Genomic DNA, 57,671 nt, shown 5'->3' with positions numbered 1-57,671 from the left:
GTTTCGCCGGACTCATCTTTATCTATCGCAAGGTGCCCGAGACCAAAGGGGTGACGCTGGAGGCACTGGAAGCCCAACTGGCCCAAGGCAAGGTCGAACTGACGTCGACCAAGGCGAGCGCCTCGGCATGACGGTTTACACATTGGGCAACCCGCATCTTCGGATGCGGGTTTCAACACAAGGGGCCTGTCTGCTGGGTCTTGAGGATGACAAAGGGCGCCCGTTGCTACGCGATAGTGACCCCGGTGCATCTTGTCATCCCGGCGAAAGCGCCCTTTTTCCCATGGTGCCGCTGGCCAACCGGGTGGCTGGCAACGGTTTTGAGTTGTGGGGGGAGGAGCATGGCTTGCCAGAAAGTCCCGTCGATCCCGACTTCTTTCTGCATGGCGATGGCTGGTTGATGCCATGGCAGCGGGTGGCAGGCTCAGCCAGTTCGGTGACGCTGCAGCTCAACAGCCAATGCGGCCCTTTTCACTATCTGGCCGAGATTGACTATCGGCTACAGGGGGTGAGCCTGCTGGCACGCATCAATCTGACCCATCTGGGGGAGGCGCCCTGTCTCTACGGCGCGGGTTTTCATCCCTTCTTTTGGCGCGACGAGCAGACAAAGATTCGCTTTCTGGCGAGCGGCGTTTGGCAGGAGGGAGCGGATCATCTGCCGACCGACTGGTTGAGTCGGCTGGCGCCCCACCTCGACTTTCGCCAGTGGGTTCGCCCGCAAGGGTGGCTCAACCACTGTTACGGCGGCTGGTGCGGTCAGGCCGAGCTTGACCATCCTACCCGCCAGCAGCGGCTGGTGGTTTCAAGCGAGTGTGCCTTCCTAATGCTCTATCAGCCCGATGAGGGGAGTGGCTTCGTCTGTTTGGAGCCCCAGAGTCACGCCGCCAATGCCCACCACCTGGCCGGTCACCCCGGTTTGCGGTTACTCGCCAGAGGTGACCGCATGAGTATCGGTATGACCCTGACAGTGGCGTCCGGGGGCTAACGCAATCCTGCTTTGATTCAGTGGGGTGCACCAGGTACCTGCAGTATTTGCCCAGCTGATGCGCTCAGGGGTTGTTCTACAGGAATAGTTCACCGAGGTCCAAATAGCCTCGTTACGTGAGCAATAATGCCTTCTATCATGAGCTTAACAAGTACGCCGGTAAGTACGAAATATTAAAAAAACAAAAAAGGTTAGCTTCACAATGAAGCTAACCTTTTGTTTTATATGGTGCCGGAGACAGGAGTCGAACCTGCGACCTTCGCATTACGAATGCGCTGCTCTACCAACTGAGCTATACCGGCGTGCCACTAGATTCCTGAAAACCCGGGGGCAAGTCAATGAGCTGTACTCGGTTTTATGAGTGAGCTCATGGAGTTACGGTCAAGGTCAGAGGTCGGTGAACTCCGGAATATGGGCACGGCCGCGGCTTTCGAGAAAATCGAGCAGGGCGCGGGGGGAGCGCGCCAGGATCCGCTCTTCGGGGAAGCCGGCCTCGGTCACCAGCCGGTGGCAGTGCTCGAAATCCCCGAGGCTGAAGGCCACGTGGGAGTCGGAGCCGAAGGTGAGGTAGGCACCCATGTCCCGCGCCGCCTCGACGATGGCGCGGCAGTTGCCTTCACTGCCCGGGCGGGAGTGGCTGAAGGAGGAGTTGTTGAGCTCCAGCGCCACCCGATACTCTGCCGCTGCCTTGACCACGGCCTGGATATCGATGGGGAAGGCGGGATTGCCGGGGTGGCTTATCATGTCGACCCGGCCGCTCTTGATGGCGTTGATCATGGCCTGGGTGTGGGTGGCCTGATCGCAGGGGGGGAACACCGGTTCGTGAAAGCCCGCCATGATCATGTCGAGCCGCGACTCGTAGCGCTCGGGGAAGTCTATCTCGCCGTCGATATTCTTGATGTTGGCTTCGATGCCGCGCAGGATGCCGACCCCGTCGACCACCCGTGGCAATACGTGCAGGTTGACGAAGTGCCAGAAGTGGGGGGCATCTGCCATGTCGGGGCCATGATCCGTGGTGGCGAACAGCTTGATCCCCTTTGCCTTCGCGATGGGCAGGTAGTCGTGAATGGTGCTGTAGGCGTGGGTGCTGGCGACGGTGTGGGTGTGGGTATCGACCGTGTACTTCATCTCATCTTCCCCTCTGGCGTGAGGGGCCAGCATAGCAAAGGCAGCGGGTCGAGACCATGTCGTGGCTTGTCATACTTTGTCACAAATTGAGGGCAGGTTGACAAAGTTTGAACACGCTTGGCAGCCATGATGGGTGTATCGATGAAAGCCTGAACTCGCATCGATGGGTTGGATCAGGATGGTGCAACCTCATTTCCCCGCCGTCGCGCCCTGCGACGGTTTTTTTTGCCCGTTTGCCAAGGTTCTGGATATCAGCAGGGTAAAAAAATGCCCAACTAGCATGGAGCAGGTTGGGCGAGACTTAATGTTTAATTGCAGTGGCATAGATATAGAGTCCGATTCGTCCGTGAAGTTCCCGCCTTGTTCCCCATTTTCAACAAAAACATTTCACTAACACCTGTTCACATTCTCTTGACACAAAAGGTTGTGAAACGTACTTTTTAAACATTCGTTTAAGTGAGGTGTCCTGTGAGTAAAATCGATACCAAAAACCGCATTCTCGATGCCGCCGAGGTGTTGTTTGCCGAACGGGGGTTCGCCGATACCTCTTTGCGTCTGATCACCAGCGAGGCGGATGTCAACCTGGCCTCGGTGAACTACCACTTCGGCTCCAAGAAGGAGCTGATCCAGGCGGTGCTCGATCGCTATCTGAGCCTGTTCATGCCCGAGCTGGATGCACGCCTGCATACCCTGATGGCGCAGGAGCAGCTGACCCTGCTGCAGGTGTTCGAGAGTTTCGTCGACCCGCTGATGAAGCTGGTGGCGGTGCGCACCAACGGTCCGGCCATCTTCATGCAACTGCTGGGACGCGGCTACATCGACAGCCAGGGCCACCTGCGCCGCTTCATCACCGCCCATTACGGCCCCATTTTGCAGCGGATCACCCAGGCCATCTCCAAGGCCAACCCGGAGTTGTCGCCGGCGGATCTGTTCTGGCGGCTGCACTTCACCCTGGGTACCGTCGTGTTCACCATGGCTTCGGCCGATGCGCTGCGCGACATCGCCCAGGCCGATTTCGGCCAGCAGCTCGATGTGGAGGGGCTGGTACGCAACGTCATTCCTTATCTGGCGTCCGGTGTCGGGGCGCCCGTGGAGTCGACCAGGCTCTCCCTGGCCGTGTAACAACCAACAATAAATCAACGGAAACAGTGAAATAGAAGGAACTTGAGTATGATCACATTGCTTATCCTGCTGGTGCTGGCGATAGCCGTCGTGCTCGGCGTGCCCTCCATCCGTAAAAAGGTGGTCACCCGCCCGGTGTTCGGCATCTTCAAGAAGATACTGCCGCCCTTGTCTGCCACCGAGCGGGAGGCCATGGAGGCCGGCTCCGTCTGGTGGGACGGGGAGCTGTTTCGCGGCAACCCCGACTGGAAAAAACTGCACGGCTACGGCAAGGCCGAGCTGACGGCAGAGGAGCAGGCCTTCATCGACAATCAGGTCGAAACCCTGCTCGCCATGGTCGACGACTTCAAGATCGTCAACGAAACCAAAGACCTGCCGGAGCCGGTCTGGGACTATCTGAAGAAGGAAGGCTTCTTCTCCCTGATCATCCCGAAATCCTACGGCGGCCGTGAGTTCTCCGCGATTGCCAACTCCACCATCGTTACCCGCATCGCCACCAAGAGCCTGAGCGTGGCAGTCACCGTCATGGTGCCGAACTCCCTCGGCCCAGGCGAGCTGCTGATGCACTACGGCACCCAGGCCCAGAAGGACTTCTGGCTGCCAGGGCTGGCCAACGGCAAGGAAGTGCCCTGCTTCGCCCTGACCGGGCCGGAAGCGGGCTCCGATGCCGGCGCCATTCCTGACAAGGGGATCGTCTGCAAGGGGATGCACAAGGGTGAAGAGGTGCTGGGTATTCGCCTCAACTGGAACAAGCGCTACATCACTCTGGCTCCCCGTGCCACCGTGCTGGGGCTGGCGTTCAAGCTCTATGACCCGGAGAAACTGCTGGGTGACAAGGAAGAGCTGGGCATCACCTGCGCGCTCATCCCCACCAGCCACCCGGGCGTGCGCGTCGGCGATCGCCACTACCCCATGGGGCTGGCGTTCCTGAACGGCCCGACCTTCGGCAAGGATGTGTTCATCCCGCTCGACTGGATCATCGGTGGCCCGGATTATGCTGGTCGCGGCTGGCGCATGCTGGTCGAGTGCCTCTCCGCCGGGCGCGGCATCTCGCTGCCTGCCCTTGGCACCGCTTGCGGTCACATGGCGAGCCGCACCGTGGGGGCCTACTCCTATGTGCGTAAACAGTTCGGCATGTCCATCGGCAAGTTTGAAGGGGTGCAGGAAGCGCTAGCTCGCATCGGCGGCCTCACCTATCAGCTGGAAGGGGCCCGTCGCATGACCGCAGGTTCCCTGGACTTGGGTCAGGCTCCGGCCATCGTCACTGCGATTTCCAAGTACCACATGACCGAGATGGCGCGCCAGATCATGGATGACTCCATGGACATCCACGCCGGCCGTGCCATCCAGCTGGGCCCGAAAAACTACACCGGCTACGCCTACATGGGCATTCCGGTGGCCATCACGGTGGAAGGGGCCAACATCCTGACCCGCAACCTGATGATCTTCGGGCAGGGGGCCACCCGCTGCCACCCGTATGTGTTCGCCGAGCTGGAAGCGGCGGCCGATACCGACGTGGAGCGCGGCCTCGAGAAGTTTGACGCCCTGCTGATGAAGCACATCGCCTTTGGCGCCGGCAACTTCTTCGGTTCCCTGTTCCAGGGGCTGACCCTGGGTCAGTTCAACAGTGCCCCGGTGGCCGGTGAAACCGCCCGCTACTACAAGCAGCTCTCTCGCATGAGTAAAGGGCTGGCCCTGTGCGCCGACGTCTCCATGCTGATGCTGGGTGGCGATCTCAAGCGCAAGGAGATGATCTCCGCCCGTCTGGGTGACGTGCTGAGCCACCTCTACCTGGCCTCCGCTACCCTCAAGCACTACGAGGATCAGGGCCGCATGGTCTCCGATCTGCCGTTCGTGCAGTACGCGGTGGAGCGTAACCTCTACCTGATTGGCAAGGCGTTCGAGGGCTTCTTCCAGAACTTCCCGAACAAGGTGGTGGGCGCCGTGCTCAAGCGGGTGGTGTTCCCGTTCGGCGTGAGTTACAAGATGCCGGCCGACGATCGCTGCCACGCCATCTGCCTGGCCATGATGAAGCCGGGTGAGTTCCGCGACCGTCTGACCGCGCTCTGTTATGTGGGCAAGGACGAGGCGGATCCGGTCGGCCTGATGGAGCGTGCTTTCCAGGCCATGGTCTCTGTGCAGCCCTACGAGAAGAAACTGGTGCAGGCCCAGAAAGAGGGCAAGCTGCCCCGCAAACTGGCGCTGCCGGAGCTGGTTGCCGCTGCCCTGTCTCAATCCCTCCTGAGCAAGGACGAGGCGGACAAGCTGCTGGCCGCCGATGCCCTGCGCTACGAGGCGATCCAGGTGGACAACTTTGCCCCGGGCGAGCTGGAGGGGTTATCCCAGCAAAATCCGGTGGTGCACGCCGCCTGAGAGAGCACTCGCTCCTGAATCTGAAACCGGCCGATATGGCCGGTTTTTTTGTTTGTTAACCATGCATTTACAACCTCGATTAATTCCAGTTTAATGCAATGGCCCCCCACCCTTGGGGCAGGAAGCAAGGCCAGCGGAATGGCCGACAACAACAAACTCAGGAAGAGTGAATGAACCTCGCCAAAACGGCGATCGAACGTCCCATCTGGGTGGCGGTCTCGATCGTGCTGATTTTTCTGCTGGGCCTGCTCAGCATCCGGGGGCTGCCGATCCAGCTGTTTCCCGACATCGATCGCCCGCACCTCAACATCTCGGTGGACTGGCGCTCGGCCTCACCCCAGGAGATGGAGTCGGAGATAACCGACCCCATCGAGCAGGAGATGCAGGGGGTGCAGGGGCTCAAGAATCTCACCAGCAACAGCTTCCCCGGCTTCACCGAGATCGATCTGGAGTTTGCCCTCGGCACCGACATGCAGCGGGCCCAGCTTGACGTCATCTCCCGCCTGAACCGAGTCTCCGGCCTGCCGGACAAGATTGGCGGTCCCTACGTCAACAACTACAGCAGCAACGACACCCTCACCTTCTTCTTCATCCAGCAGCTGCCCGGCGCCAAGGGGCCGATCGACGATCACCAGGCGTTGATCGAGGCGCGGATAAAACCCGAGCTGGAGCGGATCCCCGGGGTGTCGACGGTCGACATCCAGGGGATCAACGAGCGCCAGATCCAGATCCGCTTCGACCCCTACCGCGCCGCCGAGCTGGGGGTGGAGATCCCGGTGCTGGCCAGCCGGGCCAGCACCGGCTGGGACGTCTCCGCCGGCACCCTCGACATCGGCCGCTGGGAGTACAAGCTGCGCTTTGCCGGCCGCTACGACGTGGCGACCCTGGGAGACAAGGTGGTGGACTGGCGCGACGGCCTGCCCATCTATCTGCGGGACGTGGCGGAGATCCAGCTGGCCCGGGAGGAGAATCCGGTGCTGCGCATTCAAAATGGCAACACCGCCATCGCCGCCCAGATCTTCAAGGAGAGCGGGGCCAACGCCCTGGCGGCGCTGGAGGCGATCAAGCTCAAGGTGGGCGAGCTCAACCGCGAGGTGCTGGAGCCGGTCGGCCTGCACATGGAGCAGTCGTTCGACGCCTCCCTCTACATCAACCGGGCGGTGAGCATGGTGACCGCCAACCTGGGGCTCGGCGTGCTGCTCTCCTGCGCCATCCTCTGGGTCTTTCTGCGCCGGCTCAAGGCGACCCTGATGATCGCGATCGCCATCCCCATCAGCATCATGCTCACCTTCTGTCTGCTCAAGGTGCTGGGACGCACTCTCAACGTCATCTCGCTGGCGGGCATCGCCTTTGCGGTCGGCATGGTGCTCGATGCCGCCATCGTGGTGCTGGAGAGCATCTACCGGCGCCACGAGCGAGGGGATCTCAGCAAGGGGGAGGCGGCGCTGGAAGGCGCCAGTAGGGTGTGGACCGCCCTGGTGGCCTCCACCCTGACCACGGTCGCCATCTTCCTGCCGGTGCTGCTGCTCAACGACGTCGAGGGGCAGCTGTTTGCTGACCTTGCGCTCACCATCGCCTGCGCGGTGACCGTCTCTATGCTGGTGGCGGTGACCGTGCTGCCGGCGGTGGCGGCGCGCTGGATGGGGCGCGAGCGGCTGACTGATCCCTATGAGAGGCTGTGGCAGGGCACCACCCGCCACGTGATCCGCTGGACAGCGACGCCCCGTCGGCGCTGGACCGTCATCACCCTGATGATGAGCCTGCCGGCGCTGGCGACCTGGGCCCTGCTGCCGAAGATGGACTACCTGCCGGACGTGAAGCGCGACGCGGTGGATGTCTGGATGAACTTCACTCCGGGCTTCAACCTCAAGGCCCAGCGGGAGGAGGTGATCGACACGCTCATCGCCAGACTGGATCCCTATATGAAGGGGGAACAGGAGCCGGCCCTCAAGAACTACTACATATTGCGCTACCCGGGTGGCGCCCAGATCGGGGTGCGGCCGAAAGAGGAGGACCAGATCAAGGTGCTGGAGCAGCTGCTGATGAAGCAGTTGCTGGTGGGCATCCCAGATACCCAGGTGTTTGGCGGTCAGGGGTCGCTGTTCGGCGGCTTTGACAGCGAGAACGGCATCTCCCTGTTGCTGCAGGGGGGCGATCTGGTCGAGCTCTACCGGGCGGCGCGGGCCGCCATGGCCATCGTCAAACAGGATCTGCCGGGGGCCCAGGTCAGGCCGCAGCCGGATCTCGATTTCACCGCCCCCGAGCTGCGGCTGGTGCCGCAAGACAGGCGCCTCGCCGAGGTGGGCTGGGATCGCACGCCCATGCCCGCCATCATCCAGACCTTCGGCGACGGGCTGCGGGTCGGCGAGTATTTCGACGGGGAGGAGCGGCTCGACATCATGCTGATGGGGCAGACCTCCGCCAACCCGGACGAGCTCAAGGCGGTGCCGCTGGCGACCCCGTCCGGGCGCATCGTACCGCTCGGCGAGCTGCTGCGGGTGGAGCACGACATGGGGCCGGCCAGCATCTTTCGGGCTGATGGGCGGCGCAGCATCAGCCTGCAGATCTCGCCCCCGGCGGGGATGAGCATGGAGCAGGTGCTGGACACCCTGCAGAGCAAGAGTTTTGCTGCCATCCGGCCGCTGCTGCCCGCCGGCGGCGAGCTGCGGGTCTCCGGCAATGCCGACAGTCTGCAGCAGGCGCTGGGCAACCTGGGGGCCATCTTCCTGTTTGCGGTGATGATCCTGCTCATCCTGTTGTGGGGGGTCTTTGCCTCCCTCAAGGATGCGGTGCTGGTGTTGCTCACCCTGCCGCTTGCCACCGTCGGCGGTGTGTTGGCGCTCTACCTGAGCGGCCTGCTGGTGCCGCTGCCGATGGATCTGCTGACAATCATCGGCTTCGTCATCCTGCTGGGGCTGGTGGTCAACAACGCCATCCTGCTGGTGCACCAGACCCGCACGGCGGAGCGGGAGGGGATGAGTCGCCAGCAGGCGGTGGCCGATGCCCTGCAAAGCCGGATGCGTCCCATCGCCATGACCAGTCTCACCAGCATCTTCGGCATGCTGCCGCTGATGCTGAGCCCGAGCGAGGGCAGCGAAATCTACCGGGGGCTGGCCACCGTCATCGTTGGCGGCATGAGTTGCAGCACCCTGTTTACCCTGGTCCTGCTGCCCGCCTTCCTGCGGCTGGGTGAGCGGGTCGACGTGCCGCAGGCCATTCGGCAGCGGGCCTGAGCAAGGAGCTCATCGATGACACACGGTTTTACAAGGATGGTTGTGGGCGCGGCGCTGCTGGCGGGGGGCGTGTTCCCCGCGCTGGCACAGGGCAAGATAGTGACCCTGGCGGACGTGACCCGGGGGGAGGCTGCGGCCAGCATCTGGGTCAGCGGTACGGTGGCGAGCCGCCAGCAGGCGGCGCTCAGCGCCGAGGTGAGTGGCCGGGTGGAGTGGATCGCCGAGTTCGGCAGTCGGGTCAGCAAGGGGGATGAGCTGCTGCGCCTCGACAGCGCGGCGCTGCGGCTCTCGCTGGAGCAGGCCCAGGCCGAGCAGGCCAAGTGGGAGAGCAACGTGCGCTTTGCCCGCGCCGAGTTTGGCCGGCTGGCGACTCTGCACCGCCAGAAGAGCGCCTCCCAGAGCCAGTACGACAAGGCGCGCTACGACGTGGAGCAGGCTGAACTGGCCGAGCGGTTGGCGCGGGTGCAGGTGCGCCAGATTGAGGAGCAGCTGCGCAGAAGCCACATCTTCGCGCCGTTCGACGGGGTGGTGAACAACCACTTTATCCAGCCGGGGGAACATGTGGATGCCGGCGAGCAGGCGCTGGAGCTGGTCAACCCCGATCAGCCCGACATCCGCCTGCAGGCCCCCATCGTCTGGGCCGGCCAGCTGGCGCCCCAGACCCGGCTGCGAGTGGAAGGGGATCAGCTCAGTGGCCACGGGGTCTATTACCAGCGGGCGGCCAGCGCCGATCCCAAGTCGCGCCTCATCGAACTGCGCCTCAAACCGGAGGGGGGGCGCTTCATCATCGGCTCGCCGGTGCGGGTGGCGTTGCCACTGGCGGAGCAGCAGACCATGTTGCTGCCGCGCGATGCCCTGGTGCTCAACACCGAGGGGAGCGTGGTCTATCAGGTGGAGCAGCATGGCGAGGAGCTCAAGGTGAACCGGGTGCCGGTGACCGTGCTGTTCGGCGACAGCCGGCAGGTGGCGGTGAGCGGGGCGCTCAAGCAGGGTGACAGGGTGGTGGTGCGCGGCGCCGGCAGCCTGCAGGATGGCGACAAGGTGGAGCTGTTTCGCGGCTGATCCAGCTTGGTTACCATGAAAAACGGCTCCCGCGGGAGCCGTTTTTGTTGCAGGCAGGAGGGGCGATTACTCGACCATCATCACCTTGCAGGTGTTGGTGCTGCCGACGGTTTCCATCTTGTCGCCGTGGGTCAGCAACACCATGTCGCCGCTTTGCAGCAGCCCCTTGGCCTTGAGCACGTCCAGCGCATCGCGGCACACTTCGTAGACCGGCTTGGTCTCATCGCCGTCAAACAGCACAGGGGTGACGCCGCGGTAGAGGTTGGTCCAGGCCAGGGTCTTGTTGTGCGGTGACAGGGCGAAGATCGGCAGGCCGGAGCTGATACGGGACATCAGCAGCGGGGTAGTGCCAGACTCGGTCAGCGCCACGATTGCCTTGACCCCTTCCAGGTGGTTGGCCGCATACATGGTGGACATGGCAACCGCCTCTTCCACCGAGGTGAAGGTGTAGCTCATGCGGTGGTTGGAGACGTTCAGGCTCGGATGCTTCTCGGCGCCCACGCAGACGCTGGCCATGGAGGTAACGGTCTCGATGGGGAACTGGCCGGCGGCGGTCTCGGCGGAGAGCATCACCGCATCGGTCCCGTCCAGCACGGCGTTGGCCACGTCCATCACTTCGGCACGGGTCGGCAGCGGCGCGTTGATCATCGACTCCATCATCTGGGTGGCGGTGATGACCACCCGGTTCAGGCGGCGGGAGTGGCGAATGAGCTTCTTCTGCACGCCGACCAGCTCGGGATCGCCGATTTCGACGCCCAGATCACCACGGGCCACCATGACGGCATCGGAGCCGAGGATGATGTCTTCCATCGCCTCGTCGGTGGCGACGGTTTCGGCGCGCTCGACCTTGGCCACGATCTTGGCGTTGGAGCCGGCTTCGCGGGCCAGCTCGCGGGCGTAGCGCAGGTCATCGCCGCAACGGGGGAAGGAGACGGCCAGGTAGTCCACGTTCATGCGGGCGGCGGTCTTGATGTCTTCCTTGTCCTTCTCGGTCAGGGCCGGGGCGGAGAGGCCGCCACCCTTCTTGTTGATGCCCTTGTTGTTGGAGAGCGGACCGGCCACGGTGACCGTGGTGTGGATGCGGGTGCCTTCGACCTGCTCCACTTTCAGTTGCACGCGGCCGTCGTCCAGCAGCAGGATGTCGCCGGGCACCACGTCATTGGGCAGGCTCTTGTAGTCGATGCCGACCTGCTCCTGGCAGCCTTCACCCTTGCCGAGGGCGGCGTCGAGGATGAACTTGTCACCGATGGCCAGATAGATCTTGCCGTCCTTGAAGGTGGAAACGCGGATCTTGGGGCCCTGCAGGTCGCCCATGATGGCGACGTGACGGCCCAGCTTGGCGGCGATGTCACGCACCTGGTTGGCGCGCAGGATGTGGTCTTCAGCAGTGCCGTGGGAGAAGTTCATCCGCACCATGTCGGCACCGGCACGGATGATCCCCTCGAGGATCCCTTCGCGATCGGTGGCCGGACCGAGTGTGGTTACAATCTTTGTACGTCTTGGCATGAAAGACTCCAGTTTTGAAGTTGATATGACTTGAGATACTGCCCCGTCAAGCGCATGACCCATTGCACCCGCTTGCAAGCCATCTGGGTGGCTTTTGTTACTAAATTACAATACTACACCAAGGAAGGTGGCAGAGACAGCCGGGGGCCGGGGCCCCCGTTGTTCACGAAGAGTGGGGTGTATCAAAGCGGGATTCGCGCAAACCTTCTTTGACTTTCTTCAGGTTTTCGCGAAATTTCATGCCGCGGCGCAGGGTGAAACCGGTCGCCAGCACGTCCACCAGGGCGAGCTGGGCGATGCGCGAAGCCATCGGCATATAGACGTCGGTGTCTTCCGGCACGTCCATGGAGAGCACCAGGTTGCACTCGCGCGCCAGCGGGGAGTCCTTGGCGGTCATGCCGATGACGGTGGCGTCGTTTTCACGGGCCAGTGCGGCAATCTCCACCAGCGCCTTGGTGCGGCCGGTGTGGGAGATGAGCACCACCACGTCCCCTTCGCTGCTGTTGATGCAGCTCATGCGCATCATGACGATGTCGTCGAAGCTCACCACCGGGATGTTGAAGCGGAAAAACTTGTTCTGGGCATCGCGGGCGACGGCGGAGGAGGCCCCAAGGCCGAAGAAGCTGATCTTCTTGGACTGGGTCAGGATGTCGACGCAGCGATTGATGGCCGAGATGTCCAGGCTGTTCTTGGCGGCATCGAGGCAGGCCATGGTGGATTCGAAGATCTTGGCGGTATAGGTATCGGGCCCGTCTTCCGCCTCCACGTGGCGGTTCACATAGGGCGTGCCGTTGGCCAGGCTCTGGGCCAGATGCAGTTTGAAATCGGGAAAGCCCTTGGTATCGAGCCGGCGACAGAAACGGTTGACGGTCGGTTCACTGACGTCAGCCATCTTGGCGAGGGTAGCGATACTGGAGTGGATGGCCGTCTGTGGGGAGGCCAGGATGACCTCGGCGACTTTACGCTCTGATTTACTGAAACTTTCCAAATTATTAGTAATTTTATCAAGGGTATTCATCATCACCACCAGGCGTTTTTGTAATTTAGCTTCAGTGTCTTTGCACTAAATTCATGGCTAAGCAGGTTTCCAATCAACTTGATGACTATACAAGACAAGCTCTTATCGAAACTAATCTCGGCCCTGCAAAGTATGACTCATGTCTAATTATTTCGTTGTTTTGGTTACAAACTTCCAGTCATTCCGTGAAAGCGCTTACAAATGTTGCAAAGCAACAACACTGTGAGCGGGCGCACAGTTGCACCCATCAAACGCGCCGCAAGGGGAGGGGCTCGGGTAGAATTGGCACCAAATAATAAGTGCGGGACGGTAATGGCCGCCCCGACCCCAGTAACGAAGGAGTTGTTTTATGCAGCATACCCATGCGCTGGTCGGCGACGTAGGCGGCACAAATGCCCGGTTGGCCCTGTGCGAGCTGGCAACCGGCACCATTTCCCGGGCCAAGACCTATTCCGGGCTGGCCCATCCCACTCTCGAAGCCGTGGTTCGCCTCTATCTGGATGAGCACAAGGTGCAGGTGGGTGAAGCCTGCATCGCCATCGCCTGCCCCATCAACGGCGACTGGGTCGCCATGACCAACCACAGCTGGGAGTTCTCCATCAGCGAGATGCAGGCCAATCTGGGGCTGACCCGGCTGCAGGTGATCAACGATTTTACCGCCGTCTCCATGGCAGTGCCCGTGCTGGGGGAGAGCGATCGCATCCAGCTGGGTGGCGCGGCCCCCGTGGCCGGCAAGCCCATCGCCATCTACGGGGCCGGCACCGGCCTTGGCGTCGCCCACCTGGTGCAGGCGGGCGAGCAGTGGCTGAGCCTGCCGGGAGAGGGTGGTCACGTGGACTTTGCCGCCAACAGCGAAGAGGAGGATGCGGTGCTGCAGGTGATGCGCGCAGAGCTGGGCCACGTCTCGGCCGAGCGGCTGCTCTCCGGCCCCGGCCTCGTCAACATCTACCGCGGTCTGGTGAAGTCCGATGGCCGCGAGCCGCAGGCGTTCGAACCCAAGGACATCACCGAGCGCGCGCTGGCGGGCGAGTGCTTGGACTGCCGTCGCACCTTGAGCCTGTTCTGCGTGCTGATGGGTCGCTTTGCCGGCAACCTGGCGCTCAACATGGGCACCTTCGGCGGCGTCTACATCGCCGGTGGCATAGTGCCGCGCTTCCAGGAGTTTTTCATCGGCTCGGGTTTTCGGGTGGCCTTCGAAGACAAGGGGCGTTTCAAATCCTATCTCAAGGATATTCCCGTCTTCCTCATCACCCATGAAGGGCCGGGCCTGCTCGGTGCCGGCGCCTATCTGCGCCAGTCGCTGGGCATCAAGTTGTAAGCAACGACAGGGCGGGTGACGCAATGGCCATGGTTCAGCCTTGATTCAGTGACCATGGCGTAGAGTGTCCCTACGTACTCAAGAAGAGAGGGCGCCATAAGGAATTGGGACTTCTCTTCATCCGCTGGGTGCGTTTGTCACCTGACAAGCCTGAACTGTTTCACCGGCCCTTGCGGCCGGTTTTTTTATGCCCGCCGTTTACTGCCAGCCTGTTTTGCTGGCGATGGCGGCAGCCGGGTCTGTGTGAGGTAGCGGGGCCACAATGCAGTGCGCCTGCCGGTTGGCAGGCGCACTGGGTGGGCAGAGATGGCCTCAGGGCAGGTCGAGGGTGAAGCGGGCGCCGCCGAGCGGGGACTCGTCCACCATGATCTGGCCGCCGTAGCTGTGCACGATTTCGGTGACCACCGCCAGCCCGATCCCCTGACCGGGGGAGCTGTCGGCGCGCACCCCGCGCTGGAAGATCTGCTGCGACTTGCCCGGGTCGATGCCGGGGCCGTCGTCCTCGATCTCGATCCGCAGCCGGTCGAGCCGGCGGCTCACCGTCACCTTGATCTCGCTGATGGCGAACTTGAAGGCGTTGTCGAGCAGGTTGCCCATCAGCTCCATCAGATCCCCCTGCTCACCGGCGAAGAAGACGTCGTCGTCGAACTTGAAGCGGGTTTGCAGCTTCTTGTGGCGATAGACCTTGGCGAGGCTGGCCAGCAGCTTCTCGATGAGGGGCACCGGCTCGGTCCCCTTGCTGGCGAGGCGCTTGCGGCCGGTGACGGCGCGGCGCAGCTGGTACTGGATGATCTGATCCATGGTCAGGATCTGCTCATTGATGTTGTCGTGAATGTCGCGCCCCAGCTTGACCTCCTGGGCCGTCATCTGGATCAGCGCCAGCCGGGTTTTCAGACTGTGGGCCAGGTCGTTGAGGGCATGCTGGTAGCGCTGGGTCTGCTGGCGCTCGTTCTCCAGCAGCTGGTTGACCGACTCGGTCAGCGGCGTCAGCTCCCGCTCATAGTCGTTGGAGAGCGCCTCCCGCTTGCCGGCCCGGATCTCGTCGATCTGGCGCGCCATGGTGCGCAGGGAGCCCAGGCTCCAGAAGCTGGTGAGCAGCAGCAGGGCGCCGAGCAGGGCGTAGGCGAGCAGGGCCTGGCGGATGCACTGGTAGAGGTAGTCGCGGGTCTGCAGCAGGTAGCGCTTGGCGGAATCGACCATCACCACGTAATAGGTGGTTGGGCCGTCACCGTGGTTGCGCAAGAAGCGCAGGCTGTAGATGAAGTAGCTCTCGCCGTTCTTGATGGTGAGGCGCTTGAAGAAGTAGTCCTGATCCAGCCCGCCCAAGTACTTCATCAGATCGTCGCAGATGGAGTCCTTGACCTGGATCACCTCCGGCATGTGCAGGCTGGACCAGCTCAGCTGGCCATCGGCCCGGCAGATCAGGGTGTCCAGGTTGGGGTCGATGGCATCCGGAGTGAGCCGGCCCAGATCCGTGCTGGCCTGGGCGTCCGGCATCTTGGAGGAGAACAGCTTGGAGAGGTTCTCCTGCATGCGGGTGCTGGCCTTCTGGGCCTGCTCATCGGTGTGGCCCAGATAGAGGATGTAGACCGAGAAGGACATGATGAGCGCGATGACCAGCATGGCGCTCAGCATCAGCTTGATGTGCAGCGAGCGGCGGATGAAGCGCATGGGGCGCGGCAGACGAAAACCCATCAGCTGCACGACAGGTTGAAGATGTAGCCCTGGCGGCGGATGGTGGAGATGGGCTGGATGAGCCCCTCCGGATCCAGCTTCTTGCGCAGCCGGCTCACCATCACCTCTATGGTGTTGGGGTCTCCCTCGCCATCGCCGTAGAGCTGATCCAGCAGCTGCTGCTTGGAGACCACCTGGCGGGCGTTGCGCATCAGGTATTCGAGGATCAGGTACTCAAAGCTGGTGAGCACCACCGGCGTACCGGCGATGGTCAGCTCTTTGCGGGAGAGATCCAGCTCGTAGTCGCCGGCCTTGACCCTGGGAGAGATGAAACCGGCGCTGCGGCGCACCAGGGCGTTGAGGCGGGCCAGCAGCTCGTCCTTCTGGAACGGCTTGACCAGGTAGTCGTCCGCCCCCGCTTCCAGCCCCTCCACCTTGTCCTGCCAGTTGCCACGCGCGGTCAATACGATGATGGGGAAGGGGATCTGCTGCTCGCGCAGCTGGCGGATGAGCTGCAGACCGTCCATGTCCGGCAGGCCCAGATCGATGATGGCCACGTCGATGGGGTAGTCGGCGGCGTAATGGAGCGCCACCTGGGCGCTCTCGGTGCTGTGCACCTGATTCTGGGCTTCGGTCAGCAGGGTGGTGAGGTGGTGATTGAGCAGCTTGTCGTCTTCGACCAACAAAATTTTCATAAGGTGCGCGATCATGGGGATCCAGGCTGTCAATTAGAGGGCTTATGACGGGGAGAGTCAATCCGGATCCTAACAGCCCCGCCTGTATCGGGACTGAATCAGCCCGCCATTATTCACAACCCAGTCATTAGCCGGTGCGGGCCATGGCCGGGAGTTCGTCATCAGAGGTCTGCTGGCGCCACAGCCTGGCATAGAGCCCCTCGCGAGCCAGCAGTTCATGGTGGCTGCCCGACTCCACTATCTGCCCCGCCTCCATCACCAGGATGCGGTCCGCCTCGCGCAGGGTATTGAGGCGATGGGCGATGCTGATGAGGGTGCGGCCGTGGCGGATCGCCGCCATGTTGGCCATGATGGCCGCTTCCGACTCATAGTCGAGGGCCGAGGTGGCCTCGTCGAGCAGCAGGATCCTGGGGTTGACCAGCAGGGCACGGGCCAGGGCGATGCGCTGGCGCTGCCCGCCCGACAGGCGGGCCCCCTTCTCTCCCACCTGTTGTTCGAAGCCCTGGGGCAGTTCGCGAATGAAGGTGAGGGCGCCGGCCAGCTGCGCCGCCTGCTCCAGCTCGGCCTGAGTGGCATCGGGGCGGCAGATGCGGATGTTGTCGGCGATGGTGCCGGAGAAGAGCACGCTCTCCTGCAGCACCACGCTCATGTTGCGGCGCAGGGAGACGGGATCGGCGATGGCGAGATCCATGTTGTCCACCAGCACCTGACCATGCTGGGGCACATAGAGCCGTTGCAGCAAGCGGGTGAGGGTGCTCTTGCCACAGCCGGACGGACCCGTGATGCCGATAAACTGCCCCGGCTCGATGGCGAAGGAGAGGTTGGCCAGCACCTCGGGGGCATCCGGCTGGTAACGAAAGCGGATGTGGCGAAACTCGATGGCGCCTTGAAGGGCAGGCACGGAGGCGAGCCCGTGGTTGCCATGCTCCGGTGCCTCGTCGAGGATGTCGCCGACCCGGCGCAGGGCGATCAGGGTGTGCTGAAAATCCTGCCACACCTGGGCCAGCCGCAGCACAGGCTGGGTGACGTGACCAGCCAGCATGTTGAAGGCGACCAGTTCTCCCGGGCTCATGCGGCCGTTCAGTACCTCGCCGACCCCAAGCCAGAGCAGCAGGGCGGCGGTGAGCTTTTGTACCAGGTCGATGCCCTGGCCGGCTGCCAGTCCCACCTTCTTGGCCTGAAAGCCACGCCTGAGCTGACGCGCCAGCAGGCGTTGCCACTCCTGGTAGAAGCGGCGTTCGGTGGCCGTGGTCTTGATGGTTTCGATGCCAGTGACCGCCTCGGTCAGGAAGCTGGTGGCATCGGCATCCGCCTGATACTCCGCCTCGACCTTCTTGCGCACCAGGGGGCCTATCAGCAGCCAGAGCAGGAAGTAGATCAGCAGCGAGCCCAGCACGCAGGCGGTCAGGCGCGGGGCATAGTGAAACATGACCCCGACGAACAGCAGAATGAACAGCAGATCCAGCACCAGCATCAGGGTCGAGCCGGTGAGGAATTGGCGGATCTGGGCCATCTCCTTGACCCGGGCGATGATCTGGCCGGTCTGGCGGGTCTTGAAGTAGCCGATGGGCAGTCCGACCAGATGGCGATAGAGCTTGCCGGAGAGCTCGGCATTGACCTGGTTGGCCAGATGGCCGAACACCTGGCCGCGCAGAAAGCCGTAGAGCGGCTCGGCGCAGGCCAGTGCCACCATGGCCAGAGCCAGCACGTGCAGGCTGCCGAGGCTGCGTCCCACCAGCACCTTGTCGATGATGTTCTCGAACAGCAGCGGGCTGGCGAGGGCGATGAGCTGCAGCAGAATGGCGAAGCAGAAGACGTCCCGCAGCTGTTTCTGCTGGCGCAGCACCGCCGGGCTGAACCAGCTCAGCCCGAACTTGACCTCGGCCGGGGTGAGATCCTGCTGGGCCAGCAACAGAAAGTGCCACTGCGCCGCCTCGGCTTGGCTCGGCAGCGGCTGCAGGCTGCTGGTGCCGCTGGCGGGATCAAACAGCTGCCAGCCCGCTGGCGTGATGGCGGTGATGGTGTACCAGCGGCCGTCCCGCTTGAGCAAGGCCGGCAGTGGCAGCGCCGCGAGCGGGCAGCCAGGCCCCTGTGACAGGGCGCTGCGCAGGCCAAGGTGGGCGGCGGCTTCCCGCACCGTTAGGTCGGGTGGTGCCAGATCGCAACCCAGGGCGTGGGCCAGCTGATCGGCATCGGCGGTCAGCATCAGTTGATGGGCCGCGTGGGTGAGGGCGGCGAGGGCGCCATTGGCGACGGGAGCGCGGTCGGCGGCGTGGGTCTGATCCATCTTCATCGCTCCCGCAGCGCCTCGGCCTGATACTCGCGAATGGGGCTCAGCAGGTAGTCGATGACCCGGCGCCGGTCGGTCTTGATCTCCGCCACCACCGACATGCCCGGAGTGAGCCTGACGGGCTGGTTGTCGATCAGCATCTCGCCCTGGCTCAGCTTGACCCTGGCGGCAAAGACCAGCCCCAGCTGCTCATCGGCGGTGGCGTCGCGCGACACGCTCACCAGCTCGCCATCTATGGTGCCGTAGCGGGTGTAGGGGAAGGCATCCACCTTGATGCTCACCGCCTGCCCCTCGTGCACGAAGCCGATGTCCTTGTTGAGGATCTTCACCTCGGCGAGCTGCACCCCTTCGTTGGGTACGATGACCAGCAACTGCTGGGCTGGCTGCACCACGGCGCCCTGGGTGTGAATGGCCAGCTGCTGCACCGTGCCGGCCACGGGGGCGCGGATCACCTCCAGGTGCTCCCGCTCGCGCAGTTTGGCGAGCTCCTGCTCGATGGCTGTGAGCTGCAGCCTGGCCTGCTGGCGCTTCTCGATCCACTCCCGTTGTTTCTGTGCCTTGAAGCCGGCCAGCCGCTCCTGCAGGCTCTGCTGCTGGGATTGCAGCACCTCCAGCTCTGCCCGCTGCTGGGCGAGCTGGCGCTGGGTCTCCAGCAGCTCTTTTTCCTGCTCCAGATACTCCACCCGGGAGATGGCCTGGGACTGGCTCAGGGTCTGACGGGCCTGCAGGCGGGGCCGGATGTTGGCCAGCAGGGTAGTGAGGGAGGCCATGTCGCCTCGCCTGGCGGCCTGGTTGGCCTGGTTGACCCCGAGCTCGGCCTGCAGATTGCTGAGGGTGCTGTGAAATTCGTGCAGCTCGCTCTGGTAGTTCTCTACCAGTGCCTGCTGCTGCTCCGGCGTGAGCCTGGCATAGTCGGGATGCTGGTCGGGTGTCTGCTCCCGGTAAAGCGCCTGGTAGCGGATCAGCGTCTGGTACTGGAAGGCCTGCTGCTGTCGCAAGCGGCTCAGATCCTGGCTGACCCCCAGGGTATTGAGGGTCAGCAGCGGCGCATCAGCGGCCACCACCTGACCGTCTTCCACGTGGATGGTCACCACCCTGGCCTGCTCGTAGGACTGGATCAGCTGGCTGCGGCCAAGCACCAGCAGGCGGCCGCTGGCGGTGGCCTGGATGTCGAGCTCGCCCCAGCAGGCCCACAGCAGGGTCAGCAGCACGCCGGCACTGAGGGTCAGCGCCGTGATGCGGGCAAAGGGAGAGGGGGGCGTCTCGGCCAGCGCCAGGTGGGCCGGCAGAAAGCCGTAGTGGGTATCCGCCTGCCGGGGTGGACGGGGTTGGCGAAAGCGGGCCAGCCAGGTACGCAGATTCATGGGGTCTCCTCGTGCAAGTCCTGCTGCAGTCGCCACAGCCGGGCGTAGTGCTCTCCTCGCGCCAGCAGGCTGGCATGGTCGCCCTGCTCCACTATCTTGCCGCGTTGCAGGACGATGATGCGGTCGCACTGGCGCACGGTGGAGAGACGGTGGGCAATGGTGATGACGGTGCGGCCGCAGGCGATCTGGCGCATGTTGCGCTGGATCAGGGCCTGCGACTCATCGTCGAGGGCGCTGGTGGCCTCGTCGAAGATGAGGATCCTGGGGTCGGCCAGCAGGGTGCGGGCGATGGCGAGGCGCTGGCGCTGGCCGCCGGAGAGCGAGCTGCCCCCCTCCGCCAGCACTGTGTCATAGCCAAGGGGCAGCCGCAGAATGAAGTCGTGGGCGCCGGCCAGGGTGGCGGCCCGGATGATCTGGTCCAGGCTGGCATGGGGCACCGACTGGGCGATGTTGTCCCGTACCGACTTGTTGAACAGGTGGTTCTCCTGCAGCACCACCCCCATCTGCTGGCGCAGGTGGTGGAGGGGGAGCTGGCGGATGGGCTGGCCGTCGATGAAGATCTCGCCCTGCTCGGGTTGATAGAGGCGCAGCAGCAACCTGGCCAGGGTGCTCTTGCCCGAGCCTGAGCCGCCGACCACCCCCAGCGTTTCACCGGGCGCTATGGTCAGGGAGAGATCATCGATGATGAGGGGGGCGTCCGGCTGATAGCGAAAGCGCACCCGCTCCAGTTGAATGGCGCCGGCACTCACCTGACCCGCGCCGTCACGCTGATGCTCGGGGGGCAGGTTGAGCATGTCACCCAATTTGTCTACCGCGATCCGGGTCTGGATGAACTGGCCCCACAGCTCCACCAGCCGTGACAGGGGCTGGGCCACGTGGCCGGCCATCATGTTGAAGGCGATGAACTGGCCTATGGTGAGCTGCAGGCTGATCACCTCGCTCGCACCGAGCCAGAGCACGCCGGCGCTCACCAGTTTTTGCAGCCACATGACGCCGTGCTGGGAGGCGTTGTTGAGCTGCTGCACCCGGTAACCGGCGGTCACCATCTGGCTGGTCTGCTCATCCCAGCGCCGCACGAAGCGCGGCTCCAGCGCCAGGCTCTTGAGGGTCTCGGCGCCGGCGACCGTCTCGTTCAAGAAGGCGGTGTTGGCGGCGGCGTGGCCGAACTGCTGTTCGACCGCTTGCTGCATGCGCGGCGTGATCCACCAGGCGATCAGCACATAGGCGGGGATGGAGAGCAGGATCACCAGGGTCAGCATGCCGGAGAGGCTGGCCATGACCGCCAGGAAGACGAACATGAACAGCACGTCCACCGTCAGGGTAAACATGGTGCCGGTCAGGAACTCGCGGATGGTGTTGAGCTCCTGCACCCGGGTCACGATGGCGCCCACCTGGCGGCTCTTGAAATAGAGCAGGGGCAGGGCAAACAGGTGCTGCACCATGCGCAGGCCGAGCTGGATGTCGATCCGGTTGGCGGTGTGGGCGTACTGATATTCCCGCAACCCGCGCAGGCAGACCTCCACCAGGGCGGTGATCAGCAGCCCGAACACCAGCACGTCCAGCGTCGACCAGGCCTGATGCACCAGCACCTTGTCCATGACGACCTGAAAAAAGAGCGGGGAGATCAGCGCCAGGAGCTGCAAGACCAGTGAAAAGAGCAGTATCTCCCCCAGCAGCCGTTTTTGCTGCAGGAAGGCGGGAATGAACCAGCGGATGTCAAAGCGGCTCTGTTGCCTGCGCACTTGATAGACACGCCCGTTCCAGCGAGCCAGCAATTCCTGCTGGTCGATGACCTGCGGGTTGCCGACGGCGGGATCCAGGATCAGGGCCTGCTCCCCCTGGCGCTGGGCCAGCACGAAGGGGGCACCGCTGTCACTGAGCAGCACCAGGGGGAGCGTCTGTTTGGCGAGTTTGCGGGGAGCAATGTGACGTTGGCGGATCCGGCTGTCGGTCTGCTGCTGCAGCCTATCGATAATAATATCAAAGGGTTCGTCTGGCGTGATATCTATATCTTTAGGGGGACAGCCCAATAATCCGGTAATAATCTTCAAGCATGCCAAAACAGACTCGTCATGCGCAGTCATAATATACCCCGTTGCCGCGTTTAAACCCCTCCTGTTTATATGGGGCAAGGTGACCTGTTGCAGGCAGGGCGCGCATACTAACGAGCCGATAATTCCCTGTCAAATTTTATATACACTGACAAACTCCATAATAAATTATTGAGTCCATATATCCTGACGTGTTCCCAGAAGGTGTGCCTCTATTAACCTTAATGAGTTCATTGATATTTATTTTGACGTAATTACTCTATTTTTGAATCATTGTTTAATTGAACCGGTTAATATTTTCAAATATGGTAAATATAGCGAAAAATGAGATGTTAGCGCCATGTTGATTTATCTTTGGCGGGATTTTTGTTTTTTGTTTTACCTTATATTTATTGATAATGGAATTTATATGACAGAGCAGTTTGTACAGACAGTATCCAGCGTCAACTACAACAAGGGTATTTTTTCCCTCTATTTCGTCGGCCAGGATCCGCTCAAGATGGCGCAGGGCGTCATGGCGGAAAGTGACAATGAGCTGGCGCTGAAACAGACGGTCCACATGCCGGCTGCTGGCTTTATGTATATGGTTTCAATGATAAAAAACATGCTTGAAGATCCGCGCATGGCCGCTGAGTTCGACAAGCTGATTGCCGCAGGCCTGATCCCGGCCGCCCCTGCCGACGCGCAGGAAAGCGCTCCTGCCGCTACTGCACAGGCTGCACCGCGCAAGAAGAAATAAATTTCCGGTTTGGGGAGTCAATGCACTTGGTATTGCAACCAACGGAACCGAACTGGCAACAAAAACAACATATGTTGGGAGGAGTCATGCTGCTCAGTCAGCACTCCTCTCTCCATCGGCGTTATTCCGTCGCCGAGTGGCAGCAACGTATATTGCCAGCATTTGAGTTGAACCAGTTCTGCTATTATGAAGACTCACACGGACGCCCGGTTGCATTTTGTAACTGGGCGTTTGTCTCTTTATCCATTCGTAACACCTTGCTGGCCGCCGAGCGCGAGCTGATCCGTGAGGATTGGCAATCCGGCGACCATATTTTTATTCCGGAGATGATAGCGCCATACGGACATGCCCGCGCCGTGGTGAGCGATCTGCGTCGCCGGATATTCTTGCCATGGAAAGGGCAGCGGGTCTGCACCGTGCGTGGTCATGTTCATGCCGAGCATGGTCAATGTGTTCGCAGGGTGCAGTGGTTTTCCATTTAATCATAATGAGTTAATACATGGGAAAGAGTGTATGGAGAAGTATTGAGTACTTCTTTACCGGTAATTACACGGCAGATGACGGAAACAATGATATCGATGCCTATGGCTTCGGTGGCGTCATCCGTGCCTATGGTGGTGACGACACCATCCGGGTCGGATCCATCGGTGCGACCATCTATACCGGTACGGGCAACGACAGCGTCTATGGCGGTGCCGCCTATCTAAAGGTGGTTGACGACTCCGGCAACCTGACCGTCAAGGGGGCGGCGGGTTACGCCGACATCAGCAAGTCCCAGTCCGGCAACGTTCACTTTGCCGGTGCCAGCGGGGCGACCAACATCGATCACCAGGGGCGCGACGGCGACATCCGCTATCAGGGGGCGGCGCTGGCCAACTTCCTGACCCGCAAGGGGATCAGCGGCAACGTCAGCTTCGAGGGGGCCGGCGGCTACAACAAGCTCTGGCACCAGACCGACCGCGGCGATCTGAGCTACAGCGGCGCCGGGGCGGCCAACAAGCTGGACCGCACCTGGCACAGCCAGTATCAGGGCTCGCAGGGCAACATCCACTTCTCGGGGGCCGGTGCGGCCAACATCATCAGCTCCCTGGTGGAATCCGGCAACATCACCCTGAACGGGGCCGGTGCCTACAACAAGGTGTTCCGCAAGGGGCGCGAGGGGGATATCAGCTTCAACGGGGCCGGCGGCTGGAACGAGCTCTCCCGGCTGCGCAACGAGCAGGACGAGTACCTGCAGACCCGCGGCGACATCCACTTCAACGGGGCCGGCGGTTACAACCGGCTGCTGTCGGACGTGGCCGAGGGCAACATCCACTTCAAGGGGGCGGGGGGTTACAACCATCTCTCCCGCAAGGGCTCGGACAGCGATAGCTCCCCCTTCGCCGGCGCCCGTGCCGACGAGATCGCGCTGACTACCGCCACCATGGGCGGCAGCTGGATCAACCAGTCCCAGGCCGTCACGGCCATCAAGTCCAGCCTGCAACCCAATACCTACCTGTTTGCCTTCTTCGATGGCATGTACACCAAGATCAACCGGGTAGAGCTCTCCAACGATGGCGCGAGTGGTGCCCTGCGCTATCACGCCACCTCCTGGTACAAGGAGGGGAACCAGCTTGACGGGCTGGCCGGTCGTCAGATCGACGAGCACAACGGCTTCATCTCGACGCAAACCGACGGCGCCTATCGGCTGAGCGATCTGGTGTTCGAGCGGCGCCAGCGCATCAAGCTGGAGGCGGTAGAGGCGGATCTGACCGAAAACAGCTGGATCAACTACGGTGGCGGCGTGAACGTGGCGGCGGCCGACGTGACGCTCTCCAGCGCCAAGATGAGCGGCTACGCCGTTTATCAGGATGGCACCAAGGTCGACGTGAACGCGGTGAAATCCCGGGCGCAGGCCAATACCTATGTGTTTGCCAAACAGCTTGGTCCCTACACCAAGATAGTGGTGGTAGAGCTGGCCAATGATCGGGAGACCGGGGCGCTCAAGTACCTCGCCAAGGCCTGGTACAAGGAGGGCAACCACCTGGCGGGATTGGCCGATCAGGTCATCTCCGAGCGTACCGGCTTCACCGCCATGGGAACGGGGGGCTACTCCCTGAGCGAGGTGCGCTACCAGCTCGACACCGTCACGGCCGTGTCGGATCGACTGCCGGCCACCCGCGAGTTCTCCAGCCAGCTGCTGCTGCCCCGTCAGCAAAGTGGCGGCAAGAGCAAGGGTGACATCTTCTTTGACGGCGCCGGTGGCGGCAACGTCATCGAATCCGACGTGACCGAGGGCAATATCCACTTCAACGGTGCCGGTGCGGCCAACGTGCTGATCAAGCGCGGTCAGCGTGGCGACCTGGTGTTCCGTGGGGCGGGCCTTGCCAACGTGCTGGTCCACCAGGGGGCCCAGGGCCGGATGGATGTCTATGCCGCCGGTGCGGCCAACGTGCTGGTGCGCAGCGGGGATGGCGAGTACCTGGCCCGTCTGCTGGCCTATGGCAACATCTCGGTGCAGCAGGGCCGTGGCGACAGCCAGGTGGTCATGCTGGGCGGTTACAACACCCATACCCAGCTGGGCGATGGCCAGGGGCTGTGGCTGGCGGGGGGCGGTTTCAACCTGCTGACCCAGGTCGGCAACGGCCGGCTCGATACCCTGTCGGTGGGCGGTGCCAACGTGCTGACCAAGTTCGGCGCGGGCCAGCTGACGGCCGGACTGCTGGGCGGGGCCAACGTGTTGACTCACGTCACCCAGGGGGACGAGGCTGCCGATACCCGCGCCGTGCTGCTGGGGGGCGCCAACGTGCTGACCAAGAAGGGCAACGGCAAAGTACAGGCCATTCTGGGGGGCGGCGCCAACGTGCTGACCCAGATTGGTCAGGGGGATACCCAGGCGCTGCTGCTGGGGGCTGCCAACGTGCTGACCCGGGTCGGTGATGGCGATCTCTCCGCGGTGATGCTGGGGGGCGCCAACGTGCTGACCCATGTCGGCAACGGCGACACCCTGGGTGTGATGGGGGCCGCCGGCAACCTGTTTACCAAGGTGGGCGACGGCACGGCGATTGCCGCCATGATCGGCGCCGGCAACCTGTTTACCCAGATAGGCCAAGGCGATGCCTGGGCCCTGATGGGCGGGGTGGCCAACGTCTTCACCAAGGTGGGCGATGGCAATGCACTGGCGTTGATGGTGGCCAAGGCCAACGTCTTCACCCATATCGGTGACGGCCTGACCGTGGCACTGATGCTGGCCCAGGGCAACCTGGCGACCAAGGTGGGCAACGGCATGACGCTGGCCGCCATGGTGGGCAATGCCAACGTCTTCACCCACGTCGGTGCTGGCGAGACCTTCGCCGCCATGCTGGGGCAGGCCAACCTGTTCACCAAGGTAGGCGATGGCCTGACGGCCGCGCTGATGATCGGCAAGGCCAACGTCTACAGCCACATCGGCAACGGCACCAGCCTGGGGCTGTTTGCCGGCGAGCTGAACGTGATGACCAAGGTGGGCAACGGCACCACGCTGGCAGCCCTGTTCGGCAAGGCCAACATAGTGACCCATGTCGGCAGCGGTCTGACCGGCGTGCTGGCGCTGGGCAAGGCCAACATCATCACCAAGGTGGGGGATGACTTCCTCGGCGCCATCGCCAAGGCCGATGCCAACGTGCTGACCCATGTGGGCAATGGCACCACCGCCGGCGTGCTGTGGGGCAAGGGCAACCTGCTGACCAAGATAGGTGACGGCACCACGGTGGGCCTGCTCATCTCCGAAGTGGGCAACGTGATGACCCACGTCGGGGCCGGCAGCACCATAGGCCTGGCCAAGGGGCGCGCCAACCTCATCACCAAGGTGGGTGACGGGCTGGTGGTGCAGGGCGCCTGGGGCGACGTCAACCTGCTGACCCAGGTCGGCAACGGCGATCGCTACAGCTTCGCCAAGGGCCGCGCCAACGTGCTGACCAAGGTGGGGGATGGCCGTGAAGTGGCCGTACTGCAAGGGGAGGCCAACCTGGTCACCCAGGTCGGCAACGGCGATGGCTACACCGGCGCCTGGGGCAAGGCCAACGTCATCACCAAGGTGGGGGATGGTCGTCAGGTCGTGCTGGCCAAGGGCGATGCGAACATAGTGACCCAGGTCGGGGATGGCGAAGGCTATCAGGCGCTGCTTGGCAAGGCCAACATCGTCACCCGGGTGGGGGACGGCATCCAGGTCACCCTCGCCAAGGGGGAGGTCAATCAGACCACCACGGTCGGGGACGGTCTGAGCGTGACGGCCGCCTACGGCAAGTTCAACAACAACGTCAAGGTAGGTGACGGCACCACAGTCAACCTGGCCTGGGGTGACTACAACCTCAACACCAAGGTGGGGAACGGCCTCAACGTTGCTGTCATGAAGGGCAAGGGCAATGCCAATGTCCAGATCGGCGACGGGCTGGACATCACGGCCGCCTATGCCCGCCACAACGTGGCCATCAAGATCGGCAACGGCGACTTCTACAGCCTGGCTGTTGCCAGCAGCAATACCAGCAGCAACAAGCTCGGCACCCTGTTTGACAACATCAAGCAGACCCTGCTCGGCAGCGCGGGCAACCAGGCCATCAACTATCTGGTGCAGGGCGATGAACATGGCCCGATCAAGACCCCGCAAGCGGCCAGCCTGGGCGAGGAGCAGGGACTGAGCGGCTTTGGTCTGGACGAGATTGGCGAGGTGAAATCCTCCCTGGCCGGCAGTCTGACCGGCAAGGTGAGCCAGGCCGGCGAGCGCGACGAGCAAGCAATGGACAAGGCGCTGCAGCTCGATGAGCAGGGGCTGGCCCGAGGGGGCGAGAACCTCATCGTCAACGGCGATTTCGAACAGGGGGCGCACGGCTGGCAACATGCCGGCGCCGGCATCGAGGCCGATTTTTCCGCCGCCACTTACGGGCTGGCGACCGACGGGCACGGTGCCCGGGTCAGCGAACTGTCGACTGACCGCAATACCCAGATTTCCCAGGATCTTGCCGGCCTCAAGGCGGGCGAGACCGTCAACCTGACATTTGATTTTGCCCGTCGGGCCAATATTTCCCTGCAACACGGCATCGAGGTGCTGTGGAATGGCGAGCGGGTGTTTGCCAGCGAAGGGGACGCCAGCAGCTGGCAGAGCAAGGCGCTGACGCTGACGGCCAGAGAGGGGGCCAATACCTTGGCGTTCCGCGGCACCGGTGAGAACAACGGCCTTGGCTACCTGCTCGACAACGTGGTGGCCACCGCCGCCGGCAAGGCCGAGATAGGCCAGGTCAGCGCCCAGCTGGCACAAGACGACAACGCCGCCCGGGCGAGAGGCGATCAGACGAGTGCCGATGCCGACAAACAGCGGCTCGAGCAGGAGAAGGCGCAGCAGCTGGCCGCCATCGCCGGGAGCCAGTCCCAGCTGGAGGCTACCGACCAGCAGAAGCTGGCGGAGAATGGCCAGCAGCAGCGTGCCGCCATCGAGGCGGAAGCCCGCGACATGACGGCGCAGCTCGATACGCTGGCCCGCCAGTTTGACCAGGTCAGAACCCCTGACGCGGCGAGCGAGCCGTCCGGCCAGCACTGGCGCACCGGCTTTGCCGACCACCTGCTGAGCACGGTTCAGGAAGATCTGGACGATGCCGGCAGCACGGCCGGCACGGCGATCGAAGATGCCAGGCTCCGCCATGAGGCGCAGCATCAACAGGTCGATAGCGCACTGGCCAAGTCCAAGACGGGTCAGCAGCGCAGCGAACAGCTGCAAGGTGACGCCGAGGCGGCTGGCCAGCAGCGGGCCGCCCAGGCCGAACAGCGCCGCCTCGACGCGCTGGCTCGCCAGGGGGAGGCCGCATCGCGACAGCAGCAGGGCGAAGCGAGTGCCAGCCAGGCGCAGCTCGCCGGCGAGCAGGCGGCCAGCCAGGCCGGTTTGCAGGCCAACCAGGCCAAACAGAATGCGGCGAGCCTCAAGCAAAGCGGCGACAAGCCGAACCGCCAGGGTGCCCAGCCCGGCCAGCCCTCGGCCACCGCAAAGCCCCTGCCGCAGGCTGGCGAGCTGGATGTGCCTGCCGTCGGCACCGTGTCGGCTCCTGATGAGGTCCAACCCTCGGCCATCGACACTGCCACCGGGCTGAGCGAACAGGAGCAGTCCGCCCTCGACGGGGCGCTGGCGGCGGTCAACCGCCTGCAGATCAATGCCGGGATCCGTCAACCGGCGACACCGCCGGTGGCCCCGACTCCAACGCCGACCCCAACACCGAGCCTGGTGCAGGAGGAGGCGCACGCGACAGCCACGGCGACCAAGCCGGTGCAGCAGCATGAGGTACTGGCCACGGCGGCCGTGGATCTCACCGGCCTGCATGGCCCCCGCACGGGCAGCAAGGCCGTGCCTGAGTTCAGCAGTCACTTCAACGGCTCCTCCATCGGCATCGAGAACGAGCTGACTGGGCTGGTGGTGGCGTTGCCGAAGAACTCGGCACAGAAGTTTGGCTACGTGCACGACGCTGCAGGCAATCCGCTGTTCATGCTGACCAAGGACATGAACCAGGGGGGGTACACCAATCCCGCCGGCATAAGCGATGTCAAAGGGATCAACCAGTGGCAGACCCATACCATCGAGCTGGTGACCTATCCAAGCGAGATGCAGGATCAGCAGGCGGTGGAAGCGCGCAAGGAGGCCATGCTCTGGCTTGCCAGAGAGTTCACCCAGCACATCAGCCAGACCAATCACACCAGACTGTCCGATCTCGTGAGCGAGGATGGCCGCTTCACCCTGGTCATCTCCAATGCCAACCACGTGATCGCCGCCGGCAATGGCGCCGCCCGTGACGGTCAGGGGCAGACCATCGGCATGACGCCGAGCGGCCAGCAGGCGACCGTGGCGGTCAGTGCCAAGGCGTTTGGTACCGGCTCGTCCCAGGAGATCCGGCTGCTGGAGTCCGCCCCCTGGTATCACCCCGAGCTGAAGGAGCTGTTGCTGTCCAACACGGCCAACGTGCAGTGGGAGGATGCGACCACCGCACAGAATGTGTTTGCCTACCTCACCTCCATTTACGGCAAGACGGCCGATCTGGCCCGGGAATACGGCATTCACATCAATGACTGGGATCCGCTGGCCGAGGGGATCACGCCCAACGCGCAGGGGTTGACCGATCCCAAGGTCAAGAATGCCTGGGAAATTCTGCCGAGAACCAAGCCGGTGGCCATGTTGGCGCTGCTCAGTGCCCATGACCGCAAGCTGGTGTCCGAGCAGATCCTGGCGACCCTCAAGTCGGCCTATTCACCGGCGCTGGCACAGAACATCTATGACTACTTCAAGTTTGGTGGCGAGGTGGCCGGGCATGGCATCAACAATGCGACCACGGGGGATGGCAAGCACCCGGAACCGGCCATCCTATTCGAGTTCCGTCAGGTGCCGAACGAGCTGAGCCAGTTTGTGCCGAAGTCGGAATCGACCGCCAGGGTGGAGGTGAAGACCCTCGACCAGTTCGACCCGGTCAGTCGCCGCACCATAGTGGCGGCGGTCAACAACCTGGTCGAGCAGAGCGCGGACTTCGACAGCTGGTATCAGGCCTATCGGGAGAGCCAGGGGCTGCCGCCGGTCAAGAATGCCAAGAAGGTGGCCTCTGCCAACCACAAGGCCGAGTGGGTGATGGCCAACCATGCCGAGGCATGGAGTCAGCTCACCGCCGAGCATCAAGCGGAGGATGCAAACGGACTGCAGGCTCTGGGTGGCCACAAGCCGGGAGACCAGAGCCCGGGCGCGGCGGATGCCGATACGGCCCCGCTGGACAAACAGCCACTCAATCCGCTGACCCGCTTCCTCAACGACAACCTCTACGGCACCCGCGATGAGCGGCGCCAGGTGGGCGACATCACCCGCCAACTGCTCGACCATGCGGTGAGCAAGGGCGAGGCCGAGCAGGTGACCCTGCAAGGGGATGCCGGCCGTCTGTCCGGTTACCTGCACAAGGGGGCCGAGCGGCCAGGGACGTCGCAGGATGGCAAGCCCGAGGTGGTGCTGTTCCTGCACGGTTCGGGTTCCTCTGCCGAGGAGCAGGCCGATGCGGTTCGCAGCCACTACCAGAAGCAGGGCATCGACATGCTGGCGGTCAACCTGCGCGGCTATGGGGCCAGCGATGGCGGTCCCAGCGAGCAGGGGGTCTACCAGGATGCCCGCACCATGTTCCGCTATCTGGTGGAAGAGCGTGGGGTGGCCCCTGGCAAGATCCTGATCCATGGCTACTCCATGGGCGGCCCCATCGCCGCCGATCTGGCCCGTTATGCCGCAGAGCAGGGCAAGCCGGTGGGCGGGCTGCTGCTCGATCGCCCCATGCCCAGCATGAGCAAGGCGATCAAGGCCCATGAGCTGCCCAACCCGGGCGGTCTGGTGGGGGCGATCGCCAAGGCGATCAACGGTCGTTTCTCGGTGGAGAAAAACCTCGACGGCCTGCCCAAGAGCACGCCCATCATGCTGCTGACCGACAACGAAGGGCTTGGCAGCGAAGGGGAAAAACTGCGGGCCAAGCTGGCCGTGGCCGGTTATCAGGTCAGCGGTGAGCAGACCTTCTATGGCCATCTGGCCAGCAACCGCCTGATGGGCCAGTACGCCGAGCAGATCGTGGGTGACTTGTTCAACCGCACGCCGCCGACTGCAGACATTGAGGCGCCGCTCAAGGGCATCGAGGCCATCAGACGCGATCTCAAGCGCTACCAGGAGGCGCTCACCCCGCAGGTGGGCAGCAACGGGGCGACCAGAGACATCCGTACCACCAAGGCCTTCCTGGCCGGATATCAGCAAGGGCTGGCCGGCAAGGTGGTCGAGGGCTTCCAGTCAGAGATGAGCATGACCCAGCTGGTGGACCTGTTCGTCCAGCCGACCCTGACGCCACAGCAGCAGGGGGCGCTGGCTTGGGAGATCGAAAACCGGGCGCTCAAGAGCACCATCAAACCCAGGATTGAGCAGTCCAACCGTCTGTTCCGCGACGTGGCCTCGCAAGGTGGCGCGGATCCATATGCCAGAGAACATCTGGCTCCCCAGCTGTTGCTGCTCAATCTGGCGGATGACGGCTTCGGCGGGCGCTGCGATCCCCTCTCCAAGCTGGTGCTGGTCGCCAAGCAGCTGGAGAGCGAGGGGCAACCCGATCTGGCGCGGCGCATGATGGAGAAGCTCTACTCCGCAGCTGCGGTCATCAACAACCCGGATCGCTACTCGGCTACCGAGCTGGACAACGCCCGCAAGCTGGTGGGCAGCCTGGCGGAGATCCACACCAACACGCCGGCCGCCTACAACTACGACAGCCTGCGCAGTATCAAGTACGACATCGTCAAGGAGAAGTGGGAGGGCAAGAACGCCATCTCCCTCGACACCGTGCTCACCAAGCTGACCGTCAAGGGCAGCGATGCCCCCGTGTTGCTGGAGCTGGATGCGCCGGGCCACGCCATGGCGGCCTGGGCCAAGCAGGGAGAGTCTGGCCGGATCTACGGCTTCTACGATCCCAATGCCGGCATCGTCGAATTCTCCTCCGCCGAGAAGTTCAGTCGTTACATGACCCGCTTCTTCGGCAAAGAGGGGCTGGACATGGCCAACGGCTACCACCTCAAGCCGGGGCCGGATGGCAAGCCGCTGTTCTTCAGGGTCAGCGAGATGAACGGCGCCGAGCTCGCCCGCTTCAAGCCATCCAAGGATCTGGCCAACAAGGTCACCCTGCAGGAGATCCTGCAGTTGCCGGTATTTGACGAGAGTCCGATGGCGGAGCTGCCGGGCAAAACGGGGGTGACGGAGCGCACAGCCAGGCTGTTTGCCGACGTCTACAGCCCGGATGAGTTGAAAAAAGCTGCCCAGGTCTTTGCCAAGCCCATTGGCGAGTCTTATCAGCAGATCCTGGATCAGCTCGCCACGCTGCACGGTGCCAGCGGACAGGCCAAAGTAGAAGCCGCATTGCGGTTGAACAATCTGATCGACGACTACCTGGTCAAGCACGAAGGTTCCGGCAGAAACCCGGCGCTGAGCAAGCTGCAGAGTCAGCTTCACGGCAATCTCTATCGCGGCGAGCTGGCCTCGTTGCAGGCCGAGGTGACGGCGCTGGCCAAGACCCGCCCGGACCTGGCTGCCATTGTCATCGGCAAGGCCGCCGAAGAGGCGCAGGGCCAGCATCCGGGTCTCACCCAGATGGTGCTGCGCTGGGCGGCGCAAGACCCCTATCTGGCGGCCAAGGCTGGGTACCAGGGGGTCGTGCCGGCGGATCTGCCGTTTGATGCCCGCTTCCACATCGCGCTGGGCGAACAGCATGGTGATCTGAAGAAGTGGCTGACCGAGGCACAGGGGAAAGGGTTGCTAAACCGGGCCGTGCTGGACGACACCCGCAAGGTGCTGCATCTGGGTTACTCCTACCAGGAGCTGCAGGACATGACGGGGGAGCAGTCCGCCCAGATGGCGGTCTACTTCATCAAGGAGGCCGCCAAGCAGGCAGCCCCCGGATCTGAGCTCTCCGCCGAGCTGATCATGCTGGACAAGTTCGGTGACCGCCGTTACCTCGGCGAGCTGGAGTCCCGCCGCATCGCGCAGATCGAGAACATCTATCACAGCAGCAAGCAGACCGATGTGGCGGCCTGGGATGCCCGCTATGGTGGCGATGCCCTGCGGACGCTGAACAACCAGCTGGACGGGGAGAGCACGCTGGCCGGACAGCTATCGCGCCTGCTGGATAACCGCAACGGTCTGCTGATCGGCGAAACCCACGGTAGCGACGTCAACGGTCTGCGGTTCGTCAACGAGCAGATGGATGCGCTCAAGACCCAGGGGGTGACTGTCATCGCTCTGGAACACCTGCGCAGTGAGCTGGCTCAGCCGCTGATCGACCGTTATCTGGCGGGGGGAGAGATGTCTCCCGAGCTGACGAGCATGCTCAAGAACAAGCACCTGGAGCCCTCCCTGTTCGAGCGGGCCCGGGAGCGGGGAATGCGGATCGTGGCGCTGGACGATGGCAGCACCGCCAGACCCGCCATCGCCGGCACCGAACACGGCCTGATGTACCGGGCCGGGGCGGCCAACAACGTCGCCGTCGAGGTATTGGGCAAGTTGCCGGCCGGCGAGAAGTTCGTCGCCATCTACGGCAGTGCCCACCTGGGGTCCCACAAGGGGATCGAAGGCTTCGTACCCGGCATCACCCATCGCCTGGGGCTGCCGGCCCTGAAGGTGGATGCGGACAATCGCTTCCACCTGCAGGCGGACGATGTCAGTCAGCGGGTCGAGTACGCCGATGTCGGCAGGAAGTGGACGCCGGTAGCGGCGCTGGATGGCGAAGACCAGCCGGTTCGCAACCAGCGGGTCAACCAGTGGCAGCAACCTGAGGTGACGCCGGGCAACCAGGGGGGCGAGACCCGCTTCACCAGCCAGATCATCATCCAGACCGAAGATGATCCTGTGGCCGCAAAGGCCGCGGCCAGCCTGGCCGGCAAACACCCCGACCACAGCGTGGTGGTGCAGCTGGATGCAGATGGCAACTATCGGGTGGTTTATGGCGATCCGGCTCAGTTGGCCGGCAATATCCGCTGGCAGGTGGTCGGCCATGGCCGCGATGAGGATGGACAGAACAACAGCCGCCTCAGTGGCTACAGTGCCGACGAGCTGGCCGGGCGCCTGCGCCGCCTGGGCGATCGTCTGCAACAAGAGGCCGGCGTGGCCACCAAACCGAGTCACGTCAGCCTGGTGGGTTGCTCCCTGGTGAGCGACGACCTGCAGGCCGGCTTTGCCCGTCGCTTCATCCAGGCGCTGGATAACGAGGGGATCCGTACCCAGGTGTCGGCTCGCAGCAGCGAGGTGGCGGTGGACCAGGGGGGTCGCAAGCACACCCGTGGTGAGGCGGATGTCTGGGCCCGCAAGGTTGCCGCCAACAAGGTGGTGCTGACCCTCAACGAAGCCGGCGAACCCGTGGTGTACAACGAGCGGGTGCGCGGCGGCGTGGCTGAAGGGGACATCGACCTGGCGAAAGTGGGCCAGAGCGAGGGCGAAAGCCGTGCCCGGGGCGCCATCGCCGACAACGACGAGACCTTCGTCGCACCCGAGAAACAGCGCCAGCCGGAGACGGCATCGAGCCAGACCAGCAGTGCGGTCAGCTACTCCGGCAACGTTCAGGTCAACGTGGGGGATGGCGAGTTCACCGCCCTCAACTGGGGGACCACCAACCTGGGGGTCAAGGTAGGCACGGGCGGCATGAAGTCGCTGGCCTTCGGCGACAACAACGTCATGGTGCATATCGGGGATGGCGACAGCAAACACAGCATCGACATCGCCGGCTACCGGGCGCTGGAAGGGGCCCAGCTGTTCGTTGGGCAACGCAACGTCAGCTTCAACCTGGGGCGCAGCAACGATCTCATCGTGATGCTGGAGAAATCCATCCCCACTCCGCCGCTGGTCAATCCGTTTGACGGGGCCGCCCGCATTGCCGGTGCCCTGCAGCAGATCGCCGGTGACGGTGCCAAACCGGATTGGGTTGCCAGCCAGTGGGATCAGTGGACCCTGGCCGGCGCCAACAAGTTCGTGGCCGACATGGCCGGTCTGGATCAGACCAGCAGCGTCGAATACGGCTCGCTCACCACCCTGGACAGCGGCAACGAGCGCAGCAGTCGCGGGCTCAAGAGCGACCTGGAAGCGACCCTCAACAAGGAGTTCAACAAGCGCATTTCCGGCGGTGGCCAGAGTGCGCAGGGCCCTCTGGACCGGGCGGGCAAGTTGCGCCAGGCCAACGAGAAGCTGGTCTTCAACTTTGCCGTTGCCGGTCAGGGGGCCGATATCCAGGTCACCACGGGCAACTGGAACTTCGTGTTCGGTGACAACATCCAGGCGATCCTGGACACCAACCTGGGCTCCCTGTTCGGGTTGATGACCCAGGAGTTCACCGCCAGCGGGCAGGCCAAGACCACCTTTACTTTCACCCCGACCGATCTGCCGCGCCAGCTGCAGAACCGGTTGCTGGGTCGTCTGGCTGGGGTGGGGGCCGATACCACGCTGGCGGACATCTTCGGCGTGGATTACAACGCCCGTGGCCAGCTGGTGGCCCGTGATGGGGCGGCCATCGATGCGCCGGCCCTGTTGCAGGAGATGCTGGGGGTCATCGCCGAGTTTGGTGGCGATCAGCTCAAGAGCCTGACAGATCCGGCCAAATGGCTCGATCAGCTCAAGGCCGGGCTGGATCTGGGGGAAGATGCCCTCAGCAGCTTTGCCCGTACCCACGGCCTGCAGGACGAGGCGCCCGAAGAGGCCAAGTCCGGGACCGTGACGGTGCAGCAGGGGAACGAGGCCAAGCCGGCGGCGCTGCCAGCCGCCACCGAGGAGCGGGCCTTCGGCTTCAACGCCCTGAGCCTGCCCAACCTGTTTGCCACCCTGTTCAACCGGGACAAGCAGGCGGAGGTGGTGGCGCTGGCCAAGAACCTCAAGCAGAACCTGACGGCCGATCTGCTCAACATGAAGGAGCAGACCTTCGACTTCCTGCGCAACAGCGGCCATCTGCAGGGAGATGGCGACATGCATGTCTCCCTTGGCAACTACAACTTCAACTGGGGGGGGGACGGCAAGGATCTGGGGGCCTACCTCGGCGACAACAACAACTTCTGGGGTGGTCGCGGGGATGATGTCTTCTACGCCACCGGCACCTCCAACATCTTCACCGGCGGCGCCGGTCAGGACACCGGGATCATGATGGGACGGGAGAACATGATGTTCGGCGGGCAGGGTGACGACGTCGCCGTGCTGGCCGGCCGTGTCAACCGCGCCTTCATGGGCGAGGGCAACGATCAGGCCTTCATCTTCGGTGAAGAGGGCATAGTGGAAGGGGGCGCAGGCCAGGATTATCTGGTGACCTCCGGCAACTACAACCAGATCGATGCCGGCGCGGATCAGGACTTCACGGTGACCATAGGTCATCACAACCAGATCCGGCTCGGCGAGGGCGACGACTTTGCCATGGTGTTTGGCAATCACAACCGCTTGCTGGCCGAGCATGGCAACAACCAGGTCAAGCTGATGGGCTATCACGCCACCATCCGGGGCGGTGACGGCCGGGATCGCTTGATCGCCGACCAGGTCGCCAAGTTCAGCCAGCTCGATGGCGGTGCTGGCGATGATTTGCTGGTGCTGGGCGGTTACCAGAACCAGTTCAGCGGTGGTACCGGCGTCGACAGCTTCGTGTTCAGTGGCGCCGTGATAGAGAACCTGGTACAGGACATCGGCAAGGAGGACTTCATCGTCTTCAACGATGTCAGCTGGCGGGATCTCTGGTTCAAGCGCAGTGGCTACGATCTGCAACTGCTGGTCAACCGTCGTGCCGATGGCACCAGCGAGCAGGGCAAGTTCGAGCAGCTGGGCAGTGCCACCTTCAGCAACTACTTCGCCGACAACCGGGCCCAGCTGGTGATCGGGCTTGGCGAGCAGCAGGCTGACGGCGAGCGCAGCTACAGCGCGCTCTCCCATCAGGCGGTGGACAACCTGATCCAGGCCATGAGCAGCTTCGCCCCCGAAGCGGGCGACATGGGCCTGCTCAACCGGCTCGACAGCCAGGCCAACAGCCTGGTGCAGTCGGCCTGGGGTGATGTGATCCAGGGCAATGGGCGGGTTGCCTGAGCAACCTGACTTCCCTCCCGTAAGGTAAAAACCTGCTCTTCGGAGCAGGTTTTTTTATGCCTGTCACACTCGAAACGGGGGCGGCGCAGGCACCAACAAAAAAGCCAGTCAGGAGCTGACTGGCTTTTTATTGGTGCTTATCGGGGATCAGTCGATGAGACTGGCCCACAGGTCGTACTCGTCCGCTTCGTCGATGCGAACCTTGACCATGTCGCCGGGCTTGAGGCCGGTTTCACCGTTCAGGTAGACCAGACCGTCGATCTCGGGGGCATCGGCGGCGGAGCGGCCGGTGGCTCCCTCTTCGTCCACCTCGTCGATCAGCACCAGCATCTCCTTGCCGACCTTGCGGGCCAGCTTGCGGATGGAGACCTGCTGCTGCAGCTCCATGAAGCGCTGGAAGCGCTCTTCCTGCACTTCTTCCGGTACCGGATCCGGCAGCTCGTTGGCCTTGGCGCCCTCGACCGGGCTGTACTTGAAGCAGCCGACCCGATCCAGTTCCGCCTTGTCGATGAAGTCCAGCAGCATCTGGAACTCTTCTTCGGTCTCGCCGGGGAAGCCGACGATGAAGGTGGAGCGCAGGGTGATCTCGGGGCAGATCTCGCGCCACTTCTGGATCCGCTCCAGGGTGCGCTCGACGGTGCCGGGGCGCTTCATCAGTTTCAGGATGCGCGGGCTGGCGTGCTGCAGCGGGATGTCGAGGTAAGGCAGTACCTTGCCGTCGCGCATCAGCGGGATGACGTCATCCACGTGCGGGTAGGGGTAAACGTAGTGCAGGCGCACCCACATGCCGAGCTTGGCCAGCTCTTCGCACAGGGCCACCATGCTGGTCTTGACCGGCATGCCGTCGTAGAAGCCGGTACGGTGCTTGACGTCGACGCCGTAGGCGGAGGTGTCCTGGGAGATCACCAGGATCTCCTTCACGCCGGCCTCTTTCAGGCGCTTGGCCTCGGCCAGTACCTCGCCGATGGGGCGGCTCACCAGATCCCCGCGCATGGAGGGGATGATGCAGAAGGTGCAGCGGTGGTTGCAGCCTTCGGAAATCTTCAGATAGGCGTAGTGACGGGGGGTCAGCTTGACACCCTGGGCCGGCACCAGGCTGGTGAAGGGGTTGTGGGTCGGCTTCTCCACGTATTTGTGGACGTGGCCGAGCACCTCTTCATAGGCGTGGGGGCCGGTGATCTCGAGCACCTTGGGGTGGATCTCGCGGATCTGGTTCTCTTTGGCGCCGAGGCAACCGGTGACGATTACTTTGCCGTTTTCGGCCAGGGCCTCGCCGATGGCTTCCAGCGACTCCTGCACCGCGCTGTCGATGAAGCCGCAGGTGTTGACCACCACCAGCTCCGCATCGTCATAGCTGGGCACCACGTCGTACCCTTCGGTACGCAGCTGGGTCAGGATGCGCTCGGAATCGACCAGGTTTTTGGGGCAACCCAAGGAGACGAATCCTACTTTGGGGGCCTGTTTTGTGTTGGACATCGCTCAATCACTCTTAGGTGGCTCTAGTTTTAGGGCGCGGATTTTACCGGAATGGCTAACCAAAAACTATACAGCCGGCACGTCGGAAGCGAACAATCTCTTTGCCCGGGCCACAATGGGCCGTCAAAGGAGAAAACCATGGTGGCAACAGGCCTTGCCGGCCGGTCAGCGGGGCCCTGATGTTTGTTGCTGACGCTTGAGTCAATTTGGCAGGAGAGTGAAAACAGGGGTCACTATACTCCCTGCAGGAATAGCAGAAGGACGTGCGGGATGGAGAGTTCATTTGGCGAAAAAGTGCAGAACGTGCACGCCACGCTCAGGCAGCGGTTTGACAAGTTGAGCCGGGTTGCGGTCGCCATCTACGACCAGCAGACGGACAAGCTCAAGACCTTTGCCCACAGCACGGAGGGGGGCTCGCCGCTGTTGCAGTACGAGGTGAAGCTGAGCGAGGTGCCCTCCCTGCGCTATCTGGCCGAGCGCCAGCAACCCAGGGTGCTCGATACCCTGGGCTCGCTGCAAGGGTCCCCCGCCGAGCACAGCCGCAAGCTGCTGGCGGCCGGTTATGAGTCGAGCTACACCGAGCCGCTGCTGTTCAACAGCCGGCTGTTTGGTTTTCTGTTTTGCGATGCCAGGGAGCCAGGCTATTTCGATGCGGCCATTCGCGGTGAACTGGCGGCTTATGCCCAGATCCTGGCAGCCATCATTGCCGTTGAGTTCTTCTCCATCCAGACCCTGAACGGGGCGCTGACCACGGCGCGGGAGTTCAGCCGCTACCGGGACGAGGAGACCGCCAACCATCTGCACCGCATGTCGGCCTATTCGCGGCTCATCGCCTGCGAGGTGGCGGCTCATTACCCCCTCAACGACGAGGAGGTGGAGTTCATCCATCTCTTCTCCGAGCTGCACGACATCGGCAAGATTGCGGTGCCGGACGCCATCCTGCTCAAACCGGGCAAGCTGACCTCGGAGGAGTACGCGGTGATGAAGATCCACCCGCTCAAGGGACGAGAGATGATCGCCCTGATGATCAAGGAGTTTGGTCTGGACGGCATCCATCACACCGACATGCTCAAGAACATCATTGCCTACCATCATGAACGTTTCGACGGCCAGGGTTACCCGGAGGGGCTGGCAGGGCAGGCGATCCCGCTGGAGGCCCGCATCGTCACGGTGGCGGATGTGTTCGACGCGCTCACCAGCGAGCGTCCCTACAAGCAGGCCTGGCCGTTCGAAACGGCCTTCGAGTACCTCAAGACCCATGCAGGCAGCCAGTTCGACCCCGTTTGCGTCGCGGCGGCGCTGCGCAGCAAGGAGGCGTTTCGCGCCATCCATCAGCAGTATCGGGATCCGGCCATAACCTGACCTCTCGTTCACGCTCTCGGTGCTAGGGTCGGCTTGCCTACCGGGGTGAATGCCTGGGGGCGGGCTCTGCAATTTGATAGAGATGCTCGGAGCAAGCGCTTGCGCAGCCACAAGGCCGGTCGCTAGTGCCCTGGCGCTCTGCCGCTAGCCGGGTTTGGCGCCACCAGAGCAGGGCGCTCATGGCCAGGATCAATGCGAAGGAGGCCAGCATGCTCAGCAGCAGGTGTGACATGATTTGTCCCCCTGTTGATGATTGCAGCCGCACTGCTCCGCCTGGTGACAACCACTTTCCCTACCGATCTGTTCCCCCTTGCGGCCGTTGCAGGATGGCCGGATCCCCTTGATAAGACCCCCGGCCTTGCTGGCCTTGCGGCGTGACGGACTGCCCTGGCTGGCGTCGGTCAGCGGCTGAAAGTGGGCAGCAGACAGATCAAGGTGCGCCGAGCGGTACTGCCATACCGATATCCCGGCATCGAGCAGTCGGCCCAGCATGTGCTCACCGATGTTTCGCACCAGCACCTGAGTGACGGCATGGGCCTGTAGCGTCGCCAGCAGGGCCTGTTTGCCACGGCAACCCTCGCCGTTGGCCGGGTTGGACATGGTCGCGAGCACCTCGCCGGCTGGACTGACAATCTGCAGCTGCTCAGCCCGGCTGACGTGGGCGGATGGCTGGCCCCGGCTCAACAGGATGGCATGGTTGCCTGGCACGGCTGCTGTATTCACGTTCTGGTTCATTGCGCGGTTTCTCCACCGGGTTGCGGGACGTCGGTTTGCATCAACAGGGCCTTACCTAAGCTCAGGCATTCCACCACCTTGTAGCGGGCGCGCTTGAGGGTATTGGCCAAGGTCTGGCGAGAAACGCCCATGAGTCGGGCGGCCTCCTGTTGCTGCATGCCCTCCAGATCTACCAGGCGCAGCGCCTCAAACTCATCGGCGGCGAGGGCCACCTGCTCCAGTTCATGCATGGGGACACCATTGGGCTTGAAGCAGCTGTTGGCGGGGCGCCCGCAGATACGACGGGCTATTTTTGGTCTCGGCATAACGACTCCTAATTTGCATATGCCACATATACGCCGCATAAATAGCATATGCAAATTAAAGAAAAATGTAATTGAAAGGCATGATCTTGTTGAGAGGGGAGGTTGCGGCTTTACGAGCAGAATTGGTGGCAACTTGATCATTTCAATGATTCTTGTATAGTTGAAATAAAGGTGCATCCAACGAGAGACAAACATGAACAAAGAGACGGCCACCAAGGTCTTTGAATCGCTGGCATCCGGGATCAGGCTCGATGTGTGGCGGCTGCTGGTCAAGGCGGGGCTGGATGGGCGGGTCGCGGGCGAGCTGGCCGGCGAGCTCGACATCGCCCCCAACACCCTGTCGTTTCATCTCAAGGCGATGCTCAATGCCGGCCTCTTGTCGGTGGAGCAGGAGGGGCGCTTCCTGCGCTACCGCGCCAATATCCCCTTGATGCTGGATCTTATCGGCTATCTCACCGAGGAGTGCTGCGCCGGCCATCCGGAGGCGTGCGGCATGATGCGCGCCGAGTCTACTTGCTCACCCCATGTGCTGCCTGCGCAGCCCTGCTGCCACAAGGAGTAATGCCATGTCAGTCATTCAGATTTTCGACCCCGCCCTCTGCTGCGCCAGCGGCGTCTGCGGCACCGAGGTCGATCAGGCGCTGGTCACCTTCGCCGCCGATCTGGCCTGGGCCAGGGAGCAGGGCGTTGCCATCGAGCGTTTCAATCTGGCCCAGCAGCCGCTGCAGTTTGCCGAAACACCTGCGGTCAGCGCCTTTCTCACCCACGCCGGGGAGGAGGGGCTGCCGCTGGTGCTGGTGGAGGGTCAGGTGGTGCTGACCGGACGTTATCCGAGCCGTGGCGAGCTGGCCCGCTATGCCGGACTGCCCGCGCCGCAGGCCACCATCAAGGGCATAGTGAAAGCGGCCTGCCGTCCTGGCAGTGGTTGCTGCTAAGACATTGATATTCCAAACCATGTCGTAACGGGAGAGGCTATGTATCACTTTCTGACCAATCCGCCGCCGTTTCTCTTCTTCACCGGCAAGGGCGGGGTGGGCAAGACCTCGCTGGCCTGCGCCAGCGCGGTGGCCCTCTGCGATGCCGGCAAACGGGTGCTGCTGGTGAGCACGGATCCCGCCTCCAACGTGGGGCAGGTGTTTGCCACCGACATCGGCAATCGCATCACCGCCATCGCCGCTGTGCCCGGTTTGTCGGCGCTGGAGATAGATCCCCCGGCGGCGGCCAAAGCCTATCGGGAGCGGATCGTCGGCCCGGTGCGCGGCAAGTTGCCCGAGCGCGTGGTGCGCAGCATCGAGGAGCAGCTCTCCGGCGCCTGCACCACCGAGATCGCCGCCTTTGACGAGTTCACCGCCCTGCTCACCGACCCGGCGCTGCGCTCGGAGTATGACCATATCCTCTTCGACACCGCCCCCACCGGCCACACCATCCGCCTGCTGCAACTGCCGGGGGCCTGGAGCGAATTTCTGACGCAGGGCAAGGGGGATGCTTCCTGCCTGGGCCCGCTGGCGGGGCTGGAGAAACAGCGCAACCAGTATGCCGAGGCCGTCGCGGCGCTGGCCGACGACGCTCGCACCCGGCTGGTGCTGGTGGCGCGCGCCCAGCACTCCACCCTGCGGGAAGTGGCCCGCACCCATGAGGAGCTGGCCGCCATCGGCCTGGCAAACCAGCAGCTGGTGATCAATGGCCTCTTCCCCGAGGACGCTATCGCCGGTGACACGCTGGCGCAGGCCATCTGGCGGCGTGAGCAGCAGGCCCTCGCCGACATGCCGCAGGGAATAAAGGGGCTGGCCTGGGATCAGGTGCCGCTGCTGGCCACCAATCTGGTGGGGCTCGACAGTTTGCGCCAGCTGCTGCAACCACAGGATGCTGGTGGGCAGGCGCCACTGGCAACGTCAGCCCATCTGCCAGCCCAGCCCGAGTTGAGTTCGCTGGTGGACGAGCTGGCCGCCGACGGTCACGGCCTCATCATGCTGATGGGCAAGGGCGGGGTGGGTAAAACCACCCTGGCGGCGGCCGTGGCGGTGGAGCTGGCAAGCCGCGGCCTGCCGGTTCACCTCACCACCTCGGATCCGGCCGCGCACCTCGGCGAGACGCTGGCAGGCAGCCTGCCCCATCTCGAGGTGAGCCGCATCGACCCCCGCGCCGAGACCGAGCGCTACCGCGCCCAGGTGCTGGCCAGCAAGGGGGCGGCACTGGACGAGCAGGGGCGGGCGCTGCTGGAGGAGGACTTGCGCTCCCCCTGTACCGAGGAGATCGCCGTGTTTCAGGCCTTCTCACGCATCACCCGCGAGGCGGGCAAGCGCTTCGTGGTGATGGATACCGCCCCCACCGGCCACACCCTGCTGCTGCTCGATGCCACCGGCGCCTACCACAGGGAGATTGCCCGCCAGATGGGGGGCAAGGGGCTGCACTTCACTACTCCCATGATGCAGTTGCAGGACCCCAAACAGACCAAGGTGCTGATCGTCACCCTGCCCGAGCCCACCCCGGTGCAGGAGGCGGCCAATCTGCAGGCCGATCTGCGCCGCGCCGGCATTGAGCCCTGGGCCTGGCTCATCAACCACAGCTTGCAGCAGAGCGAGGTGAGATCCCCTCTGTTGCTGCGGCGGGCCGAGGGGCAACAGCCCCATATCGAGGCGGTCGAACGGCAGCACGCCAGCCGCTTTGCCGTGGTGCCGCTCTTGGCCGAGGAGCCGGTGGGGGCGGACGCCCTGCGCCGCCTCTGTCAGCATCACTGAACAAGGGCCCCGGCCGCGTGGTCGGGGCTGATGAACATTTGTCGTTAACGAAAGAGATGCGGGATGACCGCATCGGGAGCTGTTATGTCTGCAACCTGTGATGCCAAGGCAGTGCCTGCCATCGGCTTTTTTGAACGTTACCTCACCGCCTGGGTAGCCCTCTGCATTCTGGTGGGAATTGGTCTGGGCCAGGGCTTGCCGGATCTCTTCAAGGCCATCGGCGCCATGGAGGTGGCCAAGGTCAACCTGCCGGTGGGGCTGCTCATTTGGGTGATGATCATCCCCATGCTGCTCAAGATAGACTTCGGCGCCCTGCATCAGGTGAAGGGGCACCTCAAGGGGATTGGGGTCACCCTCTTTATCAACTGGCTGGTCAAGCCCTTCTCCATGGCCTTCCTCGGCTGGCTCTTCATCCGGGTGCTGTTTGCCGACTGGTTGCCGGCGGATCAGCTCGACAGCTATGTGGCGGGGCTGATCCTGCTGGCGGCCGCCCCCTGCACCGCCATGGTGTTTGTCTGGAGCCGCCTCACCAACGGCGATCCCTACTTCACCCTGTCGCAGGTGGCGGTGAACGATCTCATCATGGTGTTTGCCTTCGCCCCGTTGGTGGCCCTGCTGCTCGGGGTCTCCAGCATCATGGTGCCCTGGGATACCCTGCTCACCTCTGTGGTGCTCTATATCGTCATTCCAGTCATCATCGCCCAACTGCTGCGCAAGGCCTTGTTGCAAAAGGGGCAGGCCCATTTTGACAGCGTCATGACCCGCATCCAGCCCTGGTCGGTGGCGGCCCTGTTGCTCACCCTGGTGCTGCTGTTCGCCTTTCAGGGCAACGCCATTATCGAGCAGCCGCTGGTTATCGCCCTGTTGGCGGTGCCGATCCTGATCCAGGTGCTGTTCAACTCAGGATTGGCCTACTGGCTCAACCGCAAGGTGGGGGAGAAGCACTCGGTGGCCTGTCCCTCCGCCCTCATCGGTGCCTCCAACTTCTTCGAGCTGGCGGTGGCCGCTGCTATCAGCCTGTTCGGCTTTCACTCCGGCGCAGCGCTCGCCACCGTGGTCGGGGTGCTGATCGAGGTGCCGGTCATGCTGCTGGTGGTGCGCATCGTCAACGCCAGCAAACCCTGGTACGAAGCGGGGCTAAGCCGTTAACAGATGGCCGCTAACCCTTTTTATCCAATGTTTTTATTCACTTAAGCCATGAGAGACATGCCAATGAGTGCAATCACCATCTATCACAATCCAGAGTGCGGCACCTCCCGTAACACCCTCGAGCTTATTCGCAACAGCGGCGTCGAGCCGACCGTCATCCACTATCTGGAGACGCCCCCCTTACGCGATGAGCTGGTGGCGCTGATCGCCGCCATGGGGATGCCGGTGCGCGAGCTGCTGCGCAAGAACGTGCCTCCCTATGAGGCGCTCGGGCTGGCGGAAGATCGCTTCAGCGATGACGCACTGATCGACGCCATGCTGGCCCACCCCATCCTCATCAACCGTCCCATCGTGGTCACCCCCCTTGGCACCAGACTGTGCCGCCCCTCGGAGTTGGTGCTCGATATATTGCCCGATCAGCAAAAAGGGGCCTTCGCCAAGGAAGATGGCGAGCAGGTGGTGGACGAGCACGGCAAGCGGCTGCGTTGACAGGGAGCGGGGCCGAGCGTCACCGGCTTACCCGGACGGTGCAGATGCACTTACCGGGTGGGCGCCGGATCTGCTACTGTGACCCTCGACTCATCACAGCGGGGGAAACAGCATGAAGATTCGATTCCTGGTGATAGCCACGGCACTGGCGCTGACCTCGGCCCCTGGCCTGGCCGACTGGGCCAAGGTGAAGGCGGCCGCGACCGAGCTTGGCAACGCGGTGAGCGACACCAGCAAGGAGGCGTGGCAGAGCGTCACCGATTTCTCCAAGGCGACCTGGGCCTCGGTCTCCCAGTGGGGCTCGGAGGCGTTCAATACCGCCGGCGCCTGGACCGACAAGAGCGTGGCCACCGGCAAGGAGTGGCTGGCGGTGGCCGACAAGAAGCTCGACGAGATGCTGGAGCCCAAGACGGCGGACGAGGCGCGCCTTGCCCTCAATACCATGGCCGACACCGCGCTGGTGCGGCTGTTCAACGAACAGCCCTCGGCCAAGCTGTTGTTTGACAAGGCATACGGCTATGCGGTGTTCGACTCGCGCAAGTTCTCCCTGATGCTGCACACCAACCAAGGGGCCGGGGTGGCCGTCAACCGTTCCACCGGCAAGCACACCTACATGAAGATGTTCGGTGCCGGGCTGGCGGCCGGGCTGGGCGGCAAGTTCTATCAGCAGGTGATCCTGTTTGAGGACAAGGCCAGGTTCGATGCCTTCGTCAGCCAGGGCTGGGAGGCCACCTCCGAGGTGGGTGCCGTGGCGGGCAAGGAGAGCGCCGAGTTGACCGCCAAGTACAACGGCGGCATGGCCATCTACCAGATCGGCGAGAAGGGGCTGCTGCTGGACGCCAATATCTCGGGCTCCAAGTACTGGGTGGACAAGGATCTGACCCGCTGATTGAGCAGAGGGTGAGCAACCGCCAGTTTTTCTTCATACTGCGCGGATTGCCGTCTGTTTAATTGGTGCGAATTACAGTAAAAAGAGGGCCTTAGGCCCTCTTTTTTATGGGCGCAGCCAGGTTCGTCAGCAAGACAAGGAGAGTGGCATGACACAAGCATCAGCACAGGACGGGGCGGATGGAGCCCTGCGTCGGGAGTGGGACAAGCAGAGCATCTATCTGCGCCTGCAGGAGGGGATCCCCACGGCCTTCTGGGTCAGCGGGGATCTGGTCTCCCCCCTCGAGCCCGGCGCCGAGGGGGTGGCATACCAGGGCCACTTCGGCTGGGGGCGTGCCGACGAGGCGACCATGGCCCTGGCGCAGGCCATCGTCGCCAGGCTGGTGGCGGTAGGACTGGTTCCCCCCGAGCTGGCAGCGAGCCGCGCGGGCTACCTGCATGACGAGGTGCTGGTCAAGCTGCCCGCCGGGGAGCACTACGATCTCCACCTGAGCTATCTGAGGCTGCTGCTGGGGGAGGGGGCCGTGCCGCGCCCCTGAATGGCCGGCTCATCATCTCGGCGAGCATCCCAACCCCTGTTTCGAGGACTCTTCTCCCTAATTGGCACTCTTATTGCTTGGAGCCTGTCAGTGTCAATGATTTGTCTGGGGATGAAATATGGAAATCAGTGCAAGCAGCCTGATGCAAGAGATGCAGGCCCTCAAGGTGGAAGCCGGCGCCACGCCGCTCACCCAGCCTGGCCGTCAGGTCAGCTCCGATTTTGGTCAACTGCTGCAGCAGGCCCTTGGCAACGTCAACGAGCTGCAAGGGGCCGCCAACGATCTGCGCACCCGTTTCGACATGGGCGACAACTCGGTCGACTTGTCCGAAGTGATGATCGCCGGACAAAAATCCTCTATCGCCTTCGAGGCGACGGTGCAGGTGCGCAACAAGATGGTCGATGCCTACAAGACCATCATGAACATGCCGGTGTAACTCAGGCCCATGGCGACTGAGCATCATGAACATGTCAGCAATAAGGACATAAATCGTGGCTACTGATCAAAACGGCGAACTGCTGATGAACGATGAGGGCACCGCCGCCCTCGATGAGAATGAGCAGAAGAGTTCGGCTCTCGGCTTTCTCTCCAATACGGACGTGCTGCGCCAGATCACCCTGATCCTGGGGCTGGCCATCTGTCTGGCCATCGCCGTTTTCATCCTGTTGTGGGGCAAGGAGCCGGACATGCGTCCCCTTGGCACCTATACCACCCAGGAGTTGGTCAAGACCCTCGACTTCCTCGATCAGCAGAAGATCCCCTATCAGGTGGATGGCAAGAGCGTGCTGGTCAATGCCGAAAACTTCTCCAACATCCGGCTGGCGCTGACCCGTGCCGGTCTGGCCAACGCCACTGACGCCAGCACCGACGGGGAAGACATCCTGCTCAAGGACTCCAGCTTCGGGGTCAGCCAGCGGATGGAGAGCGAACGGCTCAAGCTGAGCCGCGAGCGCCAGCTGGCCAGCGCCATCGAACAGTTCCAGAACGTGGCCAAGGCCCAGGTGCTGCTGGCCATTCCCAAAGACAACGTGTTTGCCCGCAACGAACGCAAGCCCAGCGCCACCGTGGTGCTGAGCCTCAAGGGCAATGCCCTCGGTCAGGGGGAAGTGGACTCCATCGTCGATATGGTCGCCTCCGCCGTGCACGGTCTGGAGCCGACCCGCGTCACCGTGACCGACCAGAATGGCCGCCTGCTCAACTCCGGCTCCCAGGATCCCGTCTCTGCCCAGACTCGCAAGGAGTTTGCGATGCAGCAGAAGCAGGAGCTGGAATACAAACAAAAAATTGACGCCATCCTGATCCCGGTGCTCGGCGCCGACAATTATACGGCGGAGGTCGACCTCTCCCTCGACTTCTCCCAGCAGGAGCAGACCCGCAAGACCTACAACCCGGACCTGCCGGCGGTGCGCTCCGAAATGACCATGGAAGAGAACAGCGCCAACGGCAGCAACGGTGGCGTGCCTGGCGCGCTCTCCAACCAGCCGCCCGCCGCCTCCAACATTCCGCAGCAGGCGACCGGCCCCAACGCCGAGACCACCGCCTCCAGCTCCGGCCGCTCCCGTAAGGAGGCGACCCGCAACTTCGAACTGGATACCACCGTCAGCCATATCCGGCGCCAGATGGGTGGCATTCGCCGCATGACCGTCTCGGTGGCGGTGGACTACAAGTCGGCCACTGCCGCCGATGGCAAGGTGAGCCGCGAGCCGCGCACCCAGGCCGAACTCGATACCCTGCGTCGCCTGCTGAGCGGCGGCCTTGGCTTTGATGTGACCCGTGGTGATACTCTGGAGGTGGTCGCCATCCCGTTCAACCGGCCCGAGCTTGAAAACGTGGCCGAGGCACCGCTCTACGAGCAGCCCTGGTTCTGGCGCGCGGTGCGCATCGCCGCCTCCGTGCTGGTCATCATAGTGCTGATTGTCACCGTGGTGCGCCCCATGCTCAAGCGCCTGCTCTATCCGGATGCCAAGCCGGAAGGGGAACTGGATTTCGACAACCACACCGTGCTGGGTGGGGATGACGAGCTCAGTCTGCTGGCGGCTCAGGCCGAAGCCGAGCCGGTGTTCGGGGTACGTGACGGCCATCTGAAACTGCCGGATCTGCACCGTGACGAAGACTTGCTCAAGGCGGTACGTGCCCTGGTGGCGAACGAACCGGATCTGGCCGCACAGGTCATTAAAGAATGGGTAGCAAACAAAGATGGCTGACGAAAACAAGACACAGGTCACCGGCAATGACATCACCGACAGTCAGCGCCAGATCCTGGATCAGATGAGCGGCATGGAGATGGCGGCGGTATTGATGCTGAGCCTCAACGAAGAGGACGCCGCCCAGATCTTCCGCCATCTCGAGCCCAAGCAGGTGCAGCGGCTCGGCATGTCGATGGCCTCCATGTCGGATTTCAGTCACGACCGGGTGGCGGCGGTCCACCGTCAATTCATCGACGACATCCAGAAGTACACCAACATCGGTATCGGCAGCGAAGACTTCGTGCGCAAGGCCTTGGTGGCGGCCCTTGGCGAAGACAAGGCCAGCAACCTGGTGGACCAGATCATCCTGGGGTCCGGTGCCCGCGGCCTCGACTCCCTCAAGTGGATGGATGCCCGCCAGGTGGCCAGCATCATCCAGAACGAACACCCGCAGATCCAGACCATCGTCCTCTCTTATCTGGAGCCGGAGCAGTCCGCCGAGATCCTGAGCCAGTTCCCGGAGCAGGTGCGCCTCGATCTGGTGATGCGTATCGCCAACCTGGAAGAGGTGCAGCCGGCGGCACTGCAAGAGCTCAACGACATCATGGAGAAACAGTTCGCCGGTGCGGCGGGTGCCCAGGCAGCCAAGATGGGCGGCCTGAAGGCGGCGGCCAACATCATGAACTACCTCGACACCAACATCGAGGGTCAGCTGATGGACTCCATCCGCGAGTCGGACGAGGAGATGAGCCAGCAGATCCAGGACTTGATGTTCGTGTTCGAGAACCTCATCGACGTGGACGATCGCGGCATCCAGACCATGCTGCGGGAAGTGCCTGGCGATCTGCTGCAGCGGGCCCTCAAGGGCTCCGACGACCAGATGCGCGAGAAGATTTTCAAGAACATGTCCAAGCGGGCCGCCGAGATGCTGGCAGACGATCTGGAGGCCATGGGGCCGATCCGGGTCTCCGAAGTGGAAGCCGCCCAGAAGGAGATCCTCTCCATCGCCCGCCGTCTGGCGGATGCCGGCGAGATCATGCTGGGTGCCGGTGGCGGCGAGGAGTTCCTCTGATGAACGCTCGCTTCGACGTGCATAGCACTCCCGGCAGCGTGATGACGAGGAGTGCGGCAGCCAGATGAACAACAACAAACTGCGCGGCTATGTCAGACCCGACGGGGACGAGAGCCAGGTTCAGACCTGGGGTTGGCCTGAGATGGAGGTCGAGGCCGAGGTTGAGACCAATGCCCTCGGGCTGACCCCGGACTGGTATCGGCAGGAGGAAGAGGTGCCGGTCGAAGAGCCGGCCGAGGAGCCGGCCCCCAGCATCACCGCCGAGGAGCTGGAAGCTATTCGCCAGGCCGCCTGGGAAGAGGGGATGGCCGAGGGGCGTGACGCCGGTTACGCCAAGGGGCTCGAGGAGGGCAAGCTGGAAGGCTTGCAGCAGGGCCATGCCGCCGGACTGGAGCAGGGCAAGGAGGAGGGGCTGGCCCTCGGCCGCGAGCTGGTGGAGCAGCAGATGAGCCACTGGCAGGAACTGATCGATCGCCTTGCCAACCCGCTCAAGGAGCTGGACAGCGCGGTGGAGCAGCAGCTCATCGCGCTGGTGATGCAACTGGCCCGCGCCCTCATCCGTCACGAAGCCGAGACCTCGCCCAGACTGCTGCTCGAAGCACTCAAGCAGGGGCTGGCGCTGCTGCCCGCCGCCGAGCTGGGGGTTACCCTGATGCTGCATCCGGACGATCTGGCCCGGGTCGAGCAGGCATTTGGCGCCGAGGAGTGCGCCAAGCGCCATTGGCGACTGCAAAGCGATCCCACCCTCTCCCCCGGCGATCTGCAACTGGCCACCGAGCTCTCCAGCATCGACCTGACCCTCGCGGGGCGCATCGACCAGCTGCTGCGCAACTTTCTGCGGGACAATGCCGGCCAGGATGGCCGCGGCTAGCGGCCCTGCCTGCTTGCCCAGCCAATTTTTCAACGCATTCAACACCAGCTTTCAGGAGGCCGGATGAGCGGCTCGTTACTCAATCGGTTGCAGGGGTATCGGGTACGCGATATCGCCCCCAAACCCCCGGTGGCCGGCAAGCTTACCCGGGTGGTGGGCTTGACCCTGGAGGCCATCGGCTGTCGCGCCGCCATCGGGGCACTCTGTCGCATCGACACCCAGGACGGTTCGCTTGAGGCCGAAGTGGTCGGCTTCTCCGGCGATCGCCTGTTTCTGATGCCAAGCGAACAGCTCAAGGGGGTCATTCCCGGCGCCCGGGTGGTGCCCATCACCGAGGAGCATGGCATTCCGGTCGGCATGAACCTGCTGGGTCGGGTCATCGACGGCATCGGCCAGCCGCTGGACGGGCTCGGTCCCATCCTCTCTTCCCAGACGGTGCAGTTTGCCCAGCACCGCATCAACCCGCTCTCTCGCCGCCCGATCCATCAACCGATGGACGTGGGGGTGCGTGCCATCAACGCCGTGCTGACCGTGGGGCAGGGCCAGCGGATGGGGCTGTTTGCCGGCTCCGGCGTCGGCAAATCCGTGCTGCTCGGCATGATGACCCGCGGCTCGGTGGCCGACGTGGTGGTGGTGGGGCTCATCGGCGAACGGGGCCGCGAGGTGAAGGAGTTCATCGAGGAGATCCTGGGGGAGGAGGGGCGCGAGCGCGCCGTGGTGGTGGCGGCGCCGGCCGATGCCTCGCCGCTGATGCGGCTCAAGGGGTGTGAAACGGCGCTGGCCATCGCCGAGTACTTCCGCGATCAGGGGCTCAACGTGCTGCTGCTGATGGACTCGCTCACCCGTTACGCCCAGGCCCAGCGTGAAATCGCCCTAGCGGTGGGCGAGCCGCCGGCCACCAAGGGCTATCCCCCCTCGGTGTTCGCCAAATTGCCGGCGCTGGTGGAGCGGGCCGGCAACGGCAGCGACGGCCAGGGCTCGATCACGGCATTCTTCACCGTACTGACGGAGGGGGACGATCTGCAGGATCCCATCGCCGACGCGGCGAGGGCCATCCTCGACGGTCACATAGTGCTGTCGCGCGAGCTGGCCGACTCCGGCCACTACCCGGCCATCGACATCGAGAAGTCCATCAGCCGGGTCATGCCCATGGTGACCTCGCCGGAGCACATGGAGCTGGCGCGCACCCTCAAGCAGTTCTACTCCCTCTACCAGCAGAACCGGGATCTCATCACCATCGGTGCCTACAGCCAGGGCTCCGACCCCCGCATCGACCGGGCTATCATTCAAAAACCCTATCTGGATCAGTTCTTGCAGCAGGGAATGCGCGAGGTCATTCACTACGATGCCGGCCTGCAGGCCCTGCAACTGGTGGCCATGCCGCTGATGCGTTGACGAGAAGATGAAGGGGAGGCGTGACCATGAGTAAAGGCTTGATGATGTTGTCGGAGCGGCTGGTGGAGGCCGAGCAGCAGGCCGCGCTGGCGCTGGCCAAGGCCCAGCAGGATCTGAAAATCTTCCTGGAGCAGCAGGATGCGCTCAACCAGTACCGCCAGATCTACCACCAGCAGTGGACCGACCGCGGTCTGCAGGGGATCGGTGCCCAGCAGAACAGCCAGTATCACGCCTTCATCAACAAGCTCGAGCAGGCGGCGACCCAGCAGTACGAAGGGGTGCTGCAGGTGCGCCAGGCGCTGGAGCTGCGCCGGGAAGAGTGGCTGGCCGCCCAGCAGCGGCGCAAGGCGGTGGAGCTGCTGCTGGCCAAGCAGGCGGGGCGCGAGCAGCTTAAAGCCCAGCGCCAGGAGCAGAAGATGCTGGATGAGTACGCCACGCTGCGCCGTTTCCACCATTCTGGCCTGTAACTTGCTTTCTTCTTGCCATCCCGTGTGCGCCTCACTCCCTGCGGGGAGCTGAGGAGAAACCCGAAGCCGAATGCCGTCAGGAATCTTCACCATGATGCAGACACTGTTAACCAATTCTTCCGCCGCACCGACAGCCGCCGCTGCCGACAAGAGTGCGGTGCTGACGGCGAGTCAGGATGGTAGCGAAGGAGCCCTGCAGAGCGACGGCAAGGGCGGCTTTTCCGAGGTGATGAACCGGGTACAGCAGGCTGGCAAGGGCAATGCCAAAGCCGATGGCCATGTTGCCAACGCTGATGGCAAGGACGGGTCGCGGCCCGGCACTGGGCCGGAGCGTGCCGGTGCAGTGGAGAGCGACAAGCCGCTGCAGAACACCAAGGGCGAGGCTGCCAAATCTTTGGCGAATGAAGCCGAAGAGGCCGCTGGTGCCGACGACAAGCCACAGAAGGGGAGCGATCCCGACCCCGCCCTCACCCCCAACGACTTCCTGCAGCGTCTGCAGGATGCCCTCAAACAGGACACCTCCCTGGTCGCCCCGGCGGCCATCACTCTGGTCGCCAGCACACCCGGGGTCGAGACGGACGGCAAGATGTTGCCGCCGGATGACGCGCAGGCTGCGTCGGCCGAGACATCGGCCACCCTCACCCAGCCGCTCGCCGGCAGCGGTGACAAGCAGGGAACGACGACCGCTGCCGCCGCGCTGGCCCGTCAGGCTGCCAGCTTGCTCACGGGCGAAACAAGTGCACCGGTTGATGCGAAAGCCGCGCAGCCGGATGCCGTCGTGACGGATGACGCCGCCCTGGCGGCTCAGTTGCAGGAAGCCGGGAAAGAGGGCAGTGGCAAGGAGAGCGGCGCCGGTGGCGCCAATGCCGACCAGCATGCCGATAAAAATGGCAAGGATGCCAAGGGAAGCAAAAGCGAGCTCTCCGCCGCCGAGCGGGCGGCCTTGCAGAGCAAGGTGCCAGCCGCTGCTGCGGTAAGCGGACAGGATAAGGAGAACGCCCAAATCCAGATGGAGGGTGCCGACAAGGGGGCCAAGCCTGTGGTGCCGCCCATGGCCGGCAAGGATGAGCCTGCCAGGCCTTCCCCGCTGCAGACCACCCACAGCACAGTGGCCGCTCAGCCGGGCGCCGCCAGGGCGTTTGCCGAGGGGATGAGCCGGGCCGATGGCGAGGCGAACCTGACCTCTGAAAAGGCGCCGCCGCATGGCGTTGCCGAGGGGGATGGCCACTCCAGACCCGCGACGGCGGCCAAGACGGAGAGCCAGCCCGCGCCTGCAGCCGGCAGCACGCCGGCACCGGCCGCCCCCCCGAGCGAACCCGTGCTGGTGGCGCCGCAGCAGGTGCTGGCCAGCAGTGAGCCTCAGGGCCCGCAAGCCTCCCTGGCCAGCCTGTCGGCCGGACTCAAGCAGATGGAAGCCACCGAGCGCAGCGACAGCGCCAGAGGCCGAAGCGAGGTCAAGGTTGACCTGAAACAGAAAGCGGCAGAGCTGGCTCGCGGCACCAGCCAGGGCAGCAGTGAGACGACCGCCACCCCGGAGAGCAGCCACAGCCAGCAGGTTCAGCAGAACAGCCAGCCCCAAGCGGTCGGTCATGACAACCGGCCTGCCACCGCCGAGCTGGCCGCGCGGCGGGATCCCGCCAATCTGCCCCACCTCAAGCTGGCCGACCCGGAGGCGCCGGCCCAGCTGCACCAGAAGGTCAACCTGATGCTGGCGGACAAGCTGCAGCAGGCGGAGATCCAGCTCGACCCGCTCGGGCTTGGCAAGATGAAGATCCAGATCCAGATAGACTCCTCCAACCAGGCCAACGTGCACTTCGTGGTCCAGCACGGCCAGACCCGGGAAATGCTGGAGCAGGCCATGCCCCGGCTGCGTGATATGCTGGCAGGGCAGGGCATCCAGCTTGGCCAGACCCAGGTGCAGCAACAGCCGCAACAGCAGTCACAGGGGCAGTCGGGCTTCTCCGGTCAGGGCCAGCAGGGACAAAAAGGCAGCGGATCTTTTGCCGAAACAGGCCAAACTGAGGCAGAGGTCACGGGCGCCGGCATGAGTTTGTCGAGGGAATCGACAAACGACCGCGGAATTGATTTCTATGCTTGATGCCAGCCCGAGTAAGTTTATGATATCGAACAAGTTTGAGACTAGGGTGGACAAGGGATGGCAGACGATAACGAACTGACGCTGAAAGATCCGGCGGCAGGCAAGAAAAAGAAGCTGATCATGATTATCGCCCTGGCCGTGATTGTGCTGGGCGGCGGTGGCGCCGGCGCCTGGTTCATGCTGGCCGGCGGCGACAAGCCGGCGGCCGAAGCCGCGGGGGAGGGCAAGGATGCCAAGCCCAAGGAGGCGGCACCTCAGCCCTCGCTCTACGTGGGCATGCCGCGCCCCTTCGTGTTCAACGTCTCCGGCGGTCAGCGCGACCGGCTGGTGCAGATCAAGATCCAGCTGATGGTACGCGGTACCGCCGACGAAACGCTGGCCAAGCAGAATATCCCCCTCATCGAAGGCACCCTGCTGCGGGTCTTCAGTGCGGCCACCAGCGAGCAGCTGATGACCTTCGAGGGCAAAGAGAAGCTGCGCAAGGATTCACTGGAAGAGTGCCGTCGGGTGCTCAATGACCTGGTCTCTTCCCCCGTTATAGAACAAGTGCTGTTTACCGGCTTTGTCATGCAATAAGGGTGAAGCGTGAGCGATCTGTTAAGTCAGGACGAAATTGATGCCCTCTTGCATGGGGTCGATGATGTCGAAGAGGAGGAGATAGGCGCGGCGGGGGATCCCGGTGTCGCCCAGTTTGACTTTTCCTCCCAGGACCGCATCGTCCGTGGTCGCATGCCGACCCTGGAGCTGGTGAACGAGCGTTTCGCCCGCCACATGCGGATCAGCCTGTTCAACATGATGCGCCGCACCGCCGAGGTCTCCATCAACGGCGTGCAGATGCTGAAATTCGGCGAATACGTCCACACCCTGTTCGTGCCGACCAGTCTCAACATGGTACGTTTCCGCCCCCTCAAGGGGACGGCGCTCATCACCATGGAGGCGCGGCTGGTCTTCATCCTGGTGGAGAACTTCTTCGGTGGTGACGGCCGCTACCACGCCAAGATCGAGGGGCGCGAGTTCACCCCCACCGAGCGACGCATCATCCAGATGCTGCTCAAGCTGGTGTTTGAGGACTACAAGGATGCCTGGGCGCCGGTGATGGACGTGGGCTTCGAGTACCTCGACTCCGAGGTGAACCCGGCCATGGCCAACATCGTCAGCCCCACCGAGGTGATCGTGGTGAGTTCGTTCCACATCGAGCTGGACGGCGGCGGTGGCGACTTCCACGTGGCCATGCCCTACTCCATGCTGGAGCCGATCCGCGAGCTGCTGGATGCCGGCGTGCAGAGCGACAAGGGCGACACCGACGTGCGCTGGAGCAAGGCGCTGCGCGACGAGATCATGGACGTCAAGGTGGAGCTGCGGGCCAAGTTGCTGGAGACCGAGCTCACCCTGCGCGAGCTGATGGAGCTGCAGCCTGGCGACATCATCCCGGTGGAGATGCCGGAGAACCTGCTGGTGTTCGTGGAGGACTTGCCCACCTTCCACGCCAAGATGGGCCGTACCAAGGACAATGTGGCGCTCAAGATCACCGACAAACTCAAACGCCCGGAAGGGGTCAAGACAGAGATGCATCTGGTGACCCGGGGCGGCGTACGCATCGATGGCGAGGCCGAGCTGGAAGAGCTCGAGCGCAGCATCGGAGACCAACAGCAATAAACGACGGCCTGCCTGGGCAGACCGTCACGAAAACAGCATAAGGAATTCAAGATGAGCGGAACTGAGGAAGAGGATCTGATGGCGGACGCCTGGGCTGCCGCGCTGGAAGAGCAGGTGACTGCCGAAGCCAAGCCCGCTCCTCTCGAGGAGCTCAAGGACGATGCCCCCATCAGTGCCGAGGAGCGGCGCAAGCTGGATACCATTCTGGATATCCCGGTCACCATCGCCATGGAGGTTGGCCGCAGCCAGATCAGCATCCGCAACCTGCTGCAGCTCAACCAGGGCTCGGTGGTGGAGCTGGATCGGGTGGCGGGCGAGCCGCTGGACGTGCTGGTCAACGGCACCCTGATCGCCCACGGCGAGGTGGTGGTGGTGAACGACAAGTTCGGCATCCGGCTGACTGACGTCATCAGTCAGATTGAAAGGATCAAGAAGCTCAAATGATCCGCGTCTCCCCGTTGCTGCTGTTGTCCTTCCCCGCACTGGCTGAACCCGGTGCGGGTGCCAATCCGCCCAGCCTCACCTCCTGGCTGCTCTCCAGCCTGATGGTCATCGGCCTCATCCTGGTGCTCGGTTTCCTGCTCAAGAAGAGCAAGATTGCCACCGCCATGGGGGGCGGCCAGATGCGGGTCATCGCCAGCCTGCCGGTGGGCTACAAGGAGAAGCTGCTGGTGGTCAAGGTGGGCGAACAGCAGCTGTTGCTCGGGGTGACGCCGCAGCAGGTCAACTTTCTCTATCGCCTGGAAGAGCCGCTGGACGAGAGCCAGCCCCAGGCGTTCTCCCAGCAGCTTGGCAAATTGATGGGCAAGCATGAAAAAAGCTAACGGCTCACGGCCGCACGGTGGGCTGCTGGTCGGCCTGTTATCCCTCCTGATCCTCTGCTCGCCGCTGGCGCTGGCCCAGGATGGCATGTCGGCGGTCACCATCAAGACCATGGCGGACGGCAGCCAGGAATACAGCCTGACCCTGCAGGTGCTGGCGCTGATGACGGCGCTCTCCTTCCTGCCGGCCATGGTCATCATGATGACCTCCTTCACCCGCATCATCATAGTGCTCGGCATCCTGCGTCAGGCCATCGGCCTGCAGCAGAGCCCCTCCAACCAGGT

At 63.3% G+C, this 57,671-nt stretch carries 41 protein-coding genes and 1 tRNA gene (2 of these 42 only partly in view); 30 read left to right on the top strand and 12 right to left on the bottom strand.

The genetic code is table 11. From position 1 onward, the window contains the following. Positions 1-131, top strand: the 3' portion of a protein-coding gene (locus ACB031_RS11420) for a sugar porter family MFS transporter (RefSeq protein ID WP_371139567.1). The gene continues 1,321 nt to the left of window position 1, outside the view; the window shows 131 of its 1,452 coding nt (coding positions 1,322-1,452); its start codon lies off the left edge, out of view; it ends in the stop codon at positions 129-131. After that, positions 128-985, top strand: coding sequence for an aldose 1-epimerase (locus ACB031_RS11415; protein WP_371139566.1), 858 nt, complete (start codon positions 128-130; stop codon positions 983-985). The genes ACB031_RS11420 and ACB031_RS11415 overlap by 4 nt, the downstream gene beginning before the upstream one ends. 226 nt (positions 986-1,211) lie before the next feature. On the opposite strand, the gene ACB031_RS11410 is transcribed toward ACB031_RS11415, so the two are convergent. Next, a tRNA-Thr gene (locus ACB031_RS11410) sits at positions 1,212-1,287 on the bottom strand. Between the two features lie 85 nt (positions 1,288-1,372). After that, positions 1,373-2,113: a phosphatase gene (locus tag ACB031_RS11405; RefSeq protein ID WP_094698106.1), complete on the bottom strand. Its 741-nt coding sequence runs from the start codon at positions 2,111-2,113 to the stop codon at positions 1,373-1,375. Between the two features lie 468 nt (positions 2,114-2,581). Here ACB031_RS11405 and ACB031_RS11400 point away from each other — a divergent pair, with 468 nt between their 5' ends. From ACB031_RS11400 to ACB031_RS11385, 4 genes are all read left to right on the top strand, one after another. Beyond that, positions 2,582-3,235 carry a TetR/AcrR family transcriptional regulator gene (locus ACB031_RS11400; RefSeq protein ID WP_005298722.1) on the top strand — a complete coding sequence of 218 codons (654 nt, stop codon included), beginning with the start codon at positions 2,582-2,584 and terminating at the stop codon, positions 3,233-3,235. A 48-nt stretch (positions 3,236-3,283) separates the two neighbouring features. Further along, the gene (locus ACB031_RS11395) at positions 3,284-5,608 is read left to right on the top strand and encodes an acyl-CoA dehydrogenase (protein ID WP_371139565.1); all 2,325 of its coding nucleotides are present in this window, start codon (positions 3,284-3,286) and stop codon (positions 5,606-5,608) included. 170 nt (positions 5,609-5,778) lie between these two features. Continuing rightward, positions 5,779-8,841 carry an efflux RND transporter permease subunit gene (locus tag ACB031_RS11390; RefSeq protein WP_017781126.1) on the top strand — a complete coding sequence of 1,021 codons (3,063 nt, stop codon included), beginning with the start codon at positions 5,779-5,781 and terminating at the stop codon, positions 8,839-8,841. 15 nt (positions 8,842-8,856) lie between these two features. Beyond that, positions 8,857-9,903: an efflux RND transporter periplasmic adaptor subunit gene (locus ACB031_RS11385; RefSeq protein ID WP_043170898.1), complete on the top strand. Its 1,047-nt coding sequence runs from the start codon at positions 8,857-8,859 to the stop codon at positions 9,901-9,903. A 66-nt stretch (positions 9,904-9,969) separates the two neighbouring features. Here ACB031_RS11385 and pyk read toward each other — a convergent pair whose 3' ends face one another. After that, positions 9,970-11,409: a pyruvate kinase gene (gene pyk / locus ACB031_RS11380; protein WP_005298729.1), complete on the bottom strand. Its 1,440-nt coding sequence runs from the start codon at positions 11,407-11,409 to the stop codon at positions 9,970-9,972. A 163-nt stretch (positions 11,410-11,572) separates the two neighbouring features. Next, a complete protein-coding gene (locus ACB031_RS11375) occupies positions 11,573-12,430 on the bottom strand; it encodes a MurR/RpiR family transcriptional regulator (RefSeq protein ID WP_039215309.1) in 858 nt (285 codons plus the stop codon). Between the two features lie 346 nt (positions 12,431-12,776). On the opposite strand from ACB031_RS11375, the gene glk reads away from it, so the two are divergent. Beyond that, on the top strand, positions 12,777-13,745 hold the full coding sequence (gene glk, locus ACB031_RS11370) for a glucokinase (RefSeq protein WP_017788578.1): 969 nt from the start codon (positions 12,777-12,779) through the stop codon (positions 13,743-13,745). Between the two features lie 312 nt (positions 13,746-14,057). Here glk and ACB031_RS11365 read toward each other — a convergent pair whose 3' ends face one another. From ACB031_RS11365 to ACB031_RS11345, 5 genes are all read right to left on the bottom strand, one after another. Next, on the bottom strand, positions 14,058-15,440 hold the full coding sequence (locus ACB031_RS11365; RefSeq protein WP_005298736.1) for an ATP-binding protein: 1,383 nt from the start codon (positions 15,438-15,440) through the stop codon (positions 14,058-14,060). After that, a complete protein-coding gene (locus ACB031_RS11360; protein WP_010634645.1) occupies positions 15,440-16,114 on the bottom strand; it encodes a response regulator transcription factor in 675 nt (224 codons plus the stop codon). The genes ACB031_RS11365 and ACB031_RS11360 overlap by 1 nt, the downstream gene beginning before the upstream one ends. Before the next feature lie 127 nt (positions 16,115-16,241). Beyond that, positions 16,242-18,401, bottom strand: coding sequence for a type I secretion system permease/ATPase (locus tag ACB031_RS11355; protein ID WP_371139564.1), 2,160 nt, complete (start codon positions 18,399-18,401; stop codon positions 16,242-16,244). A 2-nt stretch (positions 18,402-18,403) separates the two neighbouring features. Then, on the bottom strand, positions 18,404-19,768 hold the full coding sequence (locus tag ACB031_RS11350; protein WP_065018234.1) for an HlyD family type I secretion periplasmic adaptor subunit: 1,365 nt from the start codon (positions 19,766-19,768) through the stop codon (positions 18,404-18,406). Then, on the bottom strand, positions 19,765-21,852 hold the full coding sequence (locus tag ACB031_RS11345) for a peptidase domain-containing ABC transporter (RefSeq protein WP_268026812.1): 2,088 nt from the start codon (positions 21,850-21,852) through the stop codon (positions 19,765-19,767). Before ACB031_RS11345 ends, ACB031_RS11350 begins: the two co-directional genes overlap by 4 nt. A 307-nt stretch (positions 21,853-22,159) precedes the next feature. Between ACB031_RS11345 and ACB031_RS11340 the strand changes: the two genes are divergently transcribed. The 3 genes from ACB031_RS11340 to rtxA are packed head-to-tail and all read left to right on the top strand — an operon-like array spanning position 22,160 to position 37,139. Then, positions 22,160-22,558, top strand: a complete 399-nt coding sequence (locus ACB031_RS11340) for a peptide chain release factor 1 (protein WP_080689684.1) — start codon at positions 22,160-22,162, stop codon at positions 22,556-22,558. A gap of 20 nt (positions 22,559-22,578) precedes the next feature. Next, complete coding sequence (gene rtxC / locus ACB031_RS11335; protein ID WP_010634639.1) at positions 22,579-23,040, top strand: RTX toxin-activating lysine-acyltransferase RtxC; 462 nt, start codon at positions 22,579-22,581, stop codon at positions 23,038-23,040. Positions 23,041-23,057: 17 nt separating this feature from the next. Beyond that, positions 23,058-37,139, top strand: a complete 14,082-nt coding sequence (gene rtxA / locus ACB031_RS11330) for an MARTX multifunctional-autoprocessing repeats-in-toxin holotoxin RtxA (RefSeq protein WP_371139563.1) — start codon at positions 23,058-23,060, stop codon at positions 37,137-37,139. 147 nt (positions 37,140-37,286) lie between these two features. Here rtxA and rimO read toward each other — a convergent pair whose 3' ends face one another. Beyond that, positions 37,287-38,615, bottom strand: coding sequence for a 30S ribosomal protein S12 methylthiotransferase RimO (rimO, locus tag ACB031_RS11325; RefSeq protein WP_085735300.1), 1,329 nt, complete (start codon positions 38,613-38,615; stop codon positions 37,287-37,289). 270 nt (positions 38,616-38,885) lie between these two features. On the opposite strand from rimO, the gene ACB031_RS11320 reads away from it, so the two are divergent. Then, positions 38,886-39,977, top strand: coding sequence for an HD domain-containing phosphohydrolase (locus ACB031_RS11320; RefSeq protein WP_371139562.1), 1,092 nt, complete (start codon positions 38,886-38,888; stop codon positions 39,975-39,977). Positions 39,978-40,190: 213 nt separating this feature from the next. Here ACB031_RS11320 and ACB031_RS11315 read toward each other — a convergent pair whose 3' ends face one another. Beyond that, on the bottom strand, positions 40,191-40,712 hold the full coding sequence (locus ACB031_RS11315) for a NifB/NifX family molybdenum-iron cluster-binding protein (RefSeq protein WP_371139561.1): 522 nt from the start codon (positions 40,710-40,712) through the stop codon (positions 40,191-40,193). Next, complete coding sequence (locus ACB031_RS11310; protein WP_024942928.1) at positions 40,709-41,017, bottom strand: DUF134 domain-containing protein; 309 nt, start codon at positions 41,015-41,017, stop codon at positions 40,709-40,711. The genes ACB031_RS11315 and ACB031_RS11310 overlap by 4 nt, the downstream gene beginning before the upstream one ends. Before the next feature lie 193 nt (positions 41,018-41,210). Between ACB031_RS11310 and ACB031_RS11305 the strand changes: the two genes are divergently transcribed. The 19 genes from ACB031_RS11305 to fliP form a co-directional block, all read left to right on the top strand. Next, positions 41,211-41,579 (top strand): helix-turn-helix transcriptional regulator, encoded by a 369-nt coding sequence (locus ACB031_RS11305; RefSeq protein WP_005298747.1) that lies wholly within the window; start codon positions 41,211-41,213, stop codon positions 41,577-41,579. 4 nt (positions 41,580-41,583) lie between these two features. Beyond that, positions 41,584-41,952, top strand: a complete 369-nt coding sequence (arsD, locus tag ACB031_RS11300; RefSeq protein WP_005298749.1) for an arsenite efflux transporter metallochaperone ArsD — start codon at positions 41,584-41,586, stop codon at positions 41,950-41,952. A gap of 39 nt (positions 41,953-41,991) precedes the next feature. After that, a complete protein-coding gene (gene arsA / locus ACB031_RS11295) occupies positions 41,992-43,755 on the top strand; it encodes an arsenical pump-driving ATPase (RefSeq protein ID WP_371139560.1) in 1,764 nt (587 codons plus the stop codon). 84 nt (positions 43,756-43,839) lie between these two features. Beyond that, a complete protein-coding gene (arsB, locus tag ACB031_RS11290; RefSeq protein ID WP_337079321.1) occupies positions 43,840-44,904 on the top strand; it encodes an ACR3 family arsenite efflux transporter in 1,065 nt (354 codons plus the stop codon). Positions 44,905-44,967: 63 nt separating this feature from the next. Then, positions 44,968-45,393, top strand: coding sequence for a glutaredoxin-dependent arsenate reductase (gene arsC / locus ACB031_RS11285; protein ID WP_337079320.1), 426 nt, complete (start codon positions 44,968-44,970; stop codon positions 45,391-45,393). A 112-nt stretch (positions 45,394-45,505) separates the two neighbouring features. Next, positions 45,506-46,282 (top strand): hypothetical protein, encoded by a 777-nt coding sequence (locus tag ACB031_RS11280; RefSeq protein ID WP_005298756.1) that lies wholly within the window; start codon positions 45,506-45,508, stop codon positions 46,280-46,282. 148 nt (positions 46,283-46,430) lie between these two features. Further along, on the top strand, positions 46,431-46,820 hold the full coding sequence (locus ACB031_RS11275) for a hypothetical protein (RefSeq protein ID WP_017778745.1): 390 nt from the start codon (positions 46,431-46,433) through the stop codon (positions 46,818-46,820). Positions 46,821-46,938: 118 nt separating this feature from the next. Then, entirely contained in the window at positions 46,939-47,256 is a 318-nt protein-coding gene (fliE, locus tag ACB031_RS11270) for a flagellar hook-basal body complex protein FliE (protein WP_005298759.1), read from the top strand. A gap of 55 nt (positions 47,257-47,311) precedes the next feature. Next, entirely contained in the window at positions 47,312-49,024 is a 1,713-nt protein-coding gene (fliF, locus tag ACB031_RS11265) for a flagellar basal-body MS-ring/collar protein FliF (RefSeq protein WP_005298761.1), read from the top strand. Further along, positions 49,017-50,078 (top strand): flagellar motor switch protein FliG, encoded by a 1,062-nt coding sequence (gene fliG, locus ACB031_RS11260; RefSeq protein WP_005298762.1) that lies wholly within the window; start codon positions 49,017-49,019, stop codon positions 50,076-50,078. Before fliF ends, fliG begins: the two co-directional genes overlap by 8 nt. A 64-nt stretch (positions 50,079-50,142) precedes the next feature. Further along, on the top strand, positions 50,143-50,949 hold the full coding sequence (gene fliH / locus ACB031_RS11255; protein ID WP_371139559.1) for a flagellar assembly protein FliH: 807 nt from the start codon (positions 50,143-50,145) through the stop codon (positions 50,947-50,949). A gap of 63 nt (positions 50,950-51,012) precedes the next feature. After that, positions 51,013-52,344 (top strand): flagellar protein export ATPase FliI, encoded by a 1,332-nt coding sequence (fliI, locus tag ACB031_RS11250; RefSeq protein WP_005298767.1) that lies wholly within the window; start codon positions 51,013-51,015, stop codon positions 52,342-52,344. Positions 52,345-52,370: 26 nt separating this feature from the next. Then, positions 52,371-52,811: a flagellar export protein FliJ gene (fliJ, locus tag ACB031_RS11245; protein WP_005298769.1), complete on the top strand. Its 441-nt coding sequence runs from the start codon at positions 52,371-52,373 to the stop codon at positions 52,809-52,811. Positions 52,812-52,902: 91 nt separating this feature from the next. Continuing rightward, positions 52,903-54,909, top strand: a complete 2,007-nt coding sequence (locus ACB031_RS11240) for a flagellar hook-length control protein FliK (RefSeq protein ID WP_371139558.1) — start codon at positions 52,903-52,905, stop codon at positions 54,907-54,909. 57 nt (positions 54,910-54,966) lie between these two features. Continuing rightward, positions 54,967-55,485, top strand: coding sequence for a flagellar basal body-associated protein FliL (gene fliL / locus ACB031_RS11235; RefSeq protein WP_005298773.1), 519 nt, complete (start codon positions 54,967-54,969; stop codon positions 55,483-55,485). Positions 55,486-55,494: 9 nt separating this feature from the next. Further along, positions 55,495-56,565: a flagellar motor switch protein FliM gene (gene fliM, locus ACB031_RS11230; RefSeq protein ID WP_005298775.1), complete on the top strand. Its 1,071-nt coding sequence runs from the start codon at positions 55,495-55,497 to the stop codon at positions 56,563-56,565. Positions 56,566-56,616: 51 nt separating this feature from the next. Continuing rightward, positions 56,617-57,009 carry a flagellar motor switch protein FliN gene (fliN, locus tag ACB031_RS11225; RefSeq protein ID WP_005298791.1) on the top strand — a complete coding sequence of 131 codons (393 nt, stop codon included), beginning with the start codon at positions 56,617-56,619 and terminating at the stop codon, positions 57,007-57,009. After that, a complete protein-coding gene (fliO, locus tag ACB031_RS11220; RefSeq protein ID WP_017781141.1) occupies positions 57,006-57,389 on the top strand; it encodes a flagellar biosynthetic protein FliO in 384 nt (127 codons plus the stop codon). The genes fliN and fliO overlap by 4 nt, the downstream gene beginning before the upstream one ends. Next, positions 57,376-57,671, top strand: partial view of a flagellar type III secretion system pore protein FliP gene (gene fliP / locus ACB031_RS11215; RefSeq protein WP_010634623.1) — the beginning only. It continues 484 nt past the right edge of the window; the window shows 296 of its 780 coding nt (coding positions 1-296); its start codon is at positions 57,376-57,378; the stop codon falls past the right edge of the window. Before fliO ends, fliP begins: the two co-directional genes overlap by 14 nt.

It is taken from the genome of Aeromonas sp. S8(2024) (assembly GCF_041403085.1).
Lineage (GTDB): Bacteria > Pseudomonadota > Gammaproteobacteria > Enterobacterales > Aeromonadaceae > Aeromonas > Aeromonas dhakensis.
This window is presented reverse-complemented; position numbering and strand designations above follow the sequence as displayed.

Bases quoted from the DNA above. Each gene is read 5' to 3' on its own strand.
- fliN (WP_005298791.1), top strand. From the start codon at position 56,617: ATGAGCGGAACTGAGGAAGAGGATCTGATGGCGGACGCCTGGGCTGCC.
- ACB031_RS11240 (WP_371139558.1), top strand. From the start codon at position 52,903: ATGATGCAGACACTGTTAACCAATTCTTCCGCCGCACCGACAGCCGCC.
- ACB031_RS11385 (WP_043170898.1), top strand. From the start codon at position 8,857: ATGACACACGGTTTTACAAGGATGGTTGTGGGCGCGGCGCTGCTGGCG.
- ACB031_RS11355 (WP_371139564.1), bottom strand. From the start codon at position 18,401: ATGGATCAGACCCACGCCGCCGACCGCGCTCCCGTCGCCAATGGCGCC.
- rimO (WP_085735300.1), bottom strand. From the start codon at position 38,615: ATGTCCAACACAAAACAGGCCCCCAAAGTAGGATTCGTCTCCTTGGGT.
- arsB (WP_337079321.1), top strand. From the start codon at position 43,840: ATGTCTGCAACCTGTGATGCCAAGGCAGTGCCTGCCATCGGCTTTTTT.
- fliI (WP_005298767.1), top strand. From the start codon at position 51,013: ATGAGCGGCTCGTTACTCAATCGGTTGCAGGGGTATCGGGTACGCGAT.
- ACB031_RS11365 (WP_005298736.1), bottom strand. From the start codon at position 15,440: ATGGGTTTTCGTCTGCCGCGCCCCATGCGCTTCATCCGCCGCTCGCTG.
- fliE (WP_005298759.1), top strand. From the start codon at position 46,939: ATGGAAATCAGTGCAAGCAGCCTGATGCAAGAGATGCAGGCCCTCAAG.
- fliG (WP_005298762.1), top strand. From the start codon at position 49,017: ATGGCTGACGAAAACAAGACACAGGTCACCGGCAATGACATCACCGAC.
- fliH (WP_371139559.1), top strand. From the start codon at position 50,143: ATGAACAACAACAAACTGCGCGGCTATGTCAGACCCGACGGGGACGAG.
- ACB031_RS11275 (WP_017778745.1), top strand. From the start codon at position 46,431: ATGACACAAGCATCAGCACAGGACGGGGCGGATGGAGCCCTGCGTCGG.
- ACB031_RS11345 (WP_268026812.1), bottom strand. From the start codon at position 21,852: ATGACTGCGCATGACGAGTCTGTTTTGGCATGCTTGAAGATTATTACC.
- arsA (WP_371139560.1), top strand. From the start codon at position 41,992: ATGTATCACTTTCTGACCAATCCGCCGCCGTTTCTCTTCTTCACCGGC.
- pyk (WP_005298729.1), bottom strand. From the start codon at position 11,409: ATGCCAAGACGTACAAAGATTGTAACCACACTCGGTCCGGCCACCGAT.
- ACB031_RS11280 (WP_005298756.1), top strand. From the start codon at position 45,506: ATGAAGATTCGATTCCTGGTGATAGCCACGGCACTGGCGCTGACCTCG.
- ACB031_RS11405 (WP_094698106.1), bottom strand. From the start codon at position 2,113: ATGAAGTACACGGTCGATACCCACACCCACACCGTCGCCAGCACCCAC.
- ACB031_RS11315 (WP_371139561.1), bottom strand. From the start codon at position 40,712: ATGAACCAGAACGTGAATACAGCAGCCGTGCCAGGCAACCATGCCATC.
- ACB031_RS11415 (WP_371139566.1), top strand. From the start codon at position 128: ATGACGGTTTACACATTGGGCAACCCGCATCTTCGGATGCGGGTTTCA.
- arsD (WP_005298749.1), top strand. From the start codon at position 41,584: ATGTCAGTCATTCAGATTTTCGACCCCGCCCTCTGCTGCGCCAGCGGC.
- ACB031_RS11340 (WP_080689684.1), top strand. From the start codon at position 22,160: ATGTTGATTTATCTTTGGCGGGATTTTTGTTTTTTGTTTTACCTTATA.
- ACB031_RS11310 (WP_024942928.1), bottom strand. From the start codon at position 41,017: ATGCCGAGACCAAAAATAGCCCGTCGTATCTGCGGGCGCCCCGCCAAC.
- rtxA (WP_371139563.1), top strand. From the start codon at position 23,058: ATGGGAAAGAGTGTATGGAGAAGTATTGAGTACTTCTTTACCGGTAAT.
- rtxC (WP_010634639.1), top strand. From the start codon at position 22,579: ATGCACTTGGTATTGCAACCAACGGAACCGAACTGGCAACAAAAACAA.
- fliO (WP_017781141.1), top strand. From the start codon at position 57,006: ATGATCCGCGTCTCCCCGTTGCTGCTGTTGTCCTTCCCCGCACTGGCT.
- fliL (WP_005298773.1), top strand. From the start codon at position 54,967: ATGGCAGACGATAACGAACTGACGCTGAAAGATCCGGCGGCAGGCAAG.
- ACB031_RS11320 (WP_371139562.1), top strand. From the start codon at position 38,886: ATGGAGAGTTCATTTGGCGAAAAAGTGCAGAACGTGCACGCCACGCTC.
- ACB031_RS11305 (WP_005298747.1), top strand. From the start codon at position 41,211: ATGAACAAAGAGACGGCCACCAAGGTCTTTGAATCGCTGGCATCCGGG.
- ACB031_RS11390 (WP_017781126.1), top strand. From the start codon at position 5,779: ATGAACCTCGCCAAAACGGCGATCGAACGTCCCATCTGGGTGGCGGTC.
- ACB031_RS11350 (WP_065018234.1), bottom strand. From the start codon at position 19,768: ATGAATCTGCGTACCTGGCTGGCCCGCTTTCGCCAACCCCGTCCACCC.
- arsC (WP_337079320.1), top strand. From the start codon at position 44,968: ATGAGTGCAATCACCATCTATCACAATCCAGAGTGCGGCACCTCCCGT.
- ACB031_RS11375 (WP_039215309.1), bottom strand. From the start codon at position 12,430: ATGATGAATACCCTTGATAAAATTACTAATAATTTGGAAAGTTTCAGT.
- ACB031_RS11395 (WP_371139565.1), top strand. From the start codon at position 3,284: ATGATCACATTGCTTATCCTGCTGGTGCTGGCGATAGCCGTCGTGCTC.
- glk (WP_017788578.1), top strand. From the start codon at position 12,777: ATGCAGCATACCCATGCGCTGGTCGGCGACGTAGGCGGCACAAATGCC.
- ACB031_RS11360 (WP_010634645.1), bottom strand. From the start codon at position 16,114: ATGAAAATTTTGTTGGTCGAAGACGACAAGCTGCTCAATCACCACCTC.
- fliJ (WP_005298769.1), top strand. From the start codon at position 52,371: ATGAGTAAAGGCTTGATGATGTTGTCGGAGCGGCTGGTGGAGGCCGAG.